The following is a 57,671-nucleotide window of genomic DNA, read 5'->3' on the forward strand; positions in this document are numbered from 1 at the left end:
TTTGCTAAAACTTGGTTGCCAGAGAACCAAGCAGCCAGATCGATACCTGCTAAATCTGCAGCCCACTCTTATTTAGCGTTGGTACATTTAACTATCGGTAACTACCAGAAAGCGTATGATGAAGCCAAAGGAGTGATTGATAATGAAGGAACTTACAATTTAGGGTTAGAACCAGATTTTCAGGATTTATTTGATTCTTCTCTAATAGATGCTTCTTTAGAACCCATTTTTGTATTGGATTTTATTGGAGCTAGTAATGGAGATGATGGAAGAGATTATCAAGCAGCATTGACGGGTCTTAGAGATGACCAACAATATGGTCTTGGTGGTGGTTGGTCTGTTGGTGTTCCTTCTTTAGAAGTATACAATACTTGGGATGGTCGGGATTACAGAAAACAGGTTAGCTTAGATACCATAGGACTCTTTAATATAACGGATCCTGTTACAGGTATCCAAACATTAGAGGAAAGACCTTTTACTGTTTTTCGAGAAAGTGGCGCTGGTAGAGGTGTCGATCGTCCGCATATTGCAAAGTATACGCGTGCTATCGGAACAACTGCAACCGGGAATGGTAGAGGATCAGAAGCTAACTATATGATGATGCGTTATGCAGAGGTACTCTTAATTGCGGCAGAAGCATTAAATGAAATAAGTCCAGGATCAAATGAAGCCCACCAATATGTAAATAGAGTGAGAGCTAGAGCAAGAAGTGGGAATGGTTCTGATTTTCCAGCAGATATCTCTGGATTATCACAAGATGATTTGAGAAATGTGGTTTTAGAAGAACGTAAATGGGAACTCGCCTTTGAGTTCAAAAGATGGTATGATATCGCTAGAAGAAGACTCGGTAATGAAGTATTTAGTGCATCAGGTTTAGAAGGTTTAAAGGACAATTTTGATCCTAATCAGGATTATTTATTCCCATTACCCGCAGAGGAATTAGCAAGAAACTCGAACTTATTACCACAAAACCCGGGATATTAAATTATAATAATGTTTTAAATATATAATCGCCTTGTAGAAATGTAATAAAACCTTAAAAATGAGTTGAATTAGCCTTCTAAAATCATTAATGGTTTGATTTAGTTAGACTTCTACCAGCAAAGTAAATGCAACTAATTAAAGATTAGTCAAAATCCTGGATACTAAAGTTGTGTGTGTATGAATAATAAGTAAAATTATTGTTTGTTATGTATCCTTTACTCCATTGATCATTAGTTTGATCAGTGGAGTATTTTTTTATTCAAATCTTTCACTTAACAATTAATACTAATAAGTTATCGATTGATTCATAAATTGAAGCGTTTCCATTAAAATGTTTAATAAAAGGGTCATATATTTGTTATGAACTAGCGAAGTTGTATGATTACGATTAAAGAAATTACCTCCAAAGCAGATTTAACTACATTTGTTAAGTTTCCTTTTGAATTATATAAAGACTCTCCCTATTACGTTCCTTCTATTATTAAAGAAGAGTTAGATGTAATGAATCCCAAAAAAAATCCCGTTTTTAAAAATGCGGTGGCTAGATATTTCTTAGCATATAGAAATGACAAGATAGTAGGAAGAATAGCAGCAATTATTAATTGGATTGAAGTAAAAGAGCAACAAAAATCAAAAGTTCGTTTTGGATGGTTTGATGTCATTGATGATATAGAAGTTACCAAAGCTCTTTTAGAAAGAGTAGCAGAGTTTGGAAAACAGCACTCTCTTGAATATATAGAAGGTCCTGTAGGCTTTTCTAATATGGATAAGGCGGGTATACTGATTAAAGGATTTGAAGAACTTAATACCATGATTACTTGGTATAATTATCCATATTATCAAAAGCATATGGAACAACTTGGTTTTGAAGATGCAGCTACTTGGGTAGAATACAAAATAAAAGTCCCTACAGAAACTAGAGAAAAAGTAATCAAGTTTGCGAAAATAATCAAAGAACGCTATCAACTTCAATTACTTAAATTTAAGAAAAGTAAAGAGCTATTGAAATATGCAGATGATATGTTTGATCTACTGAATAAGACATACAGTAGTCTACAGACATTCGTTCCTATACAGCAGTACCAAATAGAAATGTATAAGAAAAAATACTTACCATATTTAAACCCGGAATACATTACCTGCATTGCTGATAAAAATGGAAAGTTAATTGCTTTTTCGATTGTTATGCCATCATTCTCTAAAGCTTTGAAAAAAATGAACGGTAAGATATATCCATTAAAATTCCTACACATCCTTAAGGCACAAAGAAGAAATGACACCGCTGCTTTTTATCTTATTGGAGTTGATCCAGAATATCAAAATAAAGGAGTAACAGCGCTTATTTTCAAAGAAATGAATGAAACGTTTATTCGCAATGGTATAGAAATGGTAGAAACCAATCCAGAATTGGAAGAGAACAAAGCAATACAAGCCTTATGGAATGATTATGAGCATGAGCAACACAAAATGCGAAGAACATACAGAAAAGATATTTAAAATACCAGCTAACTAAAACCGCCCTTTTCGGGTGGGAAAATTCACTAATGTAATTTCTAAATTAGTCAACATAAGACAGTGATCTGTTCATTAAACACTTTTCAGATCCTTTTATGAATTTAAAACTCAATATTATGTTAGACAGTATTTTAAAAATTAACGGTGTTCAACAATTAAATAGAGAACAACAAAAATCAATTTCCGCAGGATTTGGTCTTAATATAACTTGTTTTAATAATGAAGAATGTCCAAACAGACAAATTTGCTGTTCCGGAGCTTGTATAAATCCGGAAATAGTGTGGCATTTACCAGCATGTTAATTACTGAAAAAAAAATCCGCCAAATAGCGGATTTTTTAGTTTTATATGTTTTTTTATAATCTTATTCTCCCATAGCTTCTGCTAACGCAGCGGACATTATTTTATAGGTTCCATTTTCTAATGTTTCTCTAATAGCTGAAAAGGCATTTAATGTCTCTTCAATATCTTGCATTGTATGAGAAGCAGTAGGAATTAATCTCAACAATATCAACCCTTTAGGAATAACAGGATATACGACAATAGAACAAAAGATACCATGATTTTCTCTAAGATCCTTAACTAACGCCATTGCTTCAGGAATACTTCCTTTTAGGTATACTGGAGTTACACAGCTTTGTGTAGTTCCTAGATCAAAACCTCTATCCCGTAATCCATTTTGCAAAGCATTTACATTCTCCCAAAGTTTTGCTTTTAACTCAGGCATGGTACGCAACATATCCAATCGCTTAAGTGCGCCAACCACTAATTGCATCTGCAATGATTTAGCAAACATCTGCGAACGTAAATTGTATTTTAAATAGTCTATAATTTCTTTATCAGCGGCAATAAAAGCTCCAGTACTTGCCATAGATTTAGCAAATGTAGCAAAGTATACATCAATTTCATCCTGCACCCCTTGCTCTTCTCCTGTTCCTGCACCAGTATCACCTAATGTTCCAAAACCGTGAGCATCATCAACAAACAATCTGAAATTATATTTTTCTTTTAATGCTACTATTTCTTTTAACCTTCCTTGCTCACCACGCATTCCAAAAACCCCTTCAGAGATTAATAAAATTCCTCCTCCAGTTTTTTGAGCCATTCTCGTAGCTCTCATCAGGTTTTTCTCTATACTTTCTATATCATTATGGCGATATGTATATCTCTGTCCTTGATGCAATCTAACTCCATCAATAATACAAGCATGTGCATCTACATCATATACTATGATATCATCTTTACTTACCAATGCATCAATCGTAGATACCATTCCCTGATATCCAAAATTCAATAAATAAGCTGCTTCTTTATCTACAAACTCTGCAAGTTCGTTTTGTAGTTGTTCATGAAGATCTGTGTGTCCACTCATCATTCTGGCACCCATAGGGTATGCAGAACCATATGCAGCTGCAGCCTCTGCATCTACTTTACGAACTTCTTCCATATTAGCAAGCCCCAAATAATCATTAATACTCCAGGTAACTACTTCTCTACCCTGAAACTTCATTCTATTTGATATTGGTCCTTCTAACTTTGGAAAAACAAAATATCCTTCCGCCTGATCTGCCCATTTTCCCAAAGGTCCTTTGTCCTCATATATTTTATCAAATAAATCTCTCATCTACCGCAAATTTGATTTCTTTAAGTGTGCGAAAATACAGAAAATTGACGTGATAGCATAATTATATCCAAAATCACTACTATAAACTATTCTTTCACAAAAAAAGCACCTGTACAATATCAGATGCTCATATTTTTCTACTATTAAATTTTACTTAACAAACTGAACTTTTGTAGCATCTTCTTCGTGAACGCTATCGAAAAATCCTTGTTCCATCATCCATTCATCACTAAACACCTTACTCATATAACGAGATCCGTGATCGGGTAAAATAACTACAATATTACTATTCTCATCAAATTCTCCCTGTCTCGCTAATTGTTTTACACCTTGTATAGCTGCGCCACTAGTATATCCAAGGAACATTCCTTCTGTTTTTACCAATTCTCTGGCTGTATGTGCACTGTCCTCATCGCTTACTTTCTCGAACTTATCAATCACATCAAAGTCTGTTGCACTCGGAATAAGGTTTTTTCCTAAACCTTCAATTCGGTAAGGATAAATCTCTTCTTCATCAAATTCTTTGGTTTCGTGATATTTTTTCAAAACAGATCCGTATGCATCAATTCCAAGCACTCTTATCGCGCTATTTTTCTCTTTTAAATACTTTGCAGTACCAGAAATAGTACCTCCTGTTCCACAACACGCTACAAAATGAGTTACATTACCATTGGTTTGATTCCAAACTTCTGGCCCTGTAGAATTGTAGTGTGCATCAATATTCAATTCATTAAAATATTGATTTATATATACAGATCCTTTTATCTCTTCATGAAGTCTTTTTGCTACCTGATAATAAGATCTGGGATCATCAGCACTTACGTGCGCCGGACACACATAAACTTTTGCTCCCATATTCTTAAGCATAGCAATCTTATCTTTAGAAGATTTAGAGCTAACTGCCAGTATACAATCATAGCCTTTTATAACACTTACCATAGCTAAACTGAAACCTGTGTTTCCACTAGTAGTCTCAATAATAGTATCACCTGGTTTTAGAATACCTTTTTTTTCGGCTTCTTCTATAATATAAAGTGCAATTCTATCTTTAGTGGAGTGCCCAGGATTAAAGGATTCTATTTTTGCATAGAAATTTCCTGGATAGCCTTTCATAATTCTGTTTAATTTTACAAGTGGGGTATCACCTATAAGCTCTAAAACATTGTTATAAGCCTGTATATCTTCTCTCATAAGGTTGTGTTTTACACAGGTCTGTAGAACTGAAAAAGGGGAGTCCACAAACTGTTACAAAAACGCTACGAAGTTACGTTAATTTTTTTAATTAATTCTTTATCCCTTCTAAATCTAGTAAAAAAGCATACTCTTCGGCAACTTCTTTAAGCGCTTCAAATCTTCCTGAAGCTCCTCCATGACCTGCTTCCATATTCGTATGTAATAACAATAGATTCGTATCTGTCTTTAATTCTCTTAGCTTAGCTACCCATTTTGCAGGCTCCCAATATTGTACTTGAGAATCATGTAATCCAGTAGTAACTAACATATTGGGATATTCTTGCGCTACCACATTATCATAAGGCGAATAAGATTTCATATAATCATAATATTCTTTCTCGTTTGGATTACCCCATTCGTCATATTCTCCGGTTGTTAATGGTATACTATCATCCAACATAGTAGTTACAACATCTACAAAAGGCACAGCGGCTACAATTCCATTGTACAACTTTGGTGCCATATTAATTATAGCTCCCATTAGTAACCCACCTGCAGAACCACCCATTCCATAAAGATGTTCAGATGATGTATATCCTTCGTTAATTAAGAACTTAGAACAATCAATAAAATCGGTGAATGTATTTTTCTTTTTAAATAATTTACCATCCTCATACCAGGAACGTCCGAGATATTCCCCTCCTCGTATGTGTGCTATTGCATAAATAAATCCTCTATCCAATAGACTTAAACGTACTGTAGAAAAATATGGGTCTATCGTAGAGCCATATGACCCGTACGCATATTGAAGTAACGGATTAGCGCCATCTTTTTTAGCTCCTTTTTTATAAACCAATGATATCGGCACCCTAGTACCATCAACTGCAGTTGCCCATACTCTCTCAGAGATATAATTGTTCTTATCAAAATTACCTCCTAGTACTTCTTGTTCTTTCTTAACCTCCTTTTCTCTTGTATTCATATCAAAATCAATGACTGAATTAGGAGTAGTTAACGAATTGTATGCATACCTGAGTGTCTTAGTATCAAAATCCACATTGGTACTTACATAAGCTGTGTAGGTTTCATTATCAAATGGAAGATAGTAATCATCAGTGCCATCCCATTTCTTAATATTAATTCTATTTAATCCATTACTACGCTCGCTTATTACCAAATACTCTTTAAAAATATCAACGTCCTCTAACAAAACATCTTTACGATGAGGAATAAGATTCTTCCAATTTTCTTTCAAAGTGTCTTTTTCCGAAACCTTCATTAGCTTAAAATTCTTAGCCTCATCCGCATTAGTTAACACATAGAAACTATCCTTATAGTGAGCTATTCCATATTCTAAACCTCTAACTCTAGGTTGAAACACAGTAAATTCTCCAATAGGGTTATCTGCTTTTAAAATATGATATTCAGAAGTTAATGTACTACTAGATCCTATTACTATATATTTTTTAGATTTTGTCTTATAAACGAAAGTATTGAAAGTATCATCTTTTTCATGATAAACCTCCACATCATCCTCAGCATTTGTATTCAGGGTATGCCTAAAAATTTTATATGATCTCAGCGTTTCGGTATCTTTCTTAGTATAAAACAGCGTTTTACTATCTGCTGCCCAAGTACTGCCTCCAGTCGTGGTTTCGATTTCATCCGGATATATCTCACCTGTTATAAGATTTTTAATACGTATCGTATATTTCCTTCTGCTTACGGTGTCTACTCCAAAAGCTATTAATGTGTTATCCGGACTCACATTTAATCCAACCATTTTAAAATAAGCGTGCTCTTCTGCTTCTTTGTTACAATCGAATAATATTTCTTCAGGAGCATCGAGACTTTCTTTTTTTCTCGCATATATGGGATAATCTCTTCCCGTCTCATAACGGGTAATATACCAATATCCATTTAGTTTATATGGCACAGAAGCATCATCTTCTTTAATTCGGCTTTTCATCTCTTCAAAAAGATTTTTTTGAAAATCCTTCGTATGAGCGGTCATTCTATCATTAAAGTCATTTTCACATTTTAAATAATCGATCACTTCCGGATTATCTTTATCATTGAGCCAAAAATAATTATCAACACGAATATCCTCGTGTTTTTCCAGATGTGTAGCTTTTCTGTCTGCGATTGGGCTGTGAATTTCTATCTCCAATGTTCTTTCTTTATTATAGTTACGCGAAGTTGCAAAAATAATAGTTAACGATCATATAACTCTATGGCTTTTCACAATAATCTCTTAGTTTATTAACAGGTAAAATACTAATTTTGTTCTTAATTAATCATTAAAAAAATTACCAATGTTTGGAGATATGATGGGAATGATGGGTAAACTAAAGGAAACCCAGAAAAAAGTAGAGGAAACGAAAAAAAGATTAGATACTGTTTTAGTAGATGAAAATAGTACAGATAATCTTCTTAAAGTTACAATTACGGCAAATCGTGAAATCAAAAGTATTTCTATTGCCGATGAATTGCTAAATGATAAAGAGCAATTAGAGGATTATCTGATCCTTACACTTAATAAAGCTATTGCCAGCGCTACAGCAGTTAATGAAGCTGAACTAGCTGCGGTGGCTAAAGAAGGAATGCCAAATATTCCTGGATTAGACTTATTTAAATAAAATCCAAAAATCCATAGAAACAACAAAAGGAAGCAATTTGCTTCCTTTTGTTGTTTTTAACCTAATAACAAATTAGTTATTAATTAATCTAAATTCTGTTCTACGGTTTGATGCGTGCTGGCGCTCTGTACAAGTAATTCCATCCGCACATCTGTTTTTTAATCTATTCTCTCCGTATCCATTAGCTACTAATCTACTACCATTTACTCCTTTAGAAAGTAAATATGTAACTACAGCCTGTGCTCTTCTTTCAGAAAGGCTCTTATTACTTGACTTAGATCCTCTAGCATCTGTATGAGAAGCAATTTCCATTTTAGCACCTGAATTGCTAGCCAATACCGGCATTAATCTGGTATCAATAATACTCTTAGCCTCTGCAGTTAATGTAGCACTACCTACATTCCAGTTAATTGGTAATGCAGAATACTCTACTAAGGAACACTCTACTTCTTTCCAAGTTGTTAATCCTCCTTTTTGAGTAAGTACTTCTTTGCTTACTGTTTTAAAAGTAGCAGGAACGACTACTTCTTCAGTATATGAATCTTTAACCATAACCGTTTTAGTAATAGTTGCGTATTCTGCAGGAATTACTTCCTCAATAACTCGAGCCGGTTCAGCGATTATCCTTTTTGTATACGTACTTGATTGTTCTGCGATTGCAGAACTTTTTGTAGTAGCATCCGCACTTAATGTCTGAACTGGCACAGTCGTAAACTCAGCTGGATATCCTTTATAACACCAGTAACGACAGTCATCTGGATTACTTGATGCACAATCAGGAGCTGGAGACCCAAGTTCCCACTGAGCGTAAGCCGGTTTGATTTCTACTGTTTCTGCTCCTTTACCAAATTTAGCAGGAACAACTGCTAATTTTGAAGCTCCTTGTTTCTTAATAAAAGTTACAGTTTCATTTTTATATTTAGCAGGTATAGCAGTAAGTTTTTTTCCTTCTTCTTTTACTAATACTTTTTCAGTTACGGTTTCGAAAGTAGCAGGATATGTTTTTAGTTTTTTATACTCTGGAGTTATCTGCACTTTTACAGTTTGGTTCTCATATACGTCAGGAGTTGTACAACGTACATAACATTTCCCCGGTTCTGGATTAGCCGGTAGGTCTTGAGATTGAGCGGTAATCCCTGCAAATGCAAGTAATACCAATAAAATGCGGTTTTTCATGTTTTGATGATTTTGTGGTTATTATTATGTTACACTTAAAGGTACGAAATTAAGTAGATGAAAAGAAAATGTTAAAATTAACATTTAAAAAAAATAATGTTTTTTCGATGTATTGTTTATTTATCCGATAAAAGACCTAAAAAACTAAATTTGCATTTTTTTATATTTTTCTTTCTCCTTTTTATTCTATATTTTTATCAAAATCATTCTAAAATTCTTTAAAACTCGACAATATGTTTGAACTCAAAAATAAGGAAGGATCCAGTTATCATTTCACTTTGAAAGCAAAAAATGGACAAGTAATTCTAAGTAGTGAGGTGTACAACAGTAAAGCTGCAGCTGTTAATGGAATAGCTTCTGTACAGAAAAATGCTGTTGAGGATGGAAGATATGAACGAAAAACGGCTAAGGATGGAAAGTTCTTTTTTAATCTAAAAGCTTCTAATGGTCAAGTAATTGGTAGCAGCCAGATGTATTCTTCCGAATCCGGAATGGAAAACGGTATTAACTCTGTAAAAGAGAATGCTGCGGAAGCTGACACTAAAGAAGTTTAAATGTAATAAGTATTATAATTTATAAATTTAAGTAAAGCTGTTCACTTCATATTGAACAGCTTTACTTTTTTTCATATCGCTTGTAATAATTCCAAAAAATATTCGTGCATTTCTTGAGTATAATCTAAATGTGTTACAAACCTAAGTTTTCCTTGCCCCATCCCATAAAAGTGAATATTCTTCGTAGCCATCTTTGTTATAAACTCCTCTTCACTACCATCAATAGTAAATATAATAATGTTTGTATCGATAGGCTCAACACCTGTTACAAAGGGTAATTCTTGTAAAACCTGTCCAATCTCTTTAGCCTTTTTATGATCTTCTTGTAAACGATCTATGTGATTCTCTACTGCATATAAACCTGCTGCTGCCATATATCCAATTTGGCGCATACCTCCTCCTAATACTTTTCTAATCCGGATAGATTTTTGCATAATTTCCTGATTACCAACTAATACAGAACCCATTGGCGCTCCTAATCCTTTGCTGAGGCATACAGAAATGGTATCAAATACTTCTCCATATTGCTTAGGATCTTCTTTTTTAGCTATTAAAGCATTCCATAATCGCGCTCCATCCAAATGATATCCCAAATTATGATCAGTGCACACCTTTTTGATTTTAATAATTTCTTGAAAATCATAACAAGCGCCTCCACCTTTATTGGTAGTATTTTCTACGCAAACCAAACTTGTTAAAGGGCTATGATAAAAATCCGGTGGATTAATGGATGCTAGAACCTGATCAGCAGTTATCATACCTCTATTCCCATTAATCAACTTGCACGAGACTCCACTGTTAAAAGAAACTCCTCCTCCTTCATAATTAAACACATGAGCATATTTATCTGCAATCAATTGTTCTCCTGGTTGTGTATGCAATTTTATAGCCGCCTGATTCGCCATGCTACCAGATGGAAAAAACAAGGCACTCTCTTTACCAAACATATTGGCTATTCTTTCTTCTAAAGCATTAACTGTCGGATCCTCTTTATACACATCATCTCCCACTTCTGCGTTCATTATTTCATTAAGCATTTCTGGGGTAGGTTTGGTAACTGTATCACTCCTAAGATCTATTATCATATACTATTTTAGTTAAAACGTTTATAATTTGTTATCAATGCTCCTAAACTAGTTAAAACTCACATCTAAAACTTCCGATAGGAGAGCCATCCGGAATTTTTGGCGAAGGTACTATTTTAAATCTTTCAGGTTTGGTCATAAAATCCTGGATTTGCTTTAAATAATAGTCATTATAAACTGTATTTGAATCTTTTCGTTTGTCAGCACTTAATAGATACCTAACGTTGTTCAGCGAAGCATATGCCAAAGCCCTTACCTGAGGATAACTATTACCATTAACACTCAGATTCATTAGATATTTTAATGTATTGCTTTTTACTGTATGTTGAATTTCGTTATGATAACTATTTTTAGGCTTAGCCTCAAAAACTACTTTAATTAATTTATCTAAAACTTCTGATGCTCCTAATTGTTTTGGGTCTAGACTACTTTGTTGTACTAATCGCGAAACTCTTTCTGGATGTAGTAATAGAGACAAGCTCATATCACTGGCAGTAGATGCAGCACTCAGAGCATCAAAAGCTACACCTGTTTTACTATTAAAAGATTCTCTAGAACGACCATAACCAAAAGCTCTAGGAGGAAACAATTTTAATTTATCTTCAGGAATAGCCAAAACTTCAGGAGATAACGTTTTCAATATTTGATCTAGTGCTTCCTTTTGTTCTTTTTCTGAAATCACTTCAACGATTGTCTGTTTATCTCCTTTGGTAGCATAGTTATAATTAAGACCTCCGATTAACTTTACTGCTGCTTCCGTTTGGTACCTATGAAAAAAATACAAAGGAACGAATACATCTTCTAAAACCGAATACGCTTCACCGATTCTAATATTATCTTCAGAGAAATTACGAATTGCTGTTTCTCTAACTTCTAATACATTTTTTAATTCTTCAGAAGCACTTTTTCCATTATCCCAAAGATGAGCTAAACCATGTGCTCCTCCTCGAGGCCTTGCATCACTATCCGAAATAAAACGCAATCCAGAAGCATAAGCATTATCTAAAATTTTATTTAGCTGCTGACTTTCATCTACTTCCTTATCAAATTCCGAATAACTATAAGCTACTGTTACTTTATCCCAAACTCCTATTTTAGTGTCATAAGCATCAGAAAAATCAATTTCTCCATCTTTTAATCTTATGGTCGGATGAGGATAATCCATAACCGATGCTCTATTACTGGTGCTTGCTGCAAAGTTATGTGCAAATCCAATAGTATGCCCCACTTCATGTGCTGACAATTGACGAATCCTAGCCAGAGCCATATCCAGCATTGGTTTATAATTATCATCATTACCAGCAAAAGGCATATTTGATAAAGCTTGTGCAATAAGAAAATCTTGACGGATTCTTAAACTACCTAAACTTACGTGCCCTTTTAATATTTCTCCAGTTCTTGGATCTACAACACTTGCTCCATAACTCCATCCTCTTGTAGATCGATGTACCCATTGAATTACATTATACCTTAAGTCCATTGGATCAGCATCTTCCGGAAGCATTTTTACCTGAAAAGCATCTCTAAATCCAATAGCTTCATACGCTTGGTTCCACCATCTTGCACCTTCTAACAATGCAGATCTTACAGGTTCTGGAGTTCCAGGATCTAAATAATAGATAATAGGCTCTTTAGCTTCGCTTACTGCTAATTCTGGATTTTTCTTTTCTAACCTATGTCTAGTTATATATCTTTTTACAATAGGTTCCTGTATTGGTGTCGCATAATCTAGATAAGATATTGATAAAGTTCCACTCCTAGGATCAAATTCTCGTTTGTTATAATTATTATCCGGTAATTCTACAAAAGAATGATGTTGAATTACGGTAAGAAACTTTGAATCTGGTGCTACTGACCAAATATTTCCTTGCTTAGGTGATCCCTTATATGTCAACAATGCTTCGAATTCGACATTTTTCGGAAAAGCCTTTGTTTTTTCTAAACTTAAGGCACTTTTAGTTTTATCTACGCTATAAGCACCTTCTTTCTGATTTTTTAATCTATTAATCACACCATGAGTATCTTGTAATAAAAAAGGTGTCAAATCAATAATATAACTACTCTCTTTTTGTTCTTTTATAGGAAAACCAAATAACACAGATTTGGCAAATGCCTGTTCTACACTTTTTTTCTCGAGTTTGTTTTCCGTAATAGCTCTATATCTTTGATTAGGTTGCACTAATAACAATTTGTTTCCTGCTTTTTGAAACTTTACAACCACACCATCCCCTATTTGCCCTCTATCCAATCCAATATCATTAGATCCTAAACCGGTGGCTAACGAATGGACATATAAAAACTCTGTGTTTAATTTATTTACTTCTAAATATATCTCATCCTTACTTTCGTTATAATGAAAATTAAAATACCCATTATAAGATTTTAAATCCTTTTGTTTTTCTAGAAACTGTGCCGAAAGAAAATGGCAAACTATTAAAAACAAGCAAGTAATATTTATTTTCATCTTGAAATGATTTAGTGTGATTTTGAAAAAGCCATAAAACTATAAAATAATAGTAAAATTGTTTCCTACTGAACTGTTAAATCCTATTTTTGTCAAAAATAACTGAAATATGATTAATACTGAGACTTTACAGGATCTTAGGGAGCGCCTGGTTGCGTTAAGGAGGTATCTTTGACATTGATGCCAAACTTATCGAAATAGCTAACGAAGAAGAAAAAACATATGCACCTGATTTTTGGGATAATGCTCAGGAAGCAGAAAAACTAATGCGTGCTCTTAACGCAGAAAAAAAGTGGGTTTCTGAATATGAAAAAAGTGTTACCCTTGTTGATGATCTCGAAATTCTTTACGAATTCTATAAAGAGGGAGATGCAACAGAAACAGAAGTAGATGAACGTCATTCCATTGCCTTAGATCTTATAGAACACCTTGAGTTTAAGAATATGCTTAGTGAAGAAGGAGATAGCATGAGTGCCGTAATCCAGATTACAGCTGGGGCTGGAGGAACAGAAAGTTGCGATTGGGCAAGTATGCTTATGCGTATGTATCTAATGTGGGCAGAGAAACAAGGTTATAAAATTAGAGAACTTAACTATCAAGGAGGAGATGTTGCCGGAATCAAAACGGTAACCTTAGAAATTGATGGTGAATACGCTTTTGGATGGCTTAAAGGCGAAAATGGAGTGCATAGATTAGTACGCATCTCTCCTTTTGACAGTAATGCTAAAAGACATACATCTTTTGCTTCCATATATGTGTATCCATTAGCGGATGATAGTATTGAAATCGATATTAACCCATCCGATTATGAAATCATCACATCTAGATCCAGTGGTGCCGGAGGACAAAATGTAAACAAAGTAGAAACTAAAGTACAACTTACCCACTTCCCTACTGGAATTCAAATCTCATGTTCAGACACTAGATCACAGCAAGAAAACCGATTAAAAGCACTGCAAATGCTTAAATCACAACTTTTTGAACTTGAACTCAAAAAACAACAAGCGCAAAGAGATGAAATTGAAGCCTCTAAAATGAAAATTGAGTGGGGATCTCAAATTCGTAACTATGTAATGCACCCTTATAAACTGGTAAAAGATGTTAGAACTGCAGAAGAAACCGGAAATGTGGATGCTGTTATGGATGGAAACATTGATGCTTTCCTAAAAGCATATCTTATGATGATGGGACAAAGAATTGAAGATTAATAATTATAGATATGACAACAATATATCATAACCCAAGATGTAGCAAATCCAGACAATGTCTTGCCATTTTGGAAGAAAAGAACGAAGATCTGAATATCATCAAATATTTAGACAATCCTTTGACTGAAGCAAAATTATCTGAAATCATCGATCTTCTTGGAATAAAGCCTATTGACTTAGTTCGAAAAAATGAAGCTATCTGGAAACAAGAATTTAAAGGTAAATCTCTAACAGATAATGAGCTGATAAGAATTATGTGTGAGCATCCTAAACTAATCGAAAGACCTATTGTAACAAAAAACAATAAAGCCATTATTGGAAGACCTCCTGAAAGAGTTATTGATATCCTATAACATACTAAAAAAGCCTCAAAACTAAAGTTTCGAGGCTTTTTAAATTATTTAAAAACTGTCAACCTATTTAAGGACGACTAAAATACTACAGAATAATTATTGGGGTATTCCATTTCCTGCCCCCATATTACCATTAAAAGTTTCTCCAGATACCTGAATACTGAAACCTGTTCCGCTATTAACACTAGTTCCATCTGGATTGTGTGATCCAGTAATATTTGCTATACCATTGGCTGGCATTATAAATGTAAATCCGCTTGTTTCATCATTACCATCTCCATCAGAATCCAAACATTGTTCACCTCCAGTAAGACCCCAACAGGTAATACCTATACCTAAATTTAAATTATTGGTATCACGGGCTTGCATTGTTGCATTACCACTTCCTGTTCCTCCAGATGTCATCGAAATTTCTACTGTTGCTCCTGCCGGGGCATTCAGTACACCCGTGACTCTATTAAAACTAACTACAGCTTCTACTATTATCGTTCTAGTAACTTCTATCGCATTATTTCCTGCTGCATCCTGCACATTATATCTTATTATATATGTACCTGCAGTATTTAGATCTACATTACCAGTTGTTACAATCTGAGACGTAAGGTCTCCATCAATATTGTCTAACGCTGTAGCACCAGGATCCGTATAACTACTTCCTAGTGGAATCGTAAAAGAAGGGGCTCCTATCAAAGTAATTACTGGAGCAATATTATCAATTACTCTAACAGTTCTTGTAATTGTAGCTATATTTCCTGAAGAATCTTCTACACTGTAAGTCAACACATAATCTCCAGGTGTATTTACATCAACCGTTCCTGAAACAGTAATACCAGAAGTTAAATTACCATCAACATTATCACTTGCATTAGCTCCAGGATCATTAAATATATTCCCCACATTCACTAGAAAAGGATTAGCTCCTTCTAATGTTATCACAGGATTAGTACTATCTACTACATTTACCGTTCTGACTGCTTCTGTATTATTACCGGAAGAGTCAGTTACACTATATATTATGGTATATTCACCTAACGTATTAACATCAACAGTCCCTGAGGTTTCTATTTGACTAGAAATATCACCATCGATATCATCAACAGCTGTAGCACCAGGATCATCAAAGGCTTCTCCAAAACTTATTTCTAGAGGATTATCTCCTAATAAAGTAATCATTGGTGGATTATCACTAATAACATTTACTGTTCTTATTTCAGAAACTTCATTACCAGCCACATCGCTAACAGTATAAGTTAGCATATAATCACCTACAACATTAACATTAACCGAACCTGTTACCGCTATTTGCGAACTTATATTTCCATCAATATTATCAGTCGCTGTAGCTCCCGGGTCACTGAAAGCATCGCCTTCTCTTACTAGGAAAGGGTTATCACCAATAATAGTAATTACTGGAGGGATATTATCAACTACATTTACAATACGTTCAGTTGATGAAGTATTTCCTGATGAATCTTCTATACTATAAACTAAAGTATAGGCTCCTGGAGTATTTGTATCAACTACACCAGAAACTGTAATATTAGCAGAAATATCACCATCAATATCATCGGTTGCCGTAGCTCCTGGATCTGAAAAAGTGTCTCCAACATTGATTGTGACTTCGCTATCACCAATCAACTCTATAACAGGAGCTGTCCCATCAGGATTCCTGAAATTTAATAGTAAAGAAGCTTCTTTGGATACGGTAATAATATTCGCATTATCTACTCTAAAGTCTAAATTATGTGCTCCTTCAGCGGTTCCTATATATGTCCCGATACTCGAACCAGCCTGGATTGGAATATTATCTCCAGCTTGATAAGTTTCGCCATTATATACCACATTACCGGCGTTAGAAGTTCTATAATTCATTACATAACTTGAGGTCCCTGCGATTTCAGTAATAGTAAAATTTATAACTGCTCCAGAGTTAGTTGTAAATATAACATCACTATCCAATGTTGCTGCAAATGTGAAATCCGGTGTTTCTCCTACTTCTATTCTGATTATTTTTGATTTAGAAATACCGAAACTACTAGTAGCTGTAAATGTAATCTCAACTGCTCCAACCGTTAGTCCTCCAAACTTCCAAGTAGAATCACCAATCGGAATTTCAACCGTAGTCTCCGGATCCAGAACCGCTCCATCTACAATTACGCTTCCCGTTCCTAATACATCCGCATCTGGTGTTCCAAAAACATATTGCACATCGTAAGTTGCTGAACTAACCTCTTCAATATTAAGGTTTAAATCAATTTCTCCATTTACATATGTAATAGCTTCAGGAAATGGTACCACATCAAATGTAAAATCTGTATCATTTACATTATAAGTTAATATAAATTCTTCTTCTCTATTAGATTGATCTCTTATGGTTAAAGTTACTTTATTAGCACCAACTACAGTTCCCTGATACTCTATAGTGTATTCAGGGCCTTCGGGTAAATCAACAAATTCATTTTCTGCTATGGCTACGGTGTTCAAAAAATATGATCCAGCACCTTCAGTAACATTATATTTTATCTGATAATCTCCTACATTTATATCAGTTACTCCTGTTATAGTAAATTGAGATTCTTTTTTGGTATCTACAAATGTTTCTATAGTAGTCTCGCTAAATTCTACTTTAAAAAACACTACTAAGTCATCTGTAATTTCTTTTGTACAGGCTATCCCAATAAATAAAAGAACGATACCTGAAACGATATATTGATAAAAATTTTTCATCTATATTATGTTTGTTTATTTTAATTATCCTATTATCAAAAACTTCTTTTTAGAAGCTTCTTTCTAAAAAAATTATTTTAGTATTAATTTAATTCCAACACCAAAATAAGGAGTGAACTCTCCAATATCGCTATTGAAGTGATATATCTCTTGGGCCTTAATATTAATCGCTACTGTTGGAATTAAAAATATGTCAGCATCTAATCCTGCATATGCACCAAAAACTACATTACTTGTCTCAATGTTCAGCACCTGATTATTTTCTAAAATCTCATCGCCATTATTAATAACTTCGTAACCTACAGTTCCTCCTGCACCAAGAGCAAGAGCAAAAGTTCTCTTATTATTCCTAAGAACATCAAAAAAGAACCCCGCATTAAAGGCATACAAATTGACAGGTATTTTTATATCCTCAAACTCTAATTTTGTAAAATTAGTTTGAATAGCGAATTGTAAATAATCAAATTCATTTACCTTGTAATCAAGCGCAGCTATTCCGGCAAAACCTCCATCCACGTAACCTCCCGTTAATGACAAAGCAGTTTTATGACTCTGAGCATACATTGAAATTGAAGAAAAAAGAATAAAGACAACTAATAATGAGTTAGTACTTAGAAGTTTTTTCATAAACTCTATTTTATAATTTTTGATAATATTTATTTTTTTGCATTTTCCCACAAAAACAGCTGCAAAACTAAAAAACCGAAACGTATTTTGCACTATAAATATTGTGTCTTTGTTGTAACTAAATTCTTTCAAATCACAAAAAAATATAAATATTATTGCTTTTTTGTTAATTTAACACAACCTCATACAATCACAATAGACTTACAATGAACATAATACATTATTTAACGCGTCTTTAACCCCCATCCTTACACCCTAATCACATTTTTGGAAACTTGTTTTCAAAAAAAATACGAAAAAGATTGTTTTATGGTTATTTACCATAATAATTGGGACATCGTCTTTAGCTCAACAAAATGAAGTAAAGATAACAGGAGAAATTATCGACGATGAAAACAAAGAACCTTTGGAATACGTTACTGTTTCCTTTATAATCCCAAAAGAAAATAAAACTTTAACTTACTCAATAACAAACAATAATCAAACAAAAAAAAGGGAATCGATTGGCCGATTCCCTTTTTTTAATATATAACTAATGCTATTACTTAAGCCTCTTCTCTAGCCTTACGTTTAGCTTCTTGCTTTAACTTAAAGTTTTCAATAGTAGCTCCAAAAATCCAGTAAGGAACCACAAAGGTTAATAAAAATATCATTAACCAAAATCCTATTGTAAGGATCGTTAAGAATGCTAAAAAACCAAGGTATTGATCAAATTCGAACATAACAGTAATCTAATTTCAATTTTTGCCAAAGATAATAACTCTTCCTTTTATCTCATAACATAAATATGATTTATTTTTAAAACTAAAACTTTAATACAATTCCCTTTTAAAAAGTACATTCTTTATTCAGAAATAGCTATACAAATTCTTAAATTTGCCCTTCGAAAAACAAATCATCACGGTTATGGAATATAGAATAGAAAAAGATACAATGGGCGAAGTAAAGGTGCCTGCTGATAAACTTTGGGGAGCTCAGACAGAACGTTCCAGAAACAACTTTAAAATTGGCGCACCATCTTCAATGCCTTTAGAAATAGTATACGGTTTTGCTTATCTTAAAAAAGCTGCTGCTTTTACCAATTGCGAATTGGGTGTTCTTCCTATTGAAAAGAGAGATCTAATTGCACAAGTATGTGATGAAATTCTAGAAGGAAAACACGATGATCAGTTTCCATTGGTAATATGGCAAACCGGATCCGGTACACAAAGTAATATGAATGTAAATGAAGTCATTGCGAATCGTGCACATCAATTAGCAGGAAAAACTATTGGAGAAGGAGAAAAAACTATTCAGCCTAATGATGATGTGAACAAGTCTCAATCTTCTAACGATACATTCCCCACTGGTATGCATATCGCTGCCTACAAAAAGATTCTTGAAGTTACTATACCTGGTATCACACAACTAAGAGATACATTAAAGAAGAAATCAGAAACTTTTAAAAATGTTGTAAAAATTGGTCGCACACATTTTATGGATGCTACTCCGTTAACCATTGGACAAGAGTTATCGGGCTATGTTTCTCAACTGGATCATGGTATTAAAGCTTTAGAAAACACATTACCACATTTAGCAGAAATTGCTTTAGGTGGAACCGCGGTTGGAACTGGTTTAAACACGCCTAAAGGATATGCTAAAAGAGTATCAGAATTTATTGCTCAGTTTACAGGTTTACCATTTATCACTGCAGAAAACAAATTTGAAGCACTAGCAGCTCATGATGCATTTGTGGAAACACATGGAGCATTAAAACAAATAGCAGTTTCCTTAAATAAAATAGGAAACGATATTAGAATGTTAGCTTCAGGACCAAGAAGTGGAATTGGTGAGCTTATTATTCCTGCTAATGAACCTGGAAGTTCAATTATGCCTGGAAAAGTAAATCCTACTCAATGTGAAGCATTAACCATGGTTTGTGCCCAAGTATTAGGTAATGATGTCGCTATCAATGTTGGAGGAATGCAAGGACATTTTGAACTAAATGTCTTTAAACCTGTTATGGCAGCAAATCTATTACAGAGTGCTCAGTTAATTGGTGATTCTTGTGTTTCTTTTGATGTACATTGCGCACAAGGTATAGAACCAAATCAAGCAAGAATTACAGAGTTGTTGAATAATTCATTGATGCTGGTAACTGCTCTTAATACCAAAATAGGATATTATAAAGCTGCAGAAATTGCCAACACAGCGCATAAAAACGGAACTACGCTAAAGCAAGAAGCAGTAGCCCTAGGTTATGTTACTGAAGAAGAGTTTGATCAATGGGTTAAACCAGAAGATATGGTTGGAGCTCTTAAATAAAGACAGTAATACCTTTTATACCAAATAAAAAACCGGATGCACGAGCATCCGGTTTTTTGTCCCCACTATTATAACTAACTATTAGAATTTCCCCCAAAATTCTAATATGTTGTATCTTCCAATTTACAATTACATCCTATCTATGTATCGCGTGGCTACATGCACTTGGAAGTTCTCTTAAAAATTCTCTTATAAATTTGAAATTAATGCGAAATGATTTCATAATATCGTTGTGTAAAGTTTTTGAATAGTCTTTGATTTTTATTTAATATAAAAGTAATTGCTTTTGTAATCATATGAAATACGTGAAAACCCCTGTATTTCATCTTTCCTCTTTGTCTTTAGCTATTATCTGTGTATAGCGTGACTACTAGCTTTAGGAAGTTCTTGTAAAAAATCTAAAATAAAACGGAAATTAATGCCTAGTAAGTTCATAATGATAGTATGTGTAAAAATGGTTTGTAAATCTTTTATTAATATCTCTGGCACAAATATACTTCAGGAATACACATCGCACAATGGGGGAAAACACCCGAAATGACTAGTGGGATATCCCCTTTTATCAACCAAGATTCTTAAAAACAACACTTTACACCAATAATTAATTAATAAAAAGAAGAGTTTTATAACAAGATTTGATCTTAATTATTACTATTAATATAAATATGGAAGGTATATCATTATCTTTAATACCCACACTCATAAGTTATATCGATTTATATGAAGAAACTATTCTTTGCGATTTTTCCGTTAGCACTATTAATTAGCTGCAATATTGATCTTACATCCAAGGATAACAAAGAAAACTCGGTACACTCGATCGATAGCATCAATTTTATTAGTCAACGTCATTTACACAATCAGAAATTTGAAGCTCTTAATTTTAAAACTGAAGTGCAATGGGATAGTCTAAATACTATTTCTCCTAAAAAAGTACTTCACAAAAAAGGAAAAGTTCATCCTGATATTCGCACATTTGGTTGGCATATCTATTCTAACGGTTCTTCCTATAAAAATTATAATTTCTCTATGCTATGGGGGCTCTCGTATTTTTCATATGCTTTGCAACCAAAAACAGGAAGTTATAAAAGTATTTATCAATGGAAAACGACTTCTTTAATAGACAGTGCTAAAACAAAAGGTTGCAAAGTTTTTTTTTCTGTTTCTAATTTTGGAAGTAAAAACAATACTATTTTCCTAAGAAATCAAAAAGCTCAGAAGACACTAATAGATAGTATATCCAGTTTATTAGCATTAAGATCCGCAGACGGAATAAATATTGATTTTGAAGGAGTTTCAAAAAAAGACAAAGAATACTTTACCAAATTTATCATTGAGATTTCGAAAAGCCTAAAACAAGATAACCCTAACTATATGGTTTCTCTATGTCTTTACGCCATTGACTGGAACGATATTTTCGATATAAACGCCATTGATTCATATATAGATTTTTATACTTTGATGGGATATGATTATTACGGAAGCTTTAGTAAAACCACTGGACCTGTAACACCTTTTAAAAAAAGCAAGAAATTTGGAAATGGTCTGGAAACATCAGTCGATCACTACAAGAATAAAGGTATCCAGCTCAACAAACTAATTGTTGGATTACCTTATTATGGAGCAGAGTGGTATACTAAAAACCCTGAAATAGGTACAATAGTGACAAAATTCAAATCCCATCCTCCTTATAAATCAATAAGGCAATTATATATTGATTCATTAAAAACACCCATACAATTTGACCCCAAAAGTGCTTCCAGTTATATAATTATCAAAGACGGTAATAAAGCATATAGACAGCTATTCTTTGAGGACGTACAATCACTATCTATTAAGTATGATTGGATAAAAAATAATAAGATCGGAGGTGTAGGAATTTGGGCGCTGGGATATGATGATGGTTATTCTGAGTTTTGGGATTTGCTAACTGAGAAATTTTCGCAGGAATAAAATACACTACGTTACATAGAAATACACATACAAAATGAAAATATATGATTTTGATATACAAAATGGAATTTACCGTTTTGAGTTTGAAGGTTTGAATACTGAGATTCATTCTCACCCTGCTGTAGAAATCATAACTGCAATAGAAGGAACTTTTGATCTAAACATCAACCAACAAACCACTACAAATTTGGTTTTTGCAATTATAGACTCCAACATTAAGCATAAGGTATCTTCGCAACATTGTATTTCTAAAATTTTAATGATCGAAAGTAACAATCCTACACTTACTGAATTTTTAAGAAACTTGAACATCACACTACTAAATGGATGTTTCTTAAAAAAAGAGTTTAGTGACAAACATATTCTTATTAAAGAAATAGAAATATTCGCTAAAGAAAACAATCTTAAAGAACCAACAGATAAAAGAATTAAACAATGTCTTTCTATTATAGAAAATGATGAAATTGAATATGTTACTCTTATTAACTCTTTAACTTCAAAAGTATTTCTATCCGAAAGTAGACTTTCACATCTCTTCAAAGAACAAATAGGGGTTTCTATAAAAAAATATCTAGTATGGAATAATCTACGAAAAGCTATTCATCAGTATTTAGGAGAAAACAAGAACTTAACAGAGATATCAATTGAAAATGGTTTTTTCGATCAGGCACACCTAAGCAATTCTTTTAAAAATGTTTTGGGAGTACCTCCATCAAAAGCGTACAATAGCAGAACCATACAATTTTAAGAGGTTATACAAGATTATATTTGACTTTTAAAATGAAAAAAAATGAGTATAGAAATACGAAAGGTCAAAAAAGAAGATATAATTTACCTAAAAGAAGTACTAGACTCGAGTGAGTTATTTCCATCACACTTGCTTGACGATATGATTAGTAACTATTTTAGTGATGCGTCTTCAACCGATATTTGGTTTACCTCTATTTACCAGGAAAAACTAGTATCAATAGGATATTGTGCACCAGAGAGACTTACTGAAGGAACTTATAATCTTTATGCAATTGCTGTTCACAAAGATTACCAAGGAAAAGGTATAGGCAAACAAATGATGGATTACATTGAAAACCTTTTACAAGAGAATGGTCATCGAATTTTGATTGTAGAAACATCAGGTAAGCTAGAATTCGAGTTAACTAGAGAATTTTATCATAAATGTAATTACAGAAAGCAAGCCGTAATCCCTGAGTTTTATAATAAAGATGACGACAAAATTGTATTTTGGAAGAAACTACAATAGAAAAATAAGTGGATCAACTTATTATAGAAACTAAAAAAAGCACAACCTAAATTTGTTGTGCTTTCTTCAGTTAACTGCTAATTATTTTAAACCGTTTCCATTTCCAATGTACTAGGAACTTCTACTTTTTCTAAAGCTTGCTCTAAATCCCAAATCAGATCTTTAGCACTTTCTACTCCAATGGATAATCTTACCAATTGATCTGTAATATTCATTTGCTGTTGCTGTGCTTCATCTACGCCAGCGTGTGTCATAGTTTTAGGATGTTCTGACAAGCTTTCTGTTCCTCCTAAACTTACTGCCAGTTTCATTAACTTAAGATTATTAAGGAACATAAATGCCTCTTTTTCTCCTCCAACAATATCAAAGGAAACCATTGCTCCTGGCGCGGAACATTGCTTTTTATAAATAGCATATGCTTCTGTTCTTTCTTTCAATAATCCCAAATAATATACTTTTTCAACTTTAGGGTGTTTATTCAAATAATCAGCAACAATCTGAGCATTCTGAGTTTGCTGATCCATACGTACTTTTAAAGTTTCTAAACTTCTAAGCAATAACCACGCTGTATGAGGACTTACCATATTACCTAAAAATGTACGTAAGGTTTTTACACGTACCATTAATTCAGCGTTTCCTAATACTGCTCCAGCAATTAAATCACTATGGCCTCCAATATATTTTGTGGCAGAATATAAAACAAGATCTGCACCGCATTGTAATGGATGTTGCCATAATGGTCCCATATAGGTGTTATCAACAGCCACTAACGTTTTTCTTTCTTCTGTACTATATTTAGCAGCAATCTGACTAAACTTTTCGATGTCAACAATATCATTTGTTGGATTCGCAGGGGTTTCTAAATAAATCATGGCCAGTTTATCAGCCTTACCAGAAGTTTTAATCATCTCCTCCACTTCCTCCATACTCTGGTTAGGCATCACACCTATTGTATCTACTCCAATTTTATCTAAAAAATGGTGAATAAAATGATCAGTTCCTCCATATACAGGATTACTATATACTAATAGATCACCAGGCTTAAGGAACTCTAATAATACTGTACTAATTGCAGACATTCCACTCTCGAATACTGCACAATCATCTGCTTTATCCCAAAGACATAATCTGTTTTCTAAAATCTCTAGGTTAGGGTTATTGATTCTACTATAAATTAATCCCAATTCTTCTTTTTCTGACTTTTCGCGTAGACCATATGCCAATTCAAAAAAGGCTTTTCCTTCTTCGGCTGTTTTAAAAACAAAAGTCGAAGTCTGAAATATTGGACATTTTATGGCTCCTTCTGATAACTCAGGTTTATAACCGTAGGTCATCATTAAACTCTCTGGATTAAAATTGTGATCTTTCATCTGTTAGATATTGTATTGTTAGAAATAATTTCGGTTCTGTTTCCTCTCTCTTGAGAAAAACTAGTATTTAGTGCAGTATAAAATTACATCCAAAAGAATTAAAAACCATATTTATATATTAATTTAGAATCAATAATACAATAATGATTAATTAAAAGAATTTTATTCTATTTTTGATATATCAGCAGAATTCAAAGAGAAAAATATTATGGATAAAACAGATCGCTCCATCCTTAATTTATTACAAAAAGATGGTAAAATAACTATCAAAGAGATTGCAGAGCGTTTGGGTCTTACCACTACTCCAATTTTTGAACGGGTTAAGAAATTGGAACGTGAAGGATACATTAAATCCTATAAAGCTATTTTAGATAGAAAAAAAGCAGGATTACAGCTCATGGTTTTTTGTAATGTTACTTTAAACCTTCACCAAACGGATTATCTAAAAAAATTCGAAAAAGATATTCAGCAATTTCCCGAGGTGGTTGAATGTTATCATGTAGCTGGTATGTTTGATTATTTAATTAAGATATATGCTGAGGATATGGAGAGTTACCAGCATTTTCTTTCTAACAAACTGGCTTCACTAGAAAATATTTCTAAAGTACAAAGTTCGTTTGTAATGACGGAAGTAAAAGATTTTTCGTTTTTACCAATTCCATAGAGAATTATATTTTGGCTTCATGAAAAATATTAAGCAGCTGCGACTGTTTGATCAACTTCTACCGAAGCATTCTTGGTCTGAATATAATTTATAAACAAAAGAATAAGTATCAATAAAAATATCCCAGATCCAATTATAAAAATTGTTACGTCAATACTTTCGAACATAATTCCACCGACCACTAATCCAAAAATACTAGCTAAGCTTCCCATACTATTTCCATATCCCTGAATAGCACCTTGCATTGTTGAGTTTCCGGTTTTTGATAAAAGAGAAAGAAAACTAGGCCACATCAAACCATTACCTAAGGATAATAACGTATTTGCTACATACAGTATAATGATACTGGGATTAGAAAGAAGGAAAAAACTTAGTGACAGTAGCACCGTTCCGATAGCAACTAGCCTGATATTAGGAACTTTTCCTGACAGAAAGGATAATAATGGTCCTTGAACCAAAATCATGATAAAACTTGAATATGCCAGAAAGATCCCAAGATCAACAGCTGTCCATTCCAACATAGTAGAGGCATATATAGGTAAGCCTGCATAAAATAAGCTAAAGGCCAAAAATGTCAAAAAGTAGATCGAAAATAATAACGGAATACCTTTTTGACCTAATACACCTTTAAAATTGTTATCGTTTTTAGTAGCATCATTTCCAATAGTATTTCCAGAAAAGCAATCTTTATGTTCGACCTGAAAAAATCTTCTAAAAGATTTAAAATTCAGATCTCCTGTATCTACCATACAAGGATTACTTTCCGGTAATCTAATATAAATAACAAGGATTGCTACAAGTGAAATAATAGCTGCTAGAATAATTGGCAGTATTTCTCCTAAAATGGTCGAAGCTAAAATTCCGGCAACTGCAGGTCCTAAAACAAATCCTAAACTTGTAGAAGCTCCCATCATTCCAAAATTCCTATCGCGATCTTCGTCTGTAGAAATATCAGATAGGTAGGCATTCGCCACAGATACATTCCCACCGGTAAAACCATCAAAAATTCTAGCAAGAAAAAGTAAAATTAAAGGAAGCGTCATCATATAACTGCCGGTAAATTCGGAATCAGATGACCATAACTCAGTTTCTGGAAGTATTAATGCTATCAAAAACAAAGACCAAGCAACAAACGTTCCTGCTTGACTAATCACCAACACTTTCTTTCTTCCTATACGATCCGAAAGTCTTCCTAAGATTGGAGCTCCGATAAATTGAAAAAACGGATACATCGCCCCCAGAATTCCATAAATAAAACCATTACCTCCTAAATCAGTAACAATAAATATAAGAATTGGAATTACAATACTATACCCTAAAATCCCTATAAAATTCACCAAGAGTATTGGGAAAATGCTTTTAGAAAAGAAACTAAAGATTCGCATTTTCTAAAATTAACATTGTTATCGCTAAATGCTTGTTAAACAAATATTAATAATCGGCTCTAACCCATTATTTTTACCAAAAGCTCTTTAAGAATATCACCTGGAGGAAGATTAGTGGCTCCCACTCCTTTTCCTTTAAGATCGGCTTCTCTTAAAAGTGCTATAATCTGGCTTACCTTTTTCATTGGGTAATTACGAGCTGCATCTGAGTAATCACTCACGAAATACGGATTAATTTTTAAGGCACTAGCAACATTCCCTTTAGACTTATCAGATAATCCGTGGTATTGTAATACCTGAGAAAAGAAACTGTATAGTAAAGATATGGTAACCACCAACGGATTGTCTTTTGGATTCTGAGCAAAATAATTGATAATTCGATGTGCTTTCAACACATCACGCATCCCTATTGCTTTGCGTAATTCGAAATTATTAAACTCTTTACTTATTCCAATATTCTCTTCGATCTTATCCGCCGTAATCTGTTCTCCTTTGGGTATGATCAACTTCAATTTTTCTAATTCATTATTAATCTTACTCAAATCAGTACCCAAAAATTCTACCAACATTTGCGAAGCTTTTGGTTCTATACTATATTTTGCTCCGGCTAAAACTCTTCTGATCCAATCCGAGACCTGGTTTTCATAGAGTTTTTTACTTTCAAAGATCACACCATTTTTGGCAACTATTTTATAAAGCTTTTTACGTTTATCAATTTTCTTGTATTTATAACAAATTACTAAAACTGTAGTAGGTTGTGGATTTTCAGCATAATCTGCTAATTTTTCTATGGTTCTGGATAAATCTTGCGCTTCTTTTACGATTACTACCTGTCGCTCAGCCATCATAGGATATCGCTTGGCATTTGACACAATATCTTCTATACTAACATCACGACCGTACAATACCATTTGGTTAAACCCCTTTTCCTCTTCAGCTAACACATTTTTATCAATATATTCCGAAATCCTATCAATGTAATATGGTTCTTCACCCATCAAAAAATAGATAGGCTTGATATTTCCATTCTTTATATCGCTTACAATCTGTTTTACTTCATCCATTCAGAAAAAATCATCAAATTTGTATTATGCAAAACCTTAATTTTCCAGCATACCAGTTCAGGTTCAAAAGTAGCGAAAATAAAGTTTCTATTTTTGACAGAATTCGCAAAAAATTCATCATCCTTACTCCTGAGGAATGGGTAAGACAGCATACCATACATTACCTAATAGAAGAAAAAAAATATCCCGAAACCCTTATTAATGTGGAAAAATTGGTTAAAGTTAATGATATGAATAAAAGGTACGATATCATTATATTTAATTCAGATGGTACTATATATCTTATCATAGAATGTAAATCACATACCGTAAAAATTACCCAAGAGGTTTTTGATCAGATAGCCCGCTACAATCTGTCGTTGGATGCAGAATATCTTATGATTACCAATGGATTAGAGCATTATTATTGTCAGATGGACTATAATGAAAAACGATATACTTTTCTAAAAGATATTCCGAATTATAAATAGAATCATTGCTGTTAAAATATGATATTCAGAATTTACTGATAACAATTTTTCATTATTGAAATAAAAATACAGATTATCAAATTTGAGTCTTTGAAGCTTTGAAACTCTAAATTAAACTTATTTATTTGCAGTCGTGAATATAGCTGTAGTCATATTAAATTGGAATGGGCGTTCATTACTGGAACAATTCCTTCCGTCTGTTATAGAACATTCTAAAGAAGCAACGATTTATATTGCAGATAATGCTTCTTCTGATGACTCTGTCGACTATATCAAAACATCTTTCCCTGAAGTTAAAATAATTCAAAACGAAGTAAATGGTGGATACGCTAAAGGATACAATGATGCATTAGCAAAAATTAATGCTGATATATATTGTTTACTAAATAGTGATGTAGAGGTTACTGAGCATTGGCTTACTCCTATTATAAAAGCTTTTGAGACATCAGAAAAAGTTGCAGCGATACAACCAAAAATACTTGATTATAAAAAGAAGAATTACTTCGAATATGCAGGAGCAGCAGGAGGTTTTATGGATAAATTAGGGTATCCATACTGTCGAGGAAGAATTTTTGAAACACTGGAAGAGGACAAAGGACAGTATAATGATACATTAGATATTTTCTGGGCAAGCGGCGCTTGTTTGTTTATTCGTAAATCAGTTTTTGAAGAAGTAGGTAAATTAGATGAAGATTTCTTTGCGCATCAGGAAGAAATCGATCTCTGCTGGCGTATTCGAAATCACGGTTATGACATTCAATATATAGGAACTTCTGAGGTGTATCATCTTGGCGGAGCTACATTAGAGGTTATGAATCCTAGAAAAACTTTTCTGAATTTCAGGAACAATCTACTAATGATGGTAAAAAACACTTCTGGAGCATCCATCTGGATTATTATCTTTATCAGAATGCTATTAGATGGAGTTGCAGGATTTAAATATATATTGGAAAGAAAACCTTCACATTGTTTAGCAATTCTTAAAGCTCATTTCGGCTTTTACAAAAAATTGCCAACTTTTGTTAAAAAACGAAAAAAATCAAGGGATAGAAGGAAATATTATTTCATTTCTTCCGTTGTATGGCAGTATTATATTTTGAACAAAAAACTATTTAACCATTTGTAAGGTTATATTCATTAAATTATTGTTAACAGTACGTAATTGCGTCACAATTTTGATAATTTTGAGTTATATAACCAGAATAAGACTAAAAACACATTTTCTAATGAAAAAAGTAATGATTATCGGAGCTTCAATGGCTATCCTATTATCTTCTTGTGTATCACAGAAGAAATTTACGGACCTAGAAGCAAAACAAAAAGAAACTCAGGATTTACTAAATACAGCTACTGTAAAATTAAATAGCTGTCTTGAAGAAAAAGCAAGTGAAAGTTCTGAATTAAAAGTCCTTAGAGATCAGGTAAATAATCTTAAGAACCAGAATTCTGCTCTATTAAATAACGTTGGTAATCTTGCAACCCTATCAACTAAAGAAGCAGAAAATTTAGAAAGATCTCTAGAAAGTATCAAAGAAAAAGATCTTCAGATCAAAACAATGAATGATGCATTGAATAAGAAAGATTCTGTGACTTTAGCATTGGTAACAAGTCTAAAAGGAGCTTTAGGTAACCTTGCAGATGAAGATATTGAGATAAATGTAGAAAAAGGAGTAGTATATGTATCTATTTCTGATAAGTTATTATTTAAGAGCGGAAGTTATAACGTTTCTACAAGAGCTAAAGAAGTATTAGGTAAAGTTGCCAAAGTGGTGAATGACAAACCAGATATCGAATTCTTAGTAGAAGGTCATACAGATAATGTTCCAATTAAAAACAAAGTATTATTAGACAACTGGGACTTAAGTGTAAAAAGAGCTACCTCTGTTGTACGTGTATTACAAAATGATTTCAAGGTAGATCCTAAACGTATGACTGCTGCAGGTAGAAGTTATTATGTGCCAATTGCGGATAATAATAGTGCTGCTAATAAAGCTAAAAACAGACGTACCAGAATTGTAGTACTTCCTAAACTAGATCAGTTCTATAACATGATTGAAGACGGAATGAAAAAAGCTTCCGAAGGAGGTAATTAAAAAAGAATAAAGTATTTTTGAAAAGGGTTAATTTAGCGATTAACCCTTTTTTTTAATCCATAGTATTAAACAATGGTATAGAAATTGACACAGGTGGATTAAAACATATAGATTAACTATTTTAAGAACAATGAGAAAACTATTTATCCTTGTATTACTGCTTTCCTTAGGGACTATAGAAGCACAACAAACAGCAAACACTTCCATTGGAGAAAATGAAAAATTGGTGTATACTGCTTCTTACAATATGTCTGGATTATTGACAAATCTTGCGCAAGTTACCATGCAAACTACCAGAGTAAACACTGGAAAAAGTAATTACCTAAGACTTAAGTGTAATGCTGCTACCTATTCTAAATGGGATTCTTTTTTTAAAATTAGAGATGTATATGAAGCATATGTAAACCCTTCTAATCTAAAACCATATTTATATAAAAGAGACATCAACGAAGGAGGATATATCAAAAAAGAAAAATATGTATATAGCTATAAAAGCAAAACCGTAAAAGCTACTATGCAAAAGAAAAAAGAACCCAATACAAAAAAGCTTAAAATGGGGAACAATACATTTGACGTAGTTTCTACTTTATATCATATTCGAAACATGGATATCGGAAAAGCGCCAGTAGGAACAAATCAAAAGATGACCATATTATTTGACAGAAAACCACAAACTGCGTATCTAAAATTATTGGGTAAAGAAACAATTAGTACCAAAACAATGGGTAATAAGGAGTGTTACAAAATTGCTGTTAACAATGATGCTCTAAAAGGAACAAATAAAAATATTGTATATCTTACGGCAGACGCAAATAAGGTTCCTGTATTGATTAAGTTTAGTATTCCTGCAGGTACAGGACAATTGACATTAACCCAAGCTTCTGGACTAAAAAATTAAATTCTATGAGAATTGTATTGATATCTATTGCTGCCATAGCGGCTTTCTTAGGAATTATTATGGCAATACTCCCTTTTGGCACTATTGGTATTTTACCAGGTATTGTTGCTCTAATATCTGGTTTTGGAGCCTATTTTATATCTAAAAAGCAATTAAAACCACAAAAGTTATCTCTTTTATTTTTAACCATTGGAGTTTTAGTAATAGTTGCAAGTGGATCCAAATCATTGTGGGTAAAAGATGAAGTCGCTGTAGATGAAGAATTTCAACAAAAAGAAGAGCAAAGTAAAGAAGAAGCTATAGAAGAGCTTAAAGAGATTGAAAGCGAGCTTGAAGAAATCGAAGACGATCTCGAAGAAATTGAATCCGAATAATCAATAACCAAACTCTTCTATAACTAGTTTCTAATTTTACTTAACTAAGTCTACAATCAAAGCTGTATTCTTAGATAAATTTACACTTTGAAGGTTTTGCAGTTCTTTTCCGGTTAAGATCTCTTTTCCTTTGGTATATCCTTCTAAAGACTTTTTAAAACGTTCCAGATTAAAACTTGGATACTCTTTATCACTATTGTTGATGATCATCATGCTGTTCTCTGTATCTGTATATCTAAAATATACATAGACATTATCCATAGGTTGATAGTGTGTAAGTTTTCCTTCATGAATAGATTTTGCGTTTTTCCTCCAGTTTAGAATAGTTTTTACATATTTAAAAACGTTATTTTCTTCTTTTGTCCTACCTTCTTTAGTAAAAGCATTTCTGCCATCTCCTTTCCATCCACCTGGAAAATCTTGTCTTACCTTACCGTCGGGTCTCTTGTTTTTCATCAAAATCTCATCACCATAATATATTTGAGGAATTCCTCTGGTAGTCAATGTAAATGCCATACTTAACTTTAATTTATCTACATCTTCATCAAGTAATGCTAATAAACGATCTACGTCGTGATTTCCATTAAAAACCTTATTGTTCTCAGGGCTTCCATACACAAAATCCTCTGCTAATGTTTTATAAAGCTCTGTAACATCACCATCTTTTCCAAAAGCTCTTATCATAGAATAATAAAGTGCATAATCACTAATACTATTAACATAAGAAATATATCCATCACTATTGGCTTCATTATTATTCCAATAAGACAAATAAGATGCTCTTTCTGCCCAAGTTTCTGCTACCATATAAAAATCCGGGTATTCTTGCGTAAGTGCTTTCATCCATCTAGACATAGCATGCTTATTTGGATAGGGATATGTATCAAGACGAATACCATCTATCCCAGAATATGTTACCCACCAAATAGAATTCTGGATCATATAAGTTGCCAGAAAATCATTTTCTAAATTTAGATCAGGCATATTAATATCGAACCATCCTTTGGTAAGTAAGTCAAAATCACTTGAGGATACATAAGGATCCGATGCAGCAATATTAGTAAAATTACTTCGGGTAAATGTATCCCATTGATTTAACCAATCCTTTGATGGTAAATCGTTCATCCACCAGTGCCCTGCTCCACAATGATTAAACACCTGATCCATAATTACTTTCATTCCTTTTTTATGTGATTGATCAACTAGTTTCTTATAATCTTCATTCGTTCCTAAACGGGTGTCTGTTTTATAAAAATCAGAAATTGCATACCCATGATATGAATAAGTTGGTTGATCATTCTCCAAAAATGGATTCAACCATAAAGTAGTAACTCCTAGTTCTTCTAAATAACTAAAATTATCAAGTACACCTTTTATATCGCCTCCATGTCTGCCATCATGATCTTTTCTATTTAGCTTTTCTAGAGTATCTTCTGTAGAATCATTGGTTTTATCTCCATTCGCAAAACGATCTGGTGTAATCAGGTAAATTACATCTGCAGGCGTAACCGCCTGACCAACTTGAGATCTTTTTTCTTTTTGTTTTAATTGATATTTGTAAATAAACTCTTTCTTTTTATTAGTAAATTTAATAGACAAAATTCCTGGCTTTGCATTTTCAGAAATGCTAAGGTTAAGAAAAAGATAATTTTTGTTCTCCATTTTGTTTACACTTTTTAATTGTACTTCTGGATACTCAAGAGACACATTAAAAGAACTAATATTTTCTCCGTGTAACAACAACTGCAAATCAGGATTATGCATTCCCGTCCACCAAAATGGAGGTTCTACGTGAGTTAATATTTCTGATTTTTGCCCTTGGCTTAAAAAAGAAGTTGATACCCCAATAATTAAGAGTAATAGTACTTTTTTTGAATACGATTTCATTGATATAATTTTAACTGTTTCAGTAGCTAATTACTGTATACAGTAGATAAACAACAACTTGATTATACCGATAACCACATTTCAGGATAAACAACCAAGAATAGCGATAATTCTATGAACTCATAATGATCTGAAATAGGAAATGTATTTTCTGTAGTATGTATTATATTGCCGGTTGTTTATCCTGAATTTTATTTTTTTGTTCAAATTTTTCAGATTTTAGACACTTTAGCTTAATTGCATCTAATGATTTATTCTCTTATAAAAGATCTACTTTCTAATCGAATTATTATCCATATACTATATTGGATAGGATTGATTGTTTTTTTTGGGATCACTTGGGGAACTTACGATAATGATTACGTCCGTTCATTTACAATTCAAACTTTTAGTCTACCTGCAAGAATGATACTCGTGTATGTATCTATATATATTTTACTACCAAAATTTTTTATCAAACGAAAATTCATTGCCTTCATCATTTCATATATTATAGTACTGTTGATCGTAAGCATTTGTATCCAAAGATCTATTATTTTCTTTTATGTACAGCCCAATTACCTTCCTGGATGGCATAGTGAAGGTTATTTTATCATTACAGAATTGGTGAATACTATTTTGGATGTAAATATAGCCGCTGTTATTCCTTTGGGAATGAGTTTTTTTAAATTTTACTATAATTCGCAACAAAAAGCTCTAACACTTGAAAAAGAAAAAATAGAAGCTGAACTCATTCAACTTCGCAATCAGGTACATCCACATTTTTTATTTAACACACTTAATAGTTTATATGCACTAATTATTAGAAAGTCTGATGTTGCCGAAACTGCTGTACTAAAGCTTTCCCGATTAATGCGATATATGTTATATGAAGCTAACGTTCCTAAAGTTTCATTGGCTAAAGAAATAGAATACCTAAAAAACTATGTAGACCTTGAGAAATTAAGATTTGATGCCACAATTGATATTAGTTTCAATTCTGAAATAGATAAAGAGTATGAAATATCTCCTTTTTTACTAATTCCATTTGTAGAAAATGCATTTAAACACGGGACTTCTTCCTCAAAAAAATCTTGGGTTGTGATTAATATATTTGCTAAGCAAGACGAGTTAGTAATGTTAGTAGAAAATCCTAAATTTATTAATAACAATCAGCAGCAGGAATTAGTTGGTGGTATTGGGTTTAAAAATGTAAAAAAAAGATTAGATCTTTTATATCCTGATAAATATTCATTAAATATTGAAGATAATGAGTTATCCCATGAAATTATTTTGAAAGTGAATCTTACTAAAGTCGCCCTAAATGAATACTAAAATCAAATGTCTGATTGTAGATGATGAACCGCTGGCTAGGGAAATTATCGAAAATTATGTTTCCAGAATTGATCACTTAGAACTCATCGCTTCCTGTGCTAATGCATTAGAAGCGTTTAATATTATTGCAGATAAAAGCATTGATTTAATTTTTCTGGATATTCAAATGCCAGATTTAACTGGAATTGACTTTTTAAAAGATTTAAACCCTTCACCAAAAGTTATTTTTACAACTGCTTACAGTAATTATGCTGTAGATGCATTCAACCTCGAAGCCATTGATTATCTATTAAAGCCTATCGAATTTTCGAGGTTTTTAAAATCGGTTAACAAAGTACTCAAACTTTCTAAATCCACTTCTACTCTACTTGTATCATCAAATAGCAACGAGGAAGAAAAAAACTATCAGGATCTTTTTATATATCTCAAGGTTGAGAAAAAAATGCAAAAAATATTCTTTAAGAATATTCTTTTTATAGAAAGTTTAAAAAACTATATAAAAATAAAAACTTCTGATAGAGAAATAATCGCATATAAAAGTATCAGTAGTATTGAGCGTATCCTACCCAGTTCTCGATTCTTAAGAGTGCATCGCTCTTTTATTATTGGGATCGATCATATTGATGCCTTTTCTACTACCGAAATTGAACTAAAAGGAATCAAAATACCAGTGGGTAGAAACTATAAAGCTTCTGTTAAAGAAAAACTCGGTTATTTTTAATTATTATATCAACATATTAAGTTCATCCATTCAGAAACTCATCAGCTTCTAAAGAAAATTCTTCTATTTCTATAGAAAACTCTTCTACCGTATTAGAAAAAGAAATAATGAAAATTGCTGCGATTATCAGGTATATTTCTGCTACTACATTCATAATTAAACTTTTTATTTATGATACTAAAGTTAAACCAAAAACTGTGATATAAACACAACAATATTAGCAGATATCTATTCTATATTAACTCTAAACACTTTAATTATTTGGATAAGCAAAAAGCAGCATGGTTAGTGCTGCTTTTCGAGTGGTTGAGTTAATAATGAAACAATTAAATACTAACTTTCTTTATAAACGTTCTATCTTTTAAAGAGAAATATAATTGGTACTCTCCTTTTGGCATTTTAGAAAAATCATACGTTCTTTTTAGTATTGATTCTTCATAACCAATAATCTCTTCTAACACTCTCCATTCACTATCATAAATAGTAAGGTTAAGAGGTGTTTTTTCTGTGTTATTAAACATTACTTTCATTAAACTGTTTTCTACACTAACTTGTGGTTTAAAAACAGTTACGGCAGAAGTATTTATTAAAGAAACTCCTTTTTTGTTTTTCAATAATGGCGTAACTTTTACTTCAAATACTGATTCAGTTTCTACGAAATAAACTCCATCAGGCACATTACCTAAATTAAAATACTTCTGATAATTAGGTGTAGCCTCTAACGTAACGTTGAACAAAATTTCACCGTTATAATCCTTAAGGAATAATTTTTCTCCTTTTACAACTTCTGTCAATGATACAGTAACCATGGACGAATTGCTTATCTCTACTGATACTCTTCCGGCTGCATTAGCAATATTGCTTGTGGTGATTACGAATGCTAGCAAACAAAGGTTAATTACTCTTTTCATAACTTAGGTTTTTGTTGTTGTTAATATTTTACTTGGCAAATATAGCACAGGGATTAGATACAGAAATACAACTATATTTGCATATATATGTTCTATTTTAACATGCTAAATTACTTTAAAACCCCATAGAAGTTAATTTAACATATGATTTTAAAAATTTCACATTTTATTAACGTAGAAAATACGTTATATTTACAAAATAACCCTAAGGAGAAAATTCCCCAATATGAAAAAAAGTATAAAACCTTCTCTAGAAAAAATAGTTCCTGAATTTGGAAGTTCTTTTTATTATGAGAATTTCTCTAAAGAGAAAATGAACAAAGCTCCTATTTGGCACTACCATCCTGAAATTGAAATCGTATACGTTAATGGAGGAACAGGAAAGAGGCAAATCGGTAGTCATATGTCATATTATAGAAATGGAGCGTTAATGCTTATCGGTTCTAATTTACCTCATTGTGGCTTTACTGATAGCCTAACACAAAACAAAAGTGAAACAATTATACAAATGTTACCAGATTTTCTAGGTAACTCCTTTTTTAATGTTCCCGAAATGAGCGGAGTCAACCAATTATTGGAGCAAGCTAAAAAAGGTATTGTATTTCATGGAGATACTAAACGTAGAATTGGAGCTAGAATTGAAGCGCTGAGCATGTTGGATCCTTTTGACAGATTACTTGGTATTCTTAGAGTTTTTAAAGAAATGCAACAAACTAAGGATTATTCTATTCTGAATGCAGAGGGCTTTGTTATTGAGACTTCATTACAAGATAATAATCGTATCAATCTTATCTTCAATTTTGTTCAAGAGGAATTTACTCGTCAAATCCCTTTAGATGAAATTGCAGATAAAGTAAGTATGAGTGTACCTGGATTTTGTAGATATTTCAAAAAAAATACTGGAAAAACCTTTATTCAATTTGTAAATGAATATAGATTGGTACACGCCGCTAAGTTATTACACGAAAAACAAACCAGTATTACGGATATTTGCTATGAGAGTGGTTTTAGTAATTTTTCGCATTTTAATAAACTTTTCAAGCAATTTTCAGGAAAAACACCAAGTACCTACAGAAATGAATTAAAATATGTGGTTTCTTAGATAATATCGATTGCTCCTTTTCCTTCTCGTATAAGAACCGGTTCACCACTGGTAAGATCAATTACTGTAGAAGCCATATTATCTCCATAACCTCCATCAATTACAATATCCACAAGATTATCCCATTTTTCCAGTATTAATTCCGGATCTGTGGTATATTCAATAACCTCATCTTCATCATAAATTGATGTGGATACAATAGGATTTCCTAAATTCTCTACAATAGTCTTACAAATATTATTATCCGGAACACGAATCCCTACCGTTTTTTTCTTCTTAAAAACTGTGGGTAAATTATTACTACCAGGAAGTATAAAGGTATATGGACCAGGAAGTGTTCTTTTTAGTAATTTGAATGTGCTATTATCTATTTGCTTTACATAATCAGACAAATTGCTCAAATCGCTACAAATAAAAGAGAAATTAGCTTTTGCAAGTTTTACTCCTTTAATATGAGCAACGCGTTCCAAGGCCCGATTATTAGTAATATCACACCCCAAACCATATACAGTATCCGTAGGATAAATTACCAGTCCACCATTGCGCAGGCAATCAACTACCTTTTGTACTTCACGTGGATTTGGGTTTTCGTTATATATTTTTATAAGCTCCGCCATACTAGTTTTAAGTAGTATAAAGATACAGTTTTATACCATATTTTCATCCTAAAATACTTGTATTTATGTTTAGTAAAAAAGGTTTTGTGTATATTAATGACCGAACCATTTGGTTTATTTATAGATATAAATACTATATTATCTATGTTTTCGTATTTTTTGTAATCAAATAAATTACTTTCGCGTATAAAATACTTTTAAAAGTGACTTTTAGAGATCTAAACTTAAGTACACAACTTCTCAATGCTCTTGATGACTTGGGGTTCGAAATACCAACTCCAATCCAGGAACAAGCATTCTCCACGGTAATGTCCGGGAAAGATGTTGTAGGAATTGCACAAACTGGAACTGGTAAGACATATGCATATATGCTGCCTATATTACGAATGCTGAAATACTCTGTGCAACAAAACCCAAGAGTTTTAGTACTTGTTCCTACCAGAGAATTAGTAGTTCAGGTAGTAGATGAGATTGAAAAACTTTCTACCTATATTAATCTTCGCGTTACCGGTGTATATGGTGGAACCAATATCAATACCCAAAAACAAGCAGTTTCTGAAGGCCTGGATATTGTGGTTGCCACACCTGGTCGTCTTTATGATCTTGCAGTAAGTAGAGTGTTACAACTTAAATCAATTCAAAAAATAGTAATTGATGAAGTAGATGTAATGTTAGATCTTGGATTTAGACATCAGTTGATGAATATTTTTGATATACTTCCTCAACAACGGCAGAATATTATGTTCTCTGCTACTATGACTGATGAAGTAGATCAAATGATTACGGAGATTTTCAAAAACCCTAAAAGAATATCAGTAGCCAAAAGTGGTACACCTTTAGAAAACATTAAACAGTTTGGTTATAAGGTACCAAATTTCTATACAAAGGTAAATCTATTAGAGCATTTACTTTCTGATAAAGAAGTCTATCATAAAACACTCATATTTGTCGGCTATAAAAAAATCGCGGATCGCCTATTCGAGGCATTAGAAAACAAATACAAAGAAGAAATCTGCATCATACATTCTAATAAAACACAAAATTATAGATTAAGAAGTATTGAACAGTTTAGAAAAGGAGAAAATAGAATCCTAATAGCTACGGATGTAATGGCTAGAGGTTTGGACATAGAAAATGTGAGCCAGGTAATTAACCTAGACACACCAGAATATCCTGAGAATTATATGCACAGAATCGGTAGAACCGGTCGAGCAGAAAAAGAAGGAGTCTCTTTTGTTCTAACCACAGAACAAGAACAAGAATACTTAGAAGCCATAGAGGGTTTGATGGAAATGGAAATAGAAAAACTACCATTACCGGAAAACGTAGAAATTTCTGAACAACTCACTCCAGAAGAACAACCTAAGGTTAAAGAAATATACAACCCTCATAAACGTCCTAATGATGATGAAGCTGGTGCTGCGTTTCACGAAAAATCTGCAAAAAACAGTAAAGTTAACTTAGGAGGGAAATATCAGCGTGAGATAAAAAAGAAGTATAAAAAACCAAAGACCAAGGGTGATAAAACTTTTAATCTTAAGCATAAGAAAAAGAAAAAATAATTGATTTGATAAGAAAAATGTATACTGCTAATCATGGAGAACACAAAAAAACCAGCTTTTCTTAAGGGAAGTATCCAGGAATATATATACTTGTCTTATCTATACCTATTAATAGTAGGTACATTAAGTTATTCCATCTACTATTCTTTTTTAGGGATAAATATTATTAAATACTCAACAGTATTAGATATTTTATTAAGTCCTATAGTCATCTTGACAGAAAACATAAAAATTCCATTATTCATGGGTGGTTATTTATTGCTTGTAATCCTATTGATATGGTGGTTACAAAAACGAATAAAAAAGAAACTTAAAAAAGAAATCACCGAAGAAAAAGAGAGTAAATTAAAGAAACAACATGCATCTCTTCAGTACATTAAATTTTTAATACCAATTATGGGAACATTAGGTTTTTATATAGGATATGCTTTGGGAGGAGGCTACAAAACAAATAATAATATTCAAAATGGTGATTTTAAAGTCAATAAGTTAATCGAATTTACGGATGGAAATATGCAAAAAGTAAAGTTACTTGAATTAAATAGTCAATATGCTTTTTATGTACTAGAAAATGAAAGAAAAATATCTATTTCCCCCATTTCAGGAAACATTAAAACGATCCATAGTATAGAACAATCCAATTAATTCATGGCTTCAATATTTGGACATGCATTAACGGCTTATGCCTTAGGAAAAGGTTTTGCAAAAGAAATGATCACCTGGAAATTTTGGATATTAGGTATTATCTGTTCTATACTGCCAGATGCAGATGTGATTGGTTTTAAATTTGGAATAGCCTATGAAGATTTTTGGGGACATCGTGGGTTTTCGCATTCACTTGTGTTCGCTTTGCTACTAGGTGTTTTAGTTACATTTGTATTTTATAATAAAAAAATTATAAGCCGAGCTGGTTTAGCGCTTATCGTATATTTTGCAATCTGTACAGCATCACATGGAATATTAGACGCGATGACCTCTGGAGGATTAGGAATTGCTTTCTTCTCTCCTTTTAACGACACTAGATATTTCTTTCCCTGGAGGCCAATTCAAGTATCTCCGATTGGAGCCAGTAAATTCTTTAGTATTTGGGGCATTAAAGTATTGTTAAGTGAATTAATCTGGATCGGAATTCCAGCCGGTATTTATATCTTAGCAATTTGTTATGTCAAAAAGCGTAAAATTCTACCATCTTCTAAATAACAAACTAGCAACTAAATTATTTATAATTATAGGCTGCCTGTTGTGCTTTACGCAATGCAGAAAGACATTTAATTCGGAGAATATTCATATTTCTGAAGATCTTCAACTGATCAAGCTAAATAAACATAGCTATATTCACATTTCATATATTACATTAAAAAGTGGGGCTACATTTCCTTGTAATGGATTTGTATATCTAAATAATAAGGAAGCCTATATTTTTGACAGTCCAGCTACAGATAAAGCAACAACTGAATTGATCAGCTGGTTCCGAAATGAACAAAAAACAACCATAAAGGGTGTTATTTTTAATCATTTTCACGAGGATTGTACTAAAGGAATTGAAATTTTTAAAGAATATGGTATTCCAAGCATTGCCAGCAGCAATACTAAAAAGCTTATGATCCAGAAAGGAACTCCAGAACCGAATCAAACGTTTGATAACTATTTGGAATTAAAACTACAAGACAAAACTATTATCAACTCATTTTTTGGTGAAGCACACACTAAAGATAATATTGTATCTTATTTTCCTGAAGAGAATATATTATTCGGAGGATGTATGATCAAAAGTATAAATGCAAAAAAAGGAAATCTTGCTGATGCTACTATAAATGATTGGTCAAAAACGGTGACTAAAATTAAAGAAACATATCCAGATCTGGAAATTGTAATTCCCGGACATGGTACTTATGGCGATCAAAGCCTTTTAGATTATACTATTTCCCTTTTCAATACTGAAAACTAAACTATGCGAGAATTTCAAAATAACAATATACCAAAAGACAAAAAAAAATCTAAAGTAACCATTTTACAGGCCTTTAAAACGATAATTTGGCCAAGGCGTGGTTTGGTTTTTATAGGACTTATTTTAATTTTTTTTAATAGAGTTGCCGGTTTGGTTCTACCTTGGAAAAGTAAAACGTTATTAGATGATGTTGTCCCAAGTAAAGATATGGCACAGTTATATGAACTATTGATCATTGTTGGGGTTGCAATATTAATCCAAGCTACTACCTCATTTTTATTAACCAGAGTTTTAAGTGTGCAAGCGCAATTTTTGATTTCAGAATTACGTGCTCAAGTACAGAAAAAGGTACTTTCCTTACCTATCAGTTTTTTTGATAACACAAAGTCTGGAGCCTTAGTTTCTAGAATTATGAGTGATGTAGAAGGCGTGCGTAACTTAATCGGAACGGGATTAGTTCAACTGGTAGGAGGAATATTTACGGCTATAGTATCTGTATTTTTACTTATTGACATTAACGGATGGATGACCTTATTTGTATTAATTCCTATTACTTTATTTGGAATAGTAGCATTAAACGCATTTAAATACATTCGTCCGATTTTCAGAAAAAGAGGTGTTATCAATGCTGAAGTTAAAGGAAGATTAACAGAAACATTAGCAGGAGTTAGAGTTATTAAAGGTTTTGGTGCAGAAGAACAGGAAAGTAAAGTTTTTGAAGAAGGTGTTGATCGTTTATTTCAAAATGTAAAAAAGAGCTTAACAGCTACTGCTTTAATGACAAGCTCTTCTACGTTCTTATTAGCTGGTATTGCCTCTACTGGAATTATGGGAATTGGTGGGTATTATATGATGGAAGGAACTATGACTGCAGGTCAATTTTTATCATTTACAATGTATTTGGCATTTATGATTGCTCCAATCGTGCAAATGAGCAATATAGGAAGCCAATTAACTGAAGCTTTAGCCGGTCTGGATCGAACCGAAGAATTGATGAATATGGAACCTGAAGAAGATCCTGAGAATCGTACTGTACAATTAGAAAATATTAAAGGGGATATCATTTTTGATAATGTTTCGTTCTCTTATGAAGAAGGAAAAGAAGTGTTACATAATATTAGTTTTAGAGCATCTTCTGGAACAGTAACCGCTTTGGTAGGAAGTTCTGGTTCTGGTAAATCCACCATTGCTGGCTTATCCGCTACTTTCCTTAACCCTAAATCGGGTCTTATCACTATTGATAGTCATGATATATCAAAGGTAAATCTTAGCAGTTACCGACGTAATCTAGGAGTTGTATTACAAGATGAATTCTTGTTTGAAGGTACTATCCGAGAAAATATCTTATTCCCCAGACCTAATGCTTCGGAAGAGCGATTACAACAAGCTGTAAAAGCAGCTTATGTAAATGAATTCACAGATCGTTTTGATGATGGCTTAGATACCTTGATCGGAGAACGTGGTGTGAAACTATCAGGAGGACAAAGACAACGTATTGCGATTGCCCGTGCCATCCTTGCGGATCCTAAAATTATTATTCTGGATGAAGCAACCTCCAGTCTGGATACAGAAAGTGAATCATTAATTCAGAAAAGTCTGGGTGAATTAATGAAAGGTCGCACTACTTTTGTCATAGCACATAGATTAAGTACGATCAAAAAAGCAGATCAGATCTTAGTCATTGAATCCGGAAGTATTGCCGAAAGAGGAACTCATGAAGAACTGATCACCGCAGAAGGTAGATACTTTGATTTATATACCTATCAGGCTAGAATTTAAATTAATTAAATTCATACTCATCTAATAGATAATTTTACAAGCATCATAACTTGGATGTTTTCCGGTTAAAAAATAAGTAGAAGTAACCTTTTTTCGCTAAGATTACTTCTACTTAAACTAATGATACTCGGTGAGCTATAAACTAAACGGTTTGTATGACTTCTTTCCTTAATTTCTGAGCAGCTTCAACCATTGTTTTAAGAGCCTTTTCTGTTTCTTCCCATCCACGCGTTTTTAATCCACAATCTGGGTTAATCCATAATTGATCTATAGGAACATATTTTTGTGCTTTACGCATCAATTCTATGATTTCTTCTTTATGTGGTACTCTCGGCGCATGAATATCATAGACTCCTGGTCCTATTTCATTAGGATATTTAAAGTCTGCAAAGGCATCCAACAGTTCCATTTGCGATCTAGAACATTCAATTGTAATTACATCCGCATCTAAGTTTGCAATCTGATCAATGATACCATTAAATTCAGAATAACACATATGAGTATGTATCTGCGTTGTATTAGATACTATAGAAGAGCATATCTTAAATGCCTGAATTGCCCAATGAAAATAACCTTTATGATCTGCGTGTCTTAAAGGAAGTCCTTCTCTTAAAGCTGGTTCATCAATTTGAATAATTTTAATACCATTATCTTCTAAATCCTTTACTTCATCTCTTATTGCTAGTGCTATCTCATTACAAGTAATCGATTTATGCTGATCATCCCTCACAAATGACCATTGCAAAATAGTTACTGGCCCCGTAAGCATTCCTTTGACTGGTTTAGAGGTTAGCGATTGTGCAAATAAAGTCCAATCTAATGTCATTGGATTAGGTCTTTTTACACTACCATAGATTATAGGAGGTTTTACACAACGTGATCCATAACTCTGAACCCAACCAAACTTAGTAAAAGCAAAACCATCTAACTTTTCTCCAAAATATTCGACCATATCATTTCGTTCAAACTCTCCATGAACTAAAACATCTAATCCTATTTCTTCCTGCCAATGAATTGCTTCTATAATTTCTTTTCTTATATGCTCATTATATTGTTCTAAGGTTATATCTCCCTTTTTATACTGATATCTCCAGCTTCTTACCGTTTTTGTTTGTGGAAAAGATCCTATAGTAGTGGTTGGAAAAATAGGTAGTCCTAAATTTTCACGTTGTACTTCTTTCCGCAGTCTAAATGAATTTTCTCTTACGGCATCTTTCTTTATAATCGCTTCAACCTTTTCTTTTACTATTGGATCATGAATACGTTCTGAATTACTCCTACTAAAATGAGAAGCTACATTTTCTTCTAATTTCTCGAATATCTTATCCTCTTTTTTAGAAAGAGTAAGTTGTTTTAATGTAATTAACTCATCTAATTTTTGTTTAGCAAAAGATAACCAGTCTTTTACTTCTGAAGATAAATTTGTATTCTGCTCTTCTAGATCTAAGTCGCAAGGTGAATGAAGTAGTGAACAAGAAGGTGCTATCAAAATAGTATTCTTTTTTCTCTTCGCTATCGCTTTACTTATAAGCCCTAGTGATTTTTGATAATTGTTCTTCCATATATTTCTTCCATCAACAACTCCTAATGAAAGATGTATCCGTTCTGGAATATTTTCTAGTGCTGCGCCTAGTTGTTCCGGAGATCTAACTAAATCAATATGAATGGCATCAATGAGCAACTCATCAGCTATCAATTCTAAATTATCCTGAATACTTTCAAAATAAGTTGCTACCATTATTTTTAAATCGGGAAAGGTGCTCTTTAATTTAAGATATACTTGTTTATATACTTCTTTTTCCTTTTCTGAAAGATCTAATGCTAAAAAAGGTTCATCAAATTGTATCCAATCCACGCCAAGAGCAATTAGTTTCTTAACTAAATCTATATAAACAGGCATTAACTTATCAATTAATTCTATCCTATTAAAATTGTCTTCCTTTTCTTTCCCTAATAACAAATATGACACAGGACCAATGAATACCGGTTTTGTTTGTATTTTTAATTCTTTTGCTTCATAAAACTCATCAATCACTTTCGTAGAAAACAGTTTAAACTCTTGATCTTTATAAAACTCAGGAACAATATAATGGTAATTGGTATCAAACCATTTCGTCATTTCCATAGCAGTAATATCGTATCCATCTTTTTGATATCCTCTGGCCATTGCGAAATATAAATCCAAATAACTGAGATCATCAGCTAACAAGTTTTCATATCTTCTCGGGATTGCTCCAACCATAAGCGACATGTCTAAAACTTGATCATAAAATGAAAAATCATTGGACGGGATTAAATCTATCCCGGCATTTTTTTGTAGTAACCAGTTTTCCTTTCTGATGTTTTTTCCTACTTGTAGTAGATTCTTGCGAGTAGTTTTTCCAGACCAATACTGCTCTGAAACTTTTTTCAACTCTCTTTTGCTACCAATACGCGGATAGCCTAGATTGTGTGTAAGCATAATTTTAAAACTTTAAAAAATTAATATTAATTTTTAAAGCTCTTTTATAAATTAGTGTGCTAATAGAAATGAAGAAAAATTAAAATGACGCATATAGTAGTATCACTAAAATAGTTAAATAACTTTTTTAGTGTGCATCAAACTTAACCAAAGCTTCAATTCGCGAAAGCATAGTCAATTCAATAATAGGCAGGTCTCCTGACTTATAACATTTTTATCCTCCTTCCCATTTCAAAATAATAAAACAGTGGATATATATTGATAAAAACTATATGGTTACTTACAGTTGCGCGACAGTTCGTGATTCTCACACGATTCCCTATTAATTCACAATTAAGCAAAACCTATATTGGTTGATATAAAATTTTATGTAAAGAACTTTATTTCCTATAAAAGTACTTCAAATAATCTAATGACTACTGTAAAACCAAGTGAAAAGAAAATTATTTAAACATTCTTAATTTAAAATCAATCTTAACTCAGGATTTAATATTTTTAGAAGTATAAAAATATAAATCTATGAAAGAAAACAATATAAGAGGTGGTGAAGCTCCAATTCCTTGTCAATTAGAAGCTGATAAGAATTACGCATGGTGTAGTTGTGGTCATAGTGCCGATCAACCATTCTGTAATGGTAACCATAAAAAAGAAAAAGCAACGAATCCTATTATTTTTAGTGTCGACGAAGCTAAAGAAGCTTATTTATGTACTTGTAAGCAAACTAACAATCCTCCCTATTGTGATGGTTCTCATAAAAATTAATAAAGAAGCTGTCCGAAAAGCACAATATTTACAATACTGTCACATTGAGCGGAGTCGAAATGTACTAAAAATCAAAGGTAGTTATTTCTCGACTCTAGCTTGTCCTGAGCAAAGTCGAAGGGCTCGAAATGACAGAGAAATCTGCTTTTTAGACAGTCTCTTTATTCTAGATCTTATTTTTTAATAAACGTTGCTTTATTCCCATTTAACTCTAAAATCATTTTGTTTTCAGTAGGATGAAAATTTAACGTTGCTCCTGCTCTATCAGATTTAAACCCATCTTTTGTATATCCAACTAACGGGAATGTAGGACCATCTTTTGCGTCAGCAATTAGTACTGTATCTTCTTTTGTAATTGTAATCTGAAAAGGAAATGACTCGCTCGTGTAAACTCCTAAATAAGCATCTAATGCTTCAGTTTTTAATTCTATCGGTCCATCAAACTTTGGAAGTTTATACTCTTTATCATAGTAACTCTTTAACACATTAACTATACAATTATTTGGAGACATTACAACTCCGTTTCCTATATATGAAATAGTAATTTTATCCTCTGGGACATACAATGTAAGTGATTGGAATCCATCTATACCTCCATTATGGCCATATGCCTGTTTATTAAAAAAGGTTTCACCTCCTAATCCAATTCCCATTCCTGTAGAAATGTCCATCATTTTTTCTAAAGAAGCTTTAGACACCAATTTTCCAGAAAACAAACTGTTATAGAAACTATTTAATTCTGTCGGAGTAGAAACTATCGCTCCTGCTCCAATAGGAACACTCATATCCGTTTGATTTTCTATTAGTTTCCATTTCGAGTTCTCCATAACATAGGATAATGCTTCGTTATCTTTTGTATTTATTTTATTACCATACTCTGTTCTTTTTAAACCTAAAGGCTTTATAACTCTTGATTCTAGGATTTCTGCATATGTTTTACCTTCAATTTCTTCCGCTATATAAGAAAGTAATAAATAGTTCGTATTAGAATATGCTGTTTTTTCATCAGGTTGAAAATCAACTTCTCTTTCTACTATTCTACTCATCATTTGTTTTCGAGTATTCGGAACCAACATCCATTTCATAAAATCCTCATCTTCTGTAAGATTAAACAAACCACTACGATGACGCAGCATATGTTCTATTGTGATCTTATTAGCATTAGATACTTCTGGAAAGTAATCACCTAAAAAAGTTCCTAAGCTTAATTTCTTTTCATCTACTAACTGCATAATCATAGTCGCAGTAAAAGTTTTGGTAATAGAACCTATTCTATACTTAGTCTTTTCATTTGCCTTAATGGTATTTTCTAGATCTAGATAGCCGATAGAATTTTTATAAACTTCTTTACCTTCTTTATAAATAGAAATACTGCCCATTCCTTGATTATTGAAATCTAGTAGACTAAAGAAGTTATCTAATGTCGTTTTGTTAAATGTTTGCGCCGTAATACTATAGCATATTAAAAAAGCTATACACGTTATATTTTTTATCATGTTCTTGATTTTTATGCAATCAAACTAAAGCATAGCTTGCAGTCCGAGATGTGAATACACCTATGGAATTTCTATTGTCCATTATTAGGATAAGAAAGAAACTATACCGATTGATTGATTATTACTAATGAATGACCTTGCTTTTCTATGGTCTTTTAAAAAAATAGTTGTTATATGAAATAACTTATTTCTTTATACTAATACATGTATAAATACATTGTTAGTATTAGCATCTGTAGATTATTCGGTTTCTTTACCGATCCAGGTAAACACAATTGATGCTATTCTGGAAAGAATAAATACGCAAAAACCAAAAATTGGTGGTAATGCTGAAACTTTTAAACCACCAGCAAACATAGGTGTAGAAATATCCCCTACTGCCTCAACTTGATCAAACATACCCACAATACCAATAAGCTGACCCAACATTCCCCAAACCAAGGTTAACAGACCTATGGAATTCAATAATTTGATATTCTTTCCTAATACAGAAGTATCTTTTTTTAGAGCTAATACACTTCGCACGATTAAAAACAAAACCAATAAAAGCATCATTAAAATTGGAAACATAAAAAACATTCCTCCTTCTTCTAATCTTTGGAAAAACTGTATAAAAAGAAATGGATTTTGTGATTGAATAATAGTTAGTGACATCATAGTGTATATTTTTTTGAATTAAACATACTCAAAACTAGTATCTAAAGTTCTCTAAATATTTATTTTTCGATCATCGACCGAATTGAAGGATTTTTTAACCGAATCCATACGGTTTACGGAAATAATTGCGCAATATTGCTAAAAAGAGTTCTAATTCCGTTATTCGTCCAAAAATAAGGTTTGAAAAACAAAAATTGCAGATATTGTGCCTCAATATGATTTCAAGAGATTTTATACTTAAAAAAATCGCAACCTTATTACTACATACTATCTTTTGGATAGCGGTATTATTCGGTTATACCTATTTTTTTGGTTACAATACCGAGAACATCGATTACGTTTTTTCTTTTTCGCTCTTTTTAATGCCCGTAACCATCGGTACTACCTATACGGTTACAGATATTCTGATTCCCCAATACTTAATCAAAGAAAAATATCTTCTATTCATACTATACTGTGTGTATACGATTATTGTTTCTGCATTCTTTATTGTTATTTCATTTTTTTATGGGTTGATATTTTTATCCTCACTTAAATATGAAGGGATGGCTCCAATGACTCGTAGTCCCTTCTTCTTATTTGTAGCAGTTTATTTTGTTGTTTTTATTGCTAGCGCTTTGAGTCTAGCGCAACATAATTACAAATCTACTTCTGATAACCAAGAACTTAAAAACAGAATTTTAGAAGCCCAATTAAAGCTCAAAGAACAGGAGTTGAATTACCTAAAGATGCAAATACATCCACACTTTTTATTTAATACTTTAAACACTTTATATGGTTTTGCTTTAAAGAAATCTGAAGATACTCCAGAAATGATATTGAAACTGTCTAATCTATTAGATTACCTTTTATATCAATCAGATAAGCCATTAGTCTCTTTACAAGAAGAAATAAATCATATTGAAGACTATGTGGCTTTAGAAAAAATGCGTTTTAGTGATATACTAGACATCTCTTTAGATTTTGAAAATATAAAAGGTACAACTCAGGTAGCTCCCATGCTACTAATTCCTTTTGTAGAAAATAGTTTTAAACACGGGCAAATTATCAATCAAAAATTATCGATACACATGTCCCTAAAATGTATCGATAATGAAATTCATTTTTCTATAAAAAACTCTGTTCACACCTTTACAGAAAAAAATAAAGACGGAATTGGGTTAAGTAATATCAAAAAACGATTGTCATTAGTTTATAAAGATGATTACGAACTTAAAATTTCGAAAGATCAGAATTGGTATGCTGTGGAATTAATCTTAAAAAACCTAAAAACACCTACTAATGAATTCTAAGATATCATGCATCATAGTAGATGATGAACCTACGGCAAGAGATATTATTTCGGATCATTTAGCAAAAATCGATCGTATCGAAGTTATTGCTACCTGCAATAATGCTTTGGAGGCTTTTAACCGCATTAACTCACAAAAAGTAGATCTTATATTTCTGGATATCAATATGCCAGAAATATCCGGAATTTCTTTTGCTAAGTCCATTAATAAAGAGATCAAAATCATATTCACTACTGCATACAGAGAATACGCCATTGATGGGTTTGACCTGCACGCAGTAGATTATTTATTAAAACCTATTTCTTTTGAAAGACTTCTGAACGCGGTCAACAATTACTTCGAAATACATCATAAAGTCTTACCTGTAAAAGCTGAAGAAATAAAGCCAAACGATTTTATATTCGTCAGATCCGATCGAAGAATGAAAAAGGTAGATTTTTCGGAAATAATTTATGTAGAAAGTTATAATGATTATCTCAAAATTCATTGTGATAATTCTACTATTGTAACCCGAGAAACTATAAGTAATATAGAAGCTAAGTTACCTGTACAGCAATTTATGAGAACACATCGTTCTTTTATAATTTCTATTAAAAAAATAGATTCTTTTTCTAATGAAGAACTGGTACTTAATAATAAATCAATTCCCATAAGCAGAAATTACAAGACTGAAGTTTTAAATAGATTGGAAAATATGTAATTCCCAAAACACTTCTATTAACTAAACATCCTTTAAATTTTTATCCTAATTAAAAACAATAATAAACTTATAAGGGTTATTTATTTTCCTGTAACATATCATAAAGCGTCCCAGTCTTTAGGGAAACTTAAATACATGAAAAAAATAATTTTACTTTTATTAACTGCGATTGTCTTTTGTTCTTCTTGTAATAATAATGATGATGATGATGATAAAGCTATAATTAAAGAGTATACCTTGCAAGAGACAAATGATTCTGGAATTAGTGGTTCTGTTTTTTTTGTAAAATCTTCATCTTCATTCTCAGATGATATATTCTCAATTAAAGTGTATCTTAATGGTGCTGAGTTAGAAACATCTTACACAGCCAACATCTATAATAATTCACTATCAAATGGTGGTGATATTGCATTCCCTCTTGATGATTTTTATAATTTAGAAAACTCTAATTTAATGGTAAGTTCAACTTTTTACCATTCATTAAATCAAATAATTATTGAAGATGAAATTTTAGATTATCAGGAATTAATTGCGTCCGATGGTCACATCAAAATTTTTAATAGTGATGATCCCTCTATAGTAATTGCTGAAGGAAATGTCGGTAGTAACGCACAATAAGATAATAACTAGAAAAAACAAAAAAAGCGAGCATATAGCTCGCTTTTTTTATAACTAATTGTTTGTATAATTACACATGTAATGCTCTATTATCAGTAGCAGCTAAAGCCGCTTCTTTAATAGCCTCCGTAAAGGTAGGATGTGCATGAGACATTCTACTAATATCTTCTGCAGAAGCTCTAAACTCCATTGCTGTAACCGCCTCAGCGATTAAATCCGCACAACGAGCACCAATCATATGTACTCCTAAAACCTCATCAGTTTTCTCATCCGCTAATATCTTTACAAAACCATCTAAATCCGCACTCGCTCTAGATCTACCTAATGCTCTAAATGGAAACTGTCCTGATTTATATTTAACACCAGCTTCTTTCAATTCTTCTTCAGTTTTACCAACAGCGGCAACTTCTGGCCAGGTATATACTACACCAGGAATCAAATTATAATCAATATGTGGTTTCTGCCCTGCCAAAATTTCTGCAACAAAAGTTCCTTCTTCTTCAGCTTTATGAGCTAACATTGCTCCTTTTACCACATCTCCAATTGCGTATATATTACTGGCAGAAGTTTGTAAATGATCATTTACTTCTACCTGTCCTCTATCAGTAAGCTTTACTCCTGCTGCTTCAGTATTTAAGCCATCAGTATACGGACGACGCCCTACAGAAACCAAACAGTAATCTCCTTTAAATTCTACAGGGTTTCCTTTTTTATCATTAGCTGTAACGGTTACTTCTTTAGCAGTAGCTTTTACTCCAGTTACTTTATGAGAGGTATAAAACTTAACACCTTGTTTTTTCATCACCTTTTGTAGTTCTCTGGATAAAGCTTTATCCATTCCTGGAATAATTCTATCCATATACTCTACTACGGAAACCTCAGCCCCCAGACGACGATATACTTGTCCTAATTCTAATCCGATTACACCGCCACCTATAATAACCATATGTTTAGGTATTTCTTTCAGCTTTAATGCTTCTGTAGAAGTAATGACTCTTTTCTTATCTATAGTGATAAAAGGCAATGAAGAAGGTTTAGATCCTGTAGCGATAATGATATTATTTGCTTCAATAGTTTCTACAGAATTATCTGATTTGGTAATATTCACATGTGTTGCATCTTTAAAAGAACCAACACCTTCATATCGCTCTATCTTATTCTTTTGCATTAAGAAATCAACACCACCAGTCGTCTGGTCCACCACAGCTTGCTTACGAGCAATCATTTTTTCAAGATTGATCTTTACATCTCCCGGAATCTCAATTCCGTGATCCGCAAAATGCTTTACAGCATGCTCATAATGGTGAGAAGAATCTAATAATGCTTTACTAGGAATACATCCTACGTTAAGACAAGTTCCTCCAAGTGTAGAATATTTTTCGATTATTGCAGTTTTCATACCTAGTTGTGCGCAACGGATAGCTGCAACATATCCACCAGGTCCTGAGCCAATTACGGCTACATCATATGTACTCATAAGAGATTATTATGTTGGCGTATTAAAATATAAACGTTTAAATAGTTCTTATTCTGAAAATAAGATTAACAAATGTACAAATGTTTTACTTCTTACAGAAGGGATGATCTTGTCAAATTTTTATTAAAAAAGCAATATTAGTACTGATTAAAAAGTTATACATTTAGTCCGTTAATACACTTTTAAAAAGTATGTCCTTATTTTGATGAAGTTATTAATCATATTTTAATAAACATAGAAACTAAATAATGCGTTATTTATCTACTCTTCTCTTACTTGCCATTATCATTTTATGGAGTTCTTGTCGTAAAGATTTTGAAGCTGATCCTAGCACCGGTAATTTACAATTTTCTTCAGATACTTTATTTCTAGATACTATTTTTACCAATATTGGTTCCAGTACCTATAGTTTTAAAGTTTATAACCGAACAAGCAATGATCTTAATATTTCTTCAATAGCTTTAGAAAGAGGTGAAAACTCTAATTATCGTCTTAATGTAGATGGAATTCCAGGTAAATCGTTTGAAAATATTCAGGTACTTGCTAAAGACAGTATTTTCGTTTTTGTAGAAACCACTACTGATATTGCACAGCAAACCGGTGATCTGGAATTTTTATACACGGATCGTGTGCTTTTCGACCCTAATGGAAGTCAACAGGACGTGGATTTAGTTACCTTGGTTAAAGATGCTGTATTTCTATTTCCATCCAGAGATGATGAGGGTATGGTAGAAACACTCCTTCTCGGAGTGGATGACAATATGGAAGAAATACGAGTTGAAGGATTTTTTCTAGAAGGTGATGAATTGAATTTTACCAACGAGAAGCCTTATGTCATTTATGGCTTCGCAGCCATTCCATCTGGCGAGACATTAACTATCGATGCTGGGGCCAGAATTCATTTTCATGATGGATCCGGAATAATTGCGGCTAATAACGCTACTTTATTGGTTAACGGAGAAATCAGTACTGATCCTGAGGTAATGGAAAACGAAGTGATTTTCGAAAGTGATCGATTAGAGCCTGGTTTTAGTGATATTCCCGGTCAATGGGGATTGATTTGGCTTACTGCTGGTAGTACAGGTCATGTAATCAATAATGCAACCATAAAAAATGCCACTGTAGGTATATTAATGGACTCTAATGACGGAGGAACAGATCCTACGCTTACCATTAGTAATACACAAATTTATAATACTTCTGCTTATGGTATATTAGCGAGAACTGCTAACATTTTGGGCGAAAATGTGGTGATAAACAATGCAGGAATATCGTCTTTATACGCTTCTTTTGGAGGAACCTACAATTTTAATCATTCCACATTTGCTAACTATTGGAATTCTAGTTTTAGAGAAACTCCTTCCGTTGCCATTGATAACCTTTTTGTAGTTAGAGATGAGGGTGGTAATATTACAGAGATTCTTGTTACAGACCTTTTAGAAGCTAACTTTACAAATTGTATTATCTATGGAAATGAGAATCTGGAATTAGGAATCAGTAGAGCAGAAGGAACTGTTTTTAATTACAACTTCCAGAATAGTTTGATTCGTTTTAATGACTTCAATGGACAGTTTTTGGATAATGAATTATATGATTTTACAAATACTGGCTTATACGAAAATGTTATTTTTAACGAGGATCCTGATTTTAAAGCTCCTTTTGACAATATGCTAAATATTGGAGAAGATTCTGCCGCAAACGGACAAGCTACTACTCCAACTTCTGGAAATGATATTTTAGGAATACCTCGTAATACTGGTGCTCCAGATATCGGAGCGTATGAAAGTGTTACTTTTGAAATGGATGGGAATTAATTTTAGTATACTCTATGATTGAAAAAAAACTCGTTAGTTTAAGAAAAACAGTTAGAAACAATCAAAAGCAAGTTACTAGTCAATTAATTAAGAATCATAATTCTAAAATTTGTATCATTTGTGGTACTCAAAATCATTTATCAAAAGAGCATGTTGTGCCGCGATGGGCATTTGAAAAAGATCCTAATAGACGTTTTGTTACTGAGGAAAATGGAATATCTCAGGAGTATAATAAAACTACAGTTCCAGCATGTAAAAATTGTAACTCCAATATTTTAGGCTCTCTTGAACGTTATTTAGAGATTAAGTTTACGCAAATTGATCTTAATAATGATATTTTTAATGATAATGATATTGAGAAAATAATACTGTGGTTAGAACTGATAGACTATAAATTTCATGTCTTAAATCTTAGAAGAAAATTTATAAAGTCTAAAAATGGAAATCGGATAAAATATCTAGAAAATATACCTTTGACTATAATACAAAATATAGAAATATCGTCTAGTAAAGTTTTTTCGAAATTAAGAAAAACTTTAAAAAAGTTAAGTGTTAAATCAAAAGCAAATAAGATAAATTCATTAGTTATCTTTAAAACAAAAAATACCAATTTCTATTTCTTCCACAAAATGGACGAATTTATTTATATTGAATTACCAAAATACGAAATAGCACTTTTTTACTTTCTTAATGAAGAATACGAGAATAACAAAGATGCTTATTCTGAAGCTATGAAAATCATTAAAAATGTCTACTCTTAAGTATTAAAATAATCTCTTATAAGAACTATCACTTCTAAAAACAAAGAGTAATATATTCTGGAAGTAATTCTATTCTGATTACGTCATTCCTTTTCTTTATTGACGAATGTAATTATGACTTTAATTGGTTAATAGAACCATTCGTTTCGATACTTTTTATTATATATGCCCTGACTATTTTTTTTAGGCCAATTACTACTATTTCAAATAGTTACAAAAAAAAATCGATCTAAACAAGATGCTTCTATAGTGTACTAATTGTTACTATTATTAGACTAATGTTTACAATTAGTGTTTTGTATGGTGGCTTTTTGAAAATGATGTGAATGCTATTAGAATATCACTTTTGTATTTGGTAATTGTGCCTGAATTCGCTGTTTTTCCTTTTCAGAGAAATTATTATTGCTTAGTTCTAATACCTTGAGGGATGTAAAACCTTTTAAATTCTTGGGTAGCTTTCCTAAATCATTATTTCTTAATAATAAAACCTTTAAGCCTGGTAAAGACTCTAATTCTAAAACTAATTTAGTTATTAAAAGATTTGGATTGTTATCTAACATCAGACCTTCGAGATTTTCTAATGACTTCAAATTTTTCGGAATTATCTTAAAATCATTATCAGATAATGCTAAAATCTTAAGCGATTTAATTCCTGCTAAAACATCAAATGCCTGTTTCAAGTCTAGTCTAGGGTTATTTTTAAGATGAAGTTCTTTGAGTTTATTCAACTTTACAAGGTTATCAGGAATTTTCACAAGATGGTTATCACTTAAATATAGAAAATCTAGGTTTGTAACTTTTGATAGGGTTTGAAAAGCTTTTGAAAAATCAAGTTCAGGGTTTCCTGCTAAATCAATTTCTCTAAGATTTGGTAAACCCATCAATACTTCGGGTAATTCTTCAAACTTATTTTCTCTTAAATTAATTACTGATAATTCATTCAATTGGATAAATTGTTTCGATAAAAAAGTAAGGTTATTACCTTTTACGTTAAGCAACCTTAAATTTGATAGCTTTGTAATTACATCAGGAATCTCTTCTAAATTACAATCCGTTAAGTAAAGTGATTTTATGTTTGATAGTTTTTCTATTTCTCTAGAAAAACTATCAAATTCTTCACAATCAAGATCAAGTGATGTTACTTTATCAGGAGTTTTCAGTGCTTCATAAACTGATGAATACATTTTGTTTTGAGTATACGCTGAATACTGAAAAATTAAAAACAATACGATTAATAAAAACTTTCTCATTGATTTATTTTAAAATCACAAAATGATATATCACTTAAGTATCCTAACTATGATTCAATATTAATAGTAACATGATCATTTGTTTTGTATTTATTAGATATTAAAATATAGGATAAAAGGCCTATAATGCTCCATATCCCTAGAATTATAAAATTAGCTTCGAATTTGTGTTCACCAAAATCCATTTCGAATAAAAGTGTCATAACAGAATTGAGCCCTCCATGCGCAAAAACAGCAGGCCATACGCTCTTTGAATTTAATGTTAACCATCCCATAAAAAAAGATATAAAAACGGTTATTACAGGAAATAATAAGAATGCTCCCCAAATGGGATATTCTGGATAATTAAATCCATTAATAATTAGTGGAAAATGCCAAAAGCCCCAAACTAATCCAAGAAACACTAAGGATTTTAATAGACTATTTTTTTCTAGTAGCTTCTTCTGAAGAAAGCCCCTCCATCCTATTTCTTCTCCTATTGCTAATAAACTATGAATGAGAGAAAAGCCTATTCCAGTTACTACAAAATTCAAAATAAAAAACGGAAAACTTTGTGCTTCACTACCAAAAACTAAGGATAT

53 protein-coding genes and 1 riboswitch (1 of these 54 running past the window's edge) are annotated in these 57,671 nt (G+C 32.4%); of the genes, 31 read left to right on the forward strand and 22 right to left on the reverse strand.

Annotated elements, in window-relative coordinates; translation table 11 throughout:
* The 3 genes from Q0910_RS19840 to Q0910_RS19850 all read left to right on the forward strand — a co-directional run.
* The coding region (locus Q0910_RS19840; RefSeq protein ID WP_299220351.1) for a RagB/SusD family nutrient uptake outer membrane protein at positions 1 to 984 on the forward strand (984 nt) is incomplete at its 5' end.
* Between the two features lie 378 nt (positions 985 to 1,362).
* A complete protein-coding gene (locus Q0910_RS19845; RefSeq protein ID WP_299220354.1) occupies positions 1,363 to 2,481 on the forward strand; it encodes a GNAT family N-acetyltransferase in 1,119 nt (372 codons plus the stop codon).
* Positions 2,482 to 2,615: 134 nt separating this feature from the next.
* Entirely contained in the window at positions 2,616 to 2,801 is a 186-nt protein-coding gene (locus tag Q0910_RS19850; RefSeq protein ID WP_299220357.1) for a hypothetical protein, read from the forward strand.
* Between the two features lie 61 nt (positions 2,802 to 2,862).
* Here the strand turns inward: Q0910_RS19850 and Q0910_RS19855 are convergent, their stop codons facing one another.
* The 3 genes from Q0910_RS19855 to Q0910_RS19865 form a co-directional block, all read right to left on the reverse strand.
* A complete protein-coding gene (locus tag Q0910_RS19855) occupies positions 2,863 to 4,122 on the reverse strand; it encodes an aminotransferase class I/II-fold pyridoxal phosphate-dependent enzyme (protein WP_299220360.1) in 1,260 nt (419 codons plus the stop codon).
* A 150-nt stretch (positions 4,123 to 4,272) separates the two neighbouring features.
* Entirely contained in the window at positions 4,273 to 5,313 is a 1,041-nt protein-coding gene (locus tag Q0910_RS19860; protein ID WP_299220363.1) for a cysteine synthase family protein, read from the reverse strand.
* A gap of 91 nt (positions 5,314 to 5,404) precedes the next feature.
* Positions 5,405 to 7,465, reverse strand: coding sequence for a S9 family peptidase (locus tag Q0910_RS19865; RefSeq protein ID WP_299220366.1), 2,061 nt, complete (start codon positions 7,463 to 7,465; stop codon positions 5,405 to 5,407).
* 145 nt (positions 7,466 to 7,610) lie between these two features.
* Here Q0910_RS19865 and Q0910_RS19870 point away from each other — a divergent pair, with 145 nt between their 5' ends.
* A complete protein-coding gene (locus Q0910_RS19870) occupies positions 7,611 to 7,934 on the forward strand; it encodes a YbaB/EbfC family nucleoid-associated protein (protein WP_299220370.1) in 324 nt (107 codons plus the stop codon).
* Between the two features lie 72 nt (positions 7,935 to 8,006).
* Here Q0910_RS19870 and Q0910_RS19875 read toward each other — a convergent pair whose 3' ends face one another.
* On the reverse strand, positions 8,007 to 9,110 hold the full coding sequence (locus Q0910_RS19875) for an OmpA family protein (RefSeq protein WP_299220371.1): 1,104 nt from the start codon (positions 9,108 to 9,110) through the stop codon (positions 8,007 to 8,009).
* Positions 9,111 to 9,343: 233 nt separating this feature from the next.
* Here Q0910_RS19875 and Q0910_RS19880 point away from each other — a divergent pair, with 233 nt between their 5' ends.
* On the forward strand, positions 9,344 to 9,664 hold the full coding sequence (locus Q0910_RS19880) for a YegP family protein (protein WP_299220376.1): 321 nt from the start codon (positions 9,344 to 9,346) through the stop codon (positions 9,662 to 9,664).
* A 71-nt stretch (positions 9,665 to 9,735) separates the two neighbouring features.
* Here Q0910_RS19880 and Q0910_RS19885 read toward each other — a convergent pair whose 3' ends face one another.
* Entirely contained in the window at positions 9,736 to 10,749 is a 1,014-nt protein-coding gene (locus tag Q0910_RS19885; protein WP_299220380.1) for a GntG family PLP-dependent aldolase, read from the reverse strand.
* Between the two features lie 52 nt (positions 10,750 to 10,801).
* Positions 10,802 to 13,213, reverse strand: a complete 2,412-nt coding sequence (locus tag Q0910_RS19890; protein ID WP_299220383.1) for a zinc-dependent metalloprotease — start codon at positions 13,211 to 13,213, stop codon at positions 10,802 to 10,804.
* Between the two features lie 109 nt (positions 13,214 to 13,322).
* On the opposite strand from Q0910_RS19890, the gene prfB reads away from it, so the two are divergent.
* Together prfB and arsC are read left to right on the forward strand one after the other, a co-directional pair.
* A protein-coding gene (prfB, locus tag Q0910_RS19895) for a peptide chain release factor 2 (RefSeq protein WP_299220386.1) occupies positions 13,323 to 14,421 on the forward strand; the annotation gives its coding sequence in 2 pieces (ribosomal slippage) (positions 13,323 to 13,385 and positions 13,387 to 14,421; 1,098 coding nt in all).
* 11 nt (positions 14,422 to 14,432) lie between these two features.
* Positions 14,433 to 14,774 (forward strand): arsenate reductase (glutaredoxin), encoded by a 342-nt coding sequence (gene arsC, locus Q0910_RS19900; RefSeq protein WP_299220388.1) that lies wholly within the window; start codon positions 14,433 to 14,435, stop codon positions 14,772 to 14,774.
* A 96-nt stretch (positions 14,775 to 14,870) separates the two neighbouring features.
* On the opposite strand, the gene Q0910_RS19905 is transcribed toward arsC, so the two are convergent.
* From Q0910_RS19905 to Q0910_RS19915, 3 genes are all read right to left on the reverse strand, one after another.
* Positions 14,871 to 17,501 carry a DUF5011 domain-containing protein gene (locus tag Q0910_RS19905; RefSeq protein ID WP_299220391.1) on the reverse strand — a complete coding sequence of 877 codons (2,631 nt, stop codon included), beginning with the start codon at positions 17,499 to 17,501 and terminating at the stop codon, positions 14,871 to 14,873.
* Between the two features lie 72 nt (positions 17,502 to 17,573).
* Positions 17,574 to 18,128 (reverse strand): conjugal transfer protein TraO, encoded by a 555-nt coding sequence (locus Q0910_RS19910; protein WP_299220394.1) that lies wholly within the window; start codon positions 18,126 to 18,128, stop codon positions 17,574 to 17,576.
* Between the two features lie 545 nt (positions 18,129 to 18,673).
* Entirely contained in the window at positions 18,674 to 18,850 is a 177-nt protein-coding gene (locus tag Q0910_RS19915; RefSeq protein WP_162897257.1) for a hypothetical protein, read from the reverse strand.
* A gap of 184 nt (positions 18,851 to 19,034) precedes the next feature.
* Between Q0910_RS19915 and fumC the strand changes: the two genes are divergently transcribed.
* From fumC to Q0910_RS19935, 4 genes are all read left to right on the forward strand, one after another.
* Complete coding sequence (fumC, locus tag Q0910_RS19920; protein WP_299220397.1) at positions 19,035 to 20,432, forward strand: class II fumarate hydratase; 1,398 nt, start codon at positions 19,035 to 19,037, stop codon at positions 20,430 to 20,432.
* A gap of 720 nt (positions 20,433 to 21,152) precedes the next feature.
* The gene (locus Q0910_RS19925; RefSeq protein ID WP_299220401.1) at positions 21,153 to 22,385 is read left to right on the forward strand and encodes a glycosyl hydrolase family 18 protein; all 1,233 of its coding nucleotides are present in this window, start codon (positions 21,153 to 21,155) and stop codon (positions 22,383 to 22,385) included.
* 34 nt (positions 22,386 to 22,419) lie between these two features.
* Positions 22,420 to 23,133 (forward strand): AraC family transcriptional regulator, encoded by a 714-nt coding sequence (locus tag Q0910_RS19930; RefSeq protein ID WP_299220404.1) that lies wholly within the window; start codon positions 22,420 to 22,422, stop codon positions 23,131 to 23,133.
* Between the two features lie 42 nt (positions 23,134 to 23,175).
* Positions 23,176 to 23,643, forward strand: coding sequence for a GNAT family N-acetyltransferase (locus Q0910_RS19935; protein ID WP_299220407.1), 468 nt, complete (start codon positions 23,176 to 23,178; stop codon positions 23,641 to 23,643).
* A gap of 86 nt (positions 23,644 to 23,729) precedes the next feature.
* On the opposite strand, the gene Q0910_RS19940 is transcribed toward Q0910_RS19935, so the two are convergent.
* Entirely contained in the window at positions 23,730 to 25,013 is a 1,284-nt protein-coding gene (locus tag Q0910_RS19940; protein ID WP_299220409.1) for a cystathionine gamma-synthase family protein, read from the reverse strand.
* A 208-nt stretch (positions 25,014 to 25,221) separates the two neighbouring features.
* On the opposite strand from Q0910_RS19940, the gene Q0910_RS19945 reads away from it, so the two are divergent.
* On the forward strand, positions 25,222 to 25,677 hold the full coding sequence (locus Q0910_RS19945; RefSeq protein WP_299220411.1) for an Lrp/AsnC family transcriptional regulator: 456 nt from the start codon (positions 25,222 to 25,224) through the stop codon (positions 25,675 to 25,677).
* Positions 25,678 to 25,706: 29 nt separating this feature from the next.
* Here the strand turns inward: Q0910_RS19945 and Q0910_RS19950 are convergent, their stop codons facing one another.
* Positions 25,707 to 27,062: an MFS transporter gene (locus Q0910_RS19950; RefSeq protein WP_299220414.1), complete on the reverse strand. Its 1,356-nt coding sequence runs from the start codon at positions 27,060 to 27,062 to the stop codon at positions 25,707 to 25,709.
* A 59-nt stretch (positions 27,063 to 27,121) separates the two neighbouring features.
* Entirely contained in the window at positions 27,122 to 28,126 is a 1,005-nt protein-coding gene (holA, locus tag Q0910_RS19955; RefSeq protein ID WP_299220416.1) for a DNA polymerase III subunit delta, read from the reverse strand.
* 26 nt (positions 28,127 to 28,152) lie between these two features.
* Here holA and Q0910_RS19960 point away from each other — a divergent pair, with 26 nt between their 5' ends.
* The 5 genes from Q0910_RS19960 (at position 28,153) to Q0910_RS19980 (ending at position 31,961) form a co-directional block, all read left to right on the forward strand.
* Complete coding sequence (locus Q0910_RS19960; RefSeq protein WP_299220419.1) at positions 28,153 to 28,596, forward strand: type I restriction enzyme HsdR N-terminal domain-containing protein; 444 nt, start codon at positions 28,153 to 28,155, stop codon at positions 28,594 to 28,596.
* Positions 28,597 to 28,729: 133 nt separating this feature from the next.
* Positions 28,730 to 29,722: a glycosyltransferase family 2 protein gene (locus Q0910_RS19965; RefSeq protein ID WP_299220422.1), complete on the forward strand. Its 993-nt coding sequence runs from the start codon at positions 28,730 to 28,732 to the stop codon at positions 29,720 to 29,722.
* A 100-nt stretch (positions 29,723 to 29,822) separates the two neighbouring features.
* Positions 29,823 to 30,689: a flagellar motor protein MotB gene (locus Q0910_RS19970; RefSeq protein ID WP_299220426.1), complete on the forward strand. Its 867-nt coding sequence runs from the start codon at positions 29,823 to 29,825 to the stop codon at positions 30,687 to 30,689.
* 130 nt (positions 30,690 to 30,819) lie between these two features.
* Entirely contained in the window at positions 30,820 to 31,587 is a 768-nt protein-coding gene (locus Q0910_RS19975) for a DUF3108 domain-containing protein (protein WP_299220429.1), read from the forward strand.
* A gap of 5 nt (positions 31,588 to 31,592) precedes the next feature.
* Entirely contained in the window at positions 31,593 to 31,961 is a 369-nt protein-coding gene (locus tag Q0910_RS19980; RefSeq protein WP_299220432.1) for a hypothetical protein, read from the forward strand.
* 36 nt (positions 31,962 to 31,997) lie between these two features.
* On the opposite strand, the gene Q0910_RS19985 is transcribed toward Q0910_RS19980, so the two are convergent.
* The gene (locus tag Q0910_RS19985) at positions 31,998 to 33,848 is read right to left on the reverse strand and encodes a glycoside hydrolase family 13 protein (protein ID WP_299220434.1); all 1,851 of its coding nucleotides are present in this window, start codon (positions 33,846 to 33,848) and stop codon (positions 31,998 to 32,000) included.
* Between the two features lie 246 nt (positions 33,849 to 34,094).
* Here Q0910_RS19985 and Q0910_RS19990 point away from each other — a divergent pair, with 246 nt between their 5' ends.
* The gene (locus tag Q0910_RS19990; RefSeq protein WP_299220436.1) at positions 34,095 to 35,162 is read left to right on the forward strand and encodes a histidine kinase; all 1,068 of its coding nucleotides are present in this window, start codon (positions 34,095 to 34,097) and stop codon (positions 35,160 to 35,162) included.
* Entirely contained in the window at positions 35,152 to 35,883 is a 732-nt protein-coding gene (locus Q0910_RS19995) for a LytTR family DNA-binding domain-containing protein (protein ID WP_299220439.1), read from the forward strand. The genes Q0910_RS19990 and Q0910_RS19995 overlap by 11 nt, the downstream gene beginning before the upstream one ends.
* A gap of 22 nt (positions 35,884 to 35,905) precedes the next feature.
* On the opposite strand, the gene Q0910_RS20000 is transcribed toward Q0910_RS19995, so the two are convergent.
* Together Q0910_RS20000 and Q0910_RS20005 are read right to left on the reverse strand one after the other, a co-directional pair.
* Complete coding sequence (locus Q0910_RS20000; protein WP_299220443.1) at positions 35,906 to 36,037, reverse strand: hypothetical protein; 132 nt, start codon at positions 36,035 to 36,037, stop codon at positions 35,906 to 35,908.
* 172 nt (positions 36,038 to 36,209) lie between these two features.
* Positions 36,210 to 36,794 (reverse strand): hypothetical protein, encoded by a 585-nt coding sequence (locus Q0910_RS20005; protein ID WP_299220447.1) that lies wholly within the window; start codon positions 36,792 to 36,794, stop codon positions 36,210 to 36,212.
* Positions 36,795 to 37,020: 226 nt separating this feature from the next.
* On the opposite strand from Q0910_RS20005, the gene Q0910_RS20010 reads away from it, so the two are divergent.
* On the forward strand, positions 37,021 to 37,896 hold the full coding sequence (locus Q0910_RS20010) for an AraC family transcriptional regulator (RefSeq protein WP_299220450.1): 876 nt from the start codon (positions 37,021 to 37,023) through the stop codon (positions 37,894 to 37,896).
* Here Q0910_RS20010 and Q0910_RS20015 read toward each other — a convergent pair.
* Positions 37,893 to 38,513: an L-threonylcarbamoyladenylate synthase gene (locus tag Q0910_RS20015; protein WP_299220453.1), complete on the reverse strand. Its 621-nt coding sequence runs from the start codon at positions 38,511 to 38,513 to the stop codon at positions 37,893 to 37,895. The two genes, Q0910_RS20010 and Q0910_RS20015, sit on opposite strands and share 4 nt — an antisense overlap.
* Before the next feature lie 203 nt (positions 38,514 to 38,716).
* On the opposite strand from Q0910_RS20015, the gene Q0910_RS20020 reads away from it, so the two are divergent.
* From Q0910_RS20020 to Q0910_RS20040, 5 genes are read left to right on the forward strand one after another with little or no spacing between them, the layout of a single operon-like run.
* Positions 38,717 to 40,075 carry a DEAD/DEAH box helicase gene (locus Q0910_RS20020; protein ID WP_299220456.1) on the forward strand — a complete coding sequence of 453 codons (1,359 nt, stop codon included), beginning with the start codon at positions 38,717 to 38,719 and terminating at the stop codon, positions 40,073 to 40,075.
* 33 nt (positions 40,076 to 40,108) lie between these two features.
* Positions 40,109 to 40,720, forward strand: coding sequence for a hypothetical protein (locus tag Q0910_RS20025; protein WP_298540806.1), 612 nt, complete (start codon positions 40,109 to 40,111; stop codon positions 40,718 to 40,720).
* Positions 40,721 to 40,723: 3 nt separating this feature from the next.
* On the forward strand, positions 40,724 to 41,275 hold the full coding sequence (locus Q0910_RS20030; protein WP_299220459.1) for a metal-dependent hydrolase: 552 nt from the start codon (positions 40,724 to 40,726) through the stop codon (positions 41,273 to 41,275).
* The gene (bla, locus tag Q0910_RS20035) at positions 41,238 to 42,023 is read left to right on the forward strand and encodes a subclass B1 metallo-beta-lactamase (RefSeq protein ID WP_299220462.1); all 786 of its coding nucleotides are present in this window, start codon (positions 41,238 to 41,240) and stop codon (positions 42,021 to 42,023) included. The genes Q0910_RS20030 and bla overlap by 38 nt, the downstream gene beginning before the upstream one ends.
* 3 nt (positions 42,024 to 42,026) lie before the next feature.
* Positions 42,027 to 43,802, forward strand: a complete 1,776-nt coding sequence (locus Q0910_RS20040; protein WP_299220465.1) for an ABC transporter ATP-binding protein — start codon at positions 42,027 to 42,029, stop codon at positions 43,800 to 43,802.
* A 142-nt stretch (positions 43,803 to 43,944) separates the two neighbouring features.
* Here Q0910_RS20040 and metE read toward each other — a convergent pair whose 3' ends face one another.
* Complete coding sequence (metE, locus tag Q0910_RS20045; RefSeq protein ID WP_299220468.1) at positions 43,945 to 46,263, reverse strand: 5-methyltetrahydropteroyltriglutamate--homocysteine S-methyltransferase; 2,319 nt, start codon at positions 46,261 to 46,263, stop codon at positions 43,945 to 43,947.
* 170 nt (positions 46,264 to 46,433) lie between these two features.
* Positions 46,434 to 46,626: riboswitch (cobalamin riboswitch) on the reverse strand.
* A 156-nt stretch (positions 46,627 to 46,782) separates the two neighbouring features.
* On the opposite strand from metE, the gene Q0910_RS20050 reads away from it, so the two are divergent.
* Entirely contained in the window at positions 46,783 to 47,025 is a 243-nt protein-coding gene (locus tag Q0910_RS20050) for a CDGSH iron-sulfur domain-containing protein (RefSeq protein WP_299220471.1), read from the forward strand.
* Positions 47,026 to 47,198: 173 nt separating this feature from the next.
* On the opposite strand, the gene Q0910_RS20055 is transcribed toward Q0910_RS20050, so the two are convergent.
* Both Q0910_RS20055 and Q0910_RS20060 read right to left on the reverse strand, forming a co-directional pair.
* Positions 47,199 to 48,521 (reverse strand): serine hydrolase domain-containing protein, encoded by a 1,323-nt coding sequence (locus tag Q0910_RS20055; RefSeq protein WP_299220474.1) that lies wholly within the window; start codon positions 48,519 to 48,521, stop codon positions 47,199 to 47,201.
* A gap of 240 nt (positions 48,522 to 48,761) precedes the next feature.
* Positions 48,762 to 49,178, reverse strand: coding sequence for a MotA/TolQ/ExbB proton channel family protein (locus Q0910_RS20060; RefSeq protein ID WP_299220476.1), 417 nt, complete (start codon positions 49,176 to 49,178; stop codon positions 48,762 to 48,764).
* Between the two features lie 215 nt (positions 49,179 to 49,393).
* Between Q0910_RS20060 and Q0910_RS20065 the strand changes: the two genes are divergently transcribed.
* From Q0910_RS20065 to Q0910_RS20075, 3 genes are all read left to right on the forward strand, one after another.
* Positions 49,394 to 50,470, forward strand: coding sequence for a histidine kinase (locus tag Q0910_RS20065; protein ID WP_299220479.1), 1,077 nt, complete (start codon positions 49,394 to 49,396; stop codon positions 50,468 to 50,470).
* The gene (locus tag Q0910_RS20070) at positions 50,460 to 51,170 is read left to right on the forward strand and encodes a LytTR family DNA-binding domain-containing protein (RefSeq protein WP_299220482.1); all 711 of its coding nucleotides are present in this window, start codon (positions 50,460 to 50,462) and stop codon (positions 51,168 to 51,170) included. Before Q0910_RS20065 ends, Q0910_RS20070 begins: the two co-directional genes overlap by 11 nt.
* A gap of 135 nt (positions 51,171 to 51,305) precedes the next feature.
* A complete protein-coding gene (locus Q0910_RS20075) occupies positions 51,306 to 51,788 on the forward strand; it encodes a hypothetical protein (protein ID WP_299220484.1) in 483 nt (160 codons plus the stop codon).
* A gap of 70 nt (positions 51,789 to 51,858) precedes the next feature.
* Here Q0910_RS20075 and lpdA read toward each other — a convergent pair whose 3' ends face one another.
* Positions 51,859 to 53,265, reverse strand: a complete 1,407-nt coding sequence (gene lpdA / locus Q0910_RS20080; RefSeq protein WP_299220487.1) for a dihydrolipoyl dehydrogenase — start codon at positions 53,263 to 53,265, stop codon at positions 51,859 to 51,861.
* A 248-nt stretch (positions 53,266 to 53,513) separates the two neighbouring features.
* Here lpdA and Q0910_RS20085 point away from each other — a divergent pair, with 248 nt between their 5' ends.
* Together Q0910_RS20085 and Q0910_RS20090 are read left to right on the forward strand one after the other, a co-directional pair.
* A complete protein-coding gene (locus tag Q0910_RS20085) occupies positions 53,514 to 55,079 on the forward strand; it encodes a hypothetical protein (RefSeq protein WP_299220491.1) in 1,566 nt (521 codons plus the stop codon).
* A 14-nt stretch (positions 55,080 to 55,093) separates the two neighbouring features.
* Complete coding sequence (locus tag Q0910_RS20090) at positions 55,094 to 55,840, forward strand: hypothetical protein (protein ID WP_299220494.1); 747 nt, start codon at positions 55,094 to 55,096, stop codon at positions 55,838 to 55,840.
* A 332-nt stretch (positions 55,841 to 56,172) separates the two neighbouring features.
* Here the strand turns inward: Q0910_RS20090 and Q0910_RS20095 are convergent, their stop codons facing one another.
* Both Q0910_RS20095 and Q0910_RS20100 read right to left on the reverse strand, forming a co-directional pair.
* Complete coding sequence (locus Q0910_RS20095) at positions 56,173 to 57,090, reverse strand: hypothetical protein (protein WP_299220497.1); 918 nt, start codon at positions 57,088 to 57,090, stop codon at positions 56,173 to 56,175.
* 47 nt (positions 57,091 to 57,137) lie between these two features.
* Positions 57,138 to 57,671: the 3' portion of a type II CAAX endopeptidase family protein gene (locus tag Q0910_RS20100; protein WP_299220500.1), read on the reverse strand. Its footprint extends 348 nt past the window's final position; 534 of the gene's 882 nt are visible here — the last part of the coding sequence; its start codon lies beyond the right edge, outside the window; the stop codon is at positions 57,138 to 57,140.

Origin of the sequence: uncultured Aquimarina sp. (assembly GCF_947495315.1) — a bacterium.
GTDB lineage: Bacteria > Bacteroidota > Bacteroidia > Flavobacteriales > Flavobacteriaceae > Aquimarina.

Excerpts from the sequence above, each read along its gene's own strand:
- Q0910_RS20050 (WP_299220471.1), top strand. The coding sequence starts at position 46,783 with ATGAAAGAAAACAATATAAGAGGTGGTGAAGCTCCAATTCCTTGTCAA.
- Q0910_RS19925 (WP_299220401.1), top strand. The coding sequence starts at position 21,153 with ATGAAGAAACTATTCTTTGCGATTTTTCCGTTAGCACTATTAATTAGC.
- Q0910_RS19990 (WP_299220436.1), top strand. The coding sequence starts at position 34,095 with ATGATTTATTCTCTTATAAAAGATCTACTTTCTAATCGAATTATTATC.
- metE (WP_299220468.1), bottom strand. The coding sequence starts at position 46,263 with ATGCTTACACACAATCTAGGCTATCCGCGTATTGGTAGCAAAAGAGAG.
- Q0910_RS19885 (WP_299220380.1), bottom strand. The coding sequence starts at position 10,749 with ATGATAATAGATCTTAGGAGTGATACAGTTACCAAACCTACCCCAGAA.
- Q0910_RS20085 (WP_299220491.1), top strand. The coding sequence starts at position 53,514 with ATGCGTTATTTATCTACTCTTCTCTTACTTGCCATTATCATTTTATGG.
- Q0910_RS20055 (WP_299220474.1), bottom strand. The coding sequence starts at position 48,521 with ATGATAAAAAATATAACGTGTATAGCTTTTTTAATATGCTATAGTATT.
- Q0910_RS19915 (WP_162897257.1), bottom strand. The coding sequence starts at position 18,850 with ATGTTCGAATTTGATCAATACCTTGGTTTTTTAGCATTCTTAACGATC.
- Q0910_RS19875 (WP_299220371.1), bottom strand. The coding sequence starts at position 9,110 with ATGAAAAACCGCATTTTATTGGTATTACTTGCATTTGCAGGGATTACC.
- Q0910_RS19950 (WP_299220414.1), bottom strand. The coding sequence starts at position 27,062 with ATGCGAATCTTTAGTTTCTTTTCTAAAAGCATTTTCCCAATACTCTTG.
- Q0910_RS19890 (WP_299220383.1), bottom strand. The coding sequence starts at position 13,213 with ATGAAAATAAATATTACTTGCTTGTTTTTAATAGTTTGCCATTTTCTT.
- arsC (WP_299220388.1), top strand. The coding sequence starts at position 14,433 with ATGACAACAATATATCATAACCCAAGATGTAGCAAATCCAGACAATGT.
- Q0910_RS19850 (WP_299220357.1), top strand. The coding sequence starts at position 2,616 with ATGTTAGACAGTATTTTAAAAATTAACGGTGTTCAACAATTAAATAGA.
- Q0910_RS19930 (WP_299220404.1), top strand. The coding sequence starts at position 22,420 with ATGAAAATATATGATTTTGATATACAAAATGGAATTTACCGTTTTGAG.
- Q0910_RS20040 (WP_299220465.1), top strand. The coding sequence starts at position 42,027 with ATGCGAGAATTTCAAAATAACAATATACCAAAAGACAAAAAAAAATCT.
- Q0910_RS19985 (WP_299220434.1), bottom strand. The coding sequence starts at position 33,848 with ATGAAATCGTATTCAAAAAAAGTACTATTACTCTTAATTATTGGGGTA.
- Q0910_RS20095 (WP_299220497.1), bottom strand. The coding sequence starts at position 57,090 with ATGAGAAAGTTTTTATTAATCGTATTGTTTTTAATTTTTCAGTATTCA.
- Q0910_RS20000 (WP_299220443.1), bottom strand. The coding sequence starts at position 36,037 with ATGAATGTAGTAGCAGAAATATACCTGATAATCGCAGCAATTTTCATT.
- bla (WP_299220462.1), top strand. The coding sequence starts at position 41,238 with ATGTCAAAAAGCGTAAAATTCTACCATCTTCTAAATAACAAACTAGCA.
- Q0910_RS20075 (WP_299220484.1), top strand. The coding sequence starts at position 51,306 with ATGAAAAAAATAATTTTACTTTTATTAACTGCGATTGTCTTTTGTTCT.
- Q0910_RS19845 (WP_299220354.1), top strand. The coding sequence starts at position 1,363 with ATGATTACGATTAAAGAAATTACCTCCAAAGCAGATTTAACTACATTT.
- Q0910_RS19945 (WP_299220411.1), top strand. The coding sequence starts at position 25,222 with ATGGATAAAACAGATCGCTCCATCCTTAATTTATTACAAAAAGATGGT.
- Q0910_RS19905 (WP_299220391.1), bottom strand. The coding sequence starts at position 17,501 with ATGAAAAATTTTTATCAATATATCGTTTCAGGTATCGTTCTTTTATTT.
- Q0910_RS20090 (WP_299220494.1), top strand. The coding sequence starts at position 55,094 with ATGATTGAAAAAAAACTCGTTAGTTTAAGAAAAACAGTTAGAAACAAT.
- Q0910_RS19975 (WP_299220429.1), top strand. The coding sequence starts at position 30,820 with ATGAGAAAACTATTTATCCTTGTATTACTGCTTTCCTTAGGGACTATA.
- Q0910_RS19880 (WP_299220376.1), top strand. The coding sequence starts at position 9,344 with ATGTTTGAACTCAAAAATAAGGAAGGATCCAGTTATCATTTCACTTTG.
- Q0910_RS19870 (WP_299220370.1), top strand. The coding sequence starts at position 7,611 with ATGTTTGGAGATATGATGGGAATGATGGGTAAACTAAAGGAAACCCAG.
- Q0910_RS20015 (WP_299220453.1), bottom strand. The coding sequence starts at position 38,513 with ATGGCGGAGCTTATAAAAATATATAACGAAAACCCAAATCCACGTGAA.
- fumC (WP_299220397.1), top strand. The coding sequence starts at position 19,035 with ATGGAATATAGAATAGAAAAAGATACAATGGGCGAAGTAAAGGTGCCT.
- Q0910_RS19960 (WP_299220419.1), top strand. The coding sequence starts at position 28,153 with ATGCAAAACCTTAATTTTCCAGCATACCAGTTCAGGTTCAAAAGTAGC.
- Q0910_RS19995 (WP_299220439.1), top strand. The coding sequence starts at position 35,152 with ATGAATACTAAAATCAAATGTCTGATTGTAGATGATGAACCGCTGGCT.
- Q0910_RS19860 (WP_299220363.1), bottom strand. The coding sequence starts at position 5,313 with ATGAGAGAAGATATACAGGCTTATAACAATGTTTTAGAGCTTATAGGT.
- Q0910_RS20005 (WP_299220447.1), bottom strand. The coding sequence starts at position 36,794 with ATGAAAAGAGTAATTAACCTTTGTTTGCTAGCATTCGTAATCACCACA.
- Q0910_RS20025 (WP_298540806.1), top strand. The coding sequence starts at position 40,109 with ATGGAGAACACAAAAAAACCAGCTTTTCTTAAGGGAAGTATCCAGGAA.
- Q0910_RS19910 (WP_299220394.1), bottom strand. The coding sequence starts at position 18,128 with ATGAAAAAACTTCTAAGTACTAACTCATTATTAGTTGTCTTTATTCTT.
- lpdA (WP_299220487.1), bottom strand. The coding sequence starts at position 53,265 with ATGAGTACATATGATGTAGCCGTAATTGGCTCAGGACCTGGTGGATAT.
- Q0910_RS20030 (WP_299220459.1), top strand. The coding sequence starts at position 40,724 with ATGGCTTCAATATTTGGACATGCATTAACGGCTTATGCCTTAGGAAAA.
- Q0910_RS20010 (WP_299220450.1), top strand. The coding sequence starts at position 37,021 with ATGAAAAAAAGTATAAAACCTTCTCTAGAAAAAATAGTTCCTGAATTT.
- Q0910_RS20065 (WP_299220479.1), top strand. The coding sequence starts at position 49,394 with ATGATTTCAAGAGATTTTATACTTAAAAAAATCGCAACCTTATTACTA.
- Q0910_RS20070 (WP_299220482.1), top strand. The coding sequence starts at position 50,460 with ATGAATTCTAAGATATCATGCATCATAGTAGATGATGAACCTACGGCA.
- Q0910_RS19940 (WP_299220409.1), bottom strand. The coding sequence starts at position 25,013 with ATGAAAGATCACAATTTTAATCCAGAGAGTTTAATGATGACCTACGGT.
- Q0910_RS19980 (WP_299220432.1), top strand. The coding sequence starts at position 31,593 with ATGAGAATTGTATTGATATCTATTGCTGCCATAGCGGCTTTCTTAGGA.
- Q0910_RS20060 (WP_299220476.1), bottom strand. The coding sequence starts at position 49,178 with ATGATGTCACTAACTATTATTCAATCACAAAATCCATTTCTTTTTATA.
- holA (WP_299220416.1), bottom strand. The coding sequence starts at position 28,126 with ATGGATGAAGTAAAACAGATTGTAAGCGATATAAAGAATGGAAATATC.
- Q0910_RS19855 (WP_299220360.1), bottom strand. The coding sequence starts at position 4,122 with ATGAGAGATTTATTTGATAAAATATATGAGGACAAAGGACCTTTGGGA.
- Q0910_RS19935 (WP_299220407.1), top strand. The coding sequence starts at position 23,176 with ATGAGTATAGAAATACGAAAGGTCAAAAAAGAAGATATAATTTACCTA.
- Q0910_RS19970 (WP_299220426.1), top strand. The coding sequence starts at position 29,823 with ATGAAAAAAGTAATGATTATCGGAGCTTCAATGGCTATCCTATTATCT.